Raw genomic sequence first — 57,671 nt, 5'->3', positions numbered from 1 at the left:
AACCATCGGCAACATTAAATGTCATCACAAAACAACCAGACCGAAGTGGATTTGTTGAAGTTGGTGCTGAGATTGGCTCTTGGAATAAAGTGCGTACACACATAGATGCAACAGGCTCCCTAACGAAAGATGAAGCATTGGCCGGACGAGTTATTCTTGCCTATGAGGAAAGAGATAGCTTTGTCGACAAAGAAAATAGTAATAAGATCGTCGCATACACCCAATTGCATCATTATTTCTCCGAAGATACCGAAGCCTCGCTTAGTGTTCATTACCAAGACAATGAACTGAAACTATCACCCTGGGGATTACCCATTTTTTACTCTGATGGTAGTTCCGTCGAAATAGACAAGAAAACAAATTTATCTTCACCAGATAGTTACAACGGCAATACTCACCAAAGTTACCATTTAAAATTATCTCATCAAATCAATTTAGATTGGGAGCTTAACTTTGGCGCACAATACAGCAAAACAGAAGCTGACATTACTTTAACCTACTTTAGTGGAAATCCAGACAAAGAAACAGGCCTTGGCCTTCAAGGCGGTGACAGACGCTGGGTTGAAACGGTTGATGGGACTAATTTCATTTTGGGACTGGTTGGTCGGTTTGAGTTATTTGACCGTGCACATCAGGTGAATATCACCTATTTAAATGCAGATTTTGAGTCCACTGACGATCGCTTCGAAGAACTCGATGAAAACGCGAGAACAATATTCTATCCACTCCAATCGATTAATAACCTTCATCCGGCCGCTCATTTAACCGCGACAGATAAGCAATTCATTGGCTGTTGGGACAAAACGACGAAAGAACAGAGCATTGCCCTTAGCAGTAAGTTAACGTTAACGGATGACCTTCACGCCATTCTTGGTGTCAAATTTTTTGATTATGAACGTACCAATGAGCGTGACTTTGCTTGGAGCGGGTTCTCAAGCGATAAAGGTGAAGAAACCGGTGAGAGCTTATACTTGGGACTGGTTTACAATCTCAATGACCAGATCAGCACGTATGCAAGTTATACCGATGCTTATGAGCCGCAACTGGATAAAGTGGATGCCAATTTAAATCAATTAGCACCAATCACCGCCCGGAACTTAGAAGTCGGCATCAAAACCACACTTTGGGATGACAAACTACGTCTAAACGTCGCTTACTTTGATAGTTTAAAAGAGGACTTCGGTGTTGTTATTCCCGAATATGCAGACCAAAGACCTGCTAGGTATCGACCCGTTGATGGTGCTGAAGCCGATGGATTTGAAGTTGAATTAGAAGCAAAGCTGACAGATGATTGGCAAGTAAACCTTGGTTACAGTGATTTTGATGTTGTCGATGAGCATGGCGAAGATATTAACTTGTATGCGCCAAGACAAACGCTCAATGCAAGCACCAAGTATACTTATGGGGCTTGGCGTTTAGGCCTAAATGCGACTTGGGATACGGACAGAAAAGTCGATATTTTAAACGTCCCGGGTGTTGACCTTGGACTTCCAGCAGGTGGTCGTCGGGGCGCAGTGCGCGCAGAGCAAGATAGCCAGCTTTTACTAAATGCGCACGTCAAATATCAATTCTCTAGCCAGCTGAGCGTTAAACTGAATATCAGTAATCTCACAGATGAAAGCTTTTACGATACTTACGGTTTCGTGCCGAAAAAGTACAGCGAGCCTAGAGCATACAATTTAAGTATGGAATATCGGTTTTAACATAAAGCACTAAACTAGTGCTATGGCGTGATAGGGTTAACAATTCCTTTAAAACTTAGCCGCCACAGAAAAATGCCTAAAATATAGTGCGGGCTTCTGACTAGAAACTCGCTCTTTCCTATCCCATATCAAGCAGCTTAACCGTGTTTTCTAGCTTTAGAGCAGAACATCTCAAGTTAATTACCAAATGGGTACCATTAAACTTTAAACACTAGCACTTGGCTGTTTAGCTGCTCGGCCAACGCTTCTAAGTCGTTACTTACATCGGCATTACTTTGCGCATTTCGGGTAATTTCAGAAATACTACTGCTGAAATCATTGATATTTTCACTGATTTCCGCAACCACCGTTGTTTGCTCTTCCGTTGCCGTTGAAACCTGAATGTTCATACCAACGATTTCGTCTACCGCCTTATCTATATCTGTCATGATTTGAGCTGACTCGTTGGCCCTATCTACACCTGCCGCTGCACTCGACTGCGCATTCTCCATCGACGACACAGCATTTTGTGCCATGCCCTGTAGCTTGCTGATCATATCTCGGATAGATTCCGTGGCTTTTTGCGTATTATGTGCCAATTGCCTGACTTCATCGGCAACAACCGCAAAACCTCGGCCTGATTCCCCAGCTCTCGCAGCTTCTATTGCAGCGTTTAACGCCAAAAGGTTTGTTTGCTCAGCCACACCTTGGATCATTAACACCACTTGGTTGATTTCATTAGACTGATCGTTCAACGCTTTAATTAGCTGCGCATTATCTCCTACTTCACTAGCTAGGCGCTCAATGGCTTGAATATTTTGCGAAATAACATCCATCCCTTGTTTCGCAAGCTTACCGGACATCTCAGCTTTGTTCGCAGTGTTCATCGCATTATGTGCTACTTCTTGTATCGCACTGCTCATTTCTGTTGCTGCGGTTGCAATCATCACAGTTTGCTGCTCTTGCTCTTGTGAAGTACCCGCAATCGATTGACTGATACCATTCAACTCGTTAGAGGTCGTAGAAAGGCTATTCACGATTGTGACTAGATTGGTAACTAGCTCATGTAAGCTAGACACCATGGTATTGAAGTCATTCCCTATCTGGCTTAACTCATCTTGCCCCTCAACTACCACACGTTGTGTTAAATCTGCATCTCTTGCAATATTACCAATACGCATACGTAAGCGGCTGAGCGGTTCATTAATTGACCTAAATATCAACATGCCAATTAGTACCATTACGATCACAATAACAACAGAAGAGATAATCATCGCCGTTTTTGTGGCACTGGCCTCGGAGTGACCAATATTTCGAAGCGCACTTGCTTCAGTAAGCTGCAACTCAATGAGTGCATTGTAGCTTTCGCTAAGCGGATCGAAAGCCGCATAGAGGTCATGTACAAATTTATCGTAAGGAATTTCTTCAAAGGTATTTGCGTTAACTCGGTTAATATAATTAGACAGCAGTTGCTTGACACTTAGCTCTGCTTTTTCAACTTGCTTTACTAAGCTTCGCTCTTCGCTCGTAAGGTCCGTGGACAAATAGCTATTCCATTCTTTTTCAGCGATATTCTTAGCTTCTTCGACTTGCTTTAACGCGGCACCATTGGATAGTTGATGGCCTCGTAACTTGTGAAACGTATCCACAATAACCACCGCATAGTTATCTGACACCACTTTTATTTGTCTAAGCGGTACAACTCTGTCGTCATAAATACGGTCAATGTAATTGATAAGGTTTGATAATGTTCCGATTGTGAAGATGGTTGCAAGAATAAAAAACACCGCAGGTATGCCCGAAAGCGACAACAATCTGCTTTTAACTGAAACCCTATTTAGCATAATCTGATTTTTATTGAGTAAACATAGAAATAAAGTATTACTCAAAGTTCGTAGATTACAATATTAATTGCAGATTAAGCAGCGTGGTCTTGATGTGCATCATATTTCTTTACTGTGTCTCCCCTTTTTAGAGTATTGATTTTTAAACCTATTACAAAAAGAGGAGAAGCTTTTATCAGCTTCTCCTCTTACATTCCACGTCGAAATTGTTTCTACTTAACACTCTTCGTTTTCAGCGTTCAGGTTCTCTTTTACATCTTCACAGGCATCTTCTACACTGTTTTCCACTTCCTGAACCGTTTCATCGAAACGCTCACCCGCATCTTCCGCTGGGCCTTCACTACAGCCAAAAAGTGCTAAAATTGAAACAAAACCAAATGCTTTCGCTAATGTAATTGCTGATTTCATAATCTATCTCCTAAAACCGTTTTAGTATGTTAAATCCCTTTTACCTGGGAGCTCGTGCTTTGCCAAAAATAAACGAAATAATCATAAAGGCGATAAACACAAAAAATAGAATTTTCGCCATACCTGCCGCAGCGCCCGCGATTCCGGTGAAACCTAACACGGCTGCGACAAGTGCTAGGAATAAAAACATTACAGCCCAACTCAACATAACATTCTCCTTAGGCAGTTAGCTCTTGCAACTGCTTCATTTGATCGTGACAAGCTTGCATTCTGGTTTGGATTTGCAGTAATACACTCTTGCATTTAGGTGGAAGATCTTTGCTTAGCGCTTTATCAAGCTTGCTCAATACTTTGTCTTCCACTTCTTCTAGCTGAGAAATATAGGTGTGCTCTTTGTCGGTGCTCACCATACTAACCAACTTGGTGTACGATTCACGAATGTCGATGCTAAGTGCTGAATCAGTCTCTATTTCACCCTCATCGATAAGAACAAATGGTTGTAGATCCGAGATTGCTTGCGCTTTATCTACAATCATTTGGTCAAATACGCGGTTTAATTCGATATTATCTAGCTTCTTCTTAGCTTCGGTGTAAAAATCTACACCACCATTTAATACTTTAATGAGCTCTTTTACCGGCTCCATGTCGTAATTTGAATCTGCCATAAATAACTCCTTTCGCTTAAATATTTAATAAGTGCATTTTGCAAATATTATTTCTGTCCTTTTCGTTAATGCAGATTAAATGCCAAATTATAAACCATTATTTTACAAGGGTTTTTAATATAAGAACTTTCAGAGCGGTGAAAATATTACAAACTAGATGTAAATTATTCCTGTGATAATTGCGCACTTAAGGTCGTACTGCCTTTTGCATTGAAGTCCATCGTCCTAATAGGGAAAGGAATTAAGATATCGTTATCAGCTAAAATACGGCTAATTGTACAAATTGCTTGGTGCCTGACCACCATAAAGCCGGGATCCGCTGGGTAGTCTATCCAAAACCACACTAATAGATTGATAGAACTATCACCAAAAGACTCAGCATAGACATCCGTTTCTTTTTGGTTTACTACGAAATCAAGCTTATTAATTGCCTCAACAATCACCTCGCGGGCTTGTTCTGGGTCATCCGCATATGAGATACCAACTGGTACTTCTATTCTTCGCTTACCAAGCTTGGTGTAGTTTTGTAACTCATTCTTAAAGAGAATTTTGTTGGGAATATAAGACAGCTGGCCGTAAAAATTTTCTACCAAGGTATTTCTCAAATTGATTTTGCTTACCGTGCCAAAGCAATCCTTGGTTCTGATAATGTCACCGACCATAAAGGGCTTTCTGACTCCCATCACAAATCCAGCGATGAGGTTCTCAGTCATATCTTGGAATGCAAAGCCAATAGCAAGGCCAATGATCCCTGCCCCAGCCAACAATGACATTACGGCACCTGATAGTTTTACTATATCTAAAGCGAAGAAAATCCCAATGGCAATAATAGAGACTTTAAATATGGAACTAATAAGAGAAGCAACTTGTTCTGTCTTTATTGCTTTTTTAATCGCTTTAGAAAACCAAATAGATGATATTTTAGCCAGCGCTGTAAAGAATATTAGTATCATTAAGGCTAGGATCATATTCGGTAGTAACTGCACACCGGATTCAAGCCAAGAGATTAACTTATCATTAATTAACGTCCAAAACTTTTCTAAATTCATAATTACTAACTCCTATATAAGTACGCAACAACGATCGAATGCAGTAATCATTCCTACTGATATTAATTAGCCGTTCATGAAAAAGGTAATTATTACAAAGTAATGTACACATTTTCTCGGTAAATTCTTCCTTGAAACTTACCAAAAAAATAAAAGCACATAAAATTCATCGACTTACAACATGGCACAACAGCTGCAATAGGTAATTCGACTACGAAATTAAAGGAGTTTAATTATGAAAAAGACATTAATTGCAACTGTACTTGTATCTTCACTTACTACTGCTTCAGCTTTTGCTGCTGATAATTCTTGGGAAAAAGAAGCAAGCGATGCTTGGATAGACGGTAAAGCAGAAGCGACGCTACTTTTCAACGGTGAGCTGAACAACTTTGACATTAACACAGATGTAAAAAATGGCGTTGTAGTGCTAACTGGTAAAGTTGAACACTCAGTAGACAAAAAGCTAGCTGAAGAACTGGTACTAGGTATCGATGGCGTAAAAGAAGTAAAAAACGACCTGACTATCGTAGATATGTCAGATGAACGCAAAAAAGAGCGTAACTACGAAAGCGATAGCGGCTTTACTGACGCAAAAATCGCAACAGTAATTAAGTCTCGCTACCTGTTTGACACAGATGTAGATGGTACTGACATCGATGTTGATGTGGAAGGTTTAGTCGTAACACTAAACGGCCATGTTGGTAGCGAAGCTGAGCGCAAACTTGCTGTGCAAATCGCGAAAAACGCCAATGACGTTAAAGATGTAAAAGATAACCTTCGCGTTACTAAAAAATCATAAGCAATTTTGATTTGAGGGGGCACTCCCCCTCCTATATTTATATTTAAGGAGTAAAGATGAAACAATTAACTATTGCCGCTGCGCTACTAGCCTCTCTAGGTCTTGCATCTACCGCTGCTCACGCGGAATCTGATTTTGGACTAGATGATTATAAAATTTACACAGGTATCGGTTACGGCCAATACTCTTTTCAGTGGGAAGATCGTGAGAACGACACGTCTTTCGACGATGACTCTTCTATGTTAAAAGCGTATGTGGGTACGAAAATTAATCCATATTGGAGTTTTGAACTGGCCTATGAAAACTTCGACGAAGCAAGTGACATTGACAACTCTGCTGAAATCGATGGTATTTCTTTATCTACACGTCTCTCAGCCCCATTAAACGAATACTTTTCAGTTTACGCAAAAGGTGGTTGGCTTGAATGGGATGCAGATATCTATGCTGATATTCCAGCTGTAGGTCGTGTTTCATCTAACCTTGAAGGCGGCGACTGGCTTTATGGTGCCGGTGTAGAGTTCCACCTAAACGAAAACATTAACATGCGTTTAGAATATACGCGCTACGAACTTGAGGACGATATCGACCCAGATATGGACGTAGCAGCAGTCTCAATCGAGTATCAATTTTAAGCAGTTGTTTTGGCTCTATAGCCTCCCAATTATTTCCCCTTTGACTCAGTCCTGGCTCTTTCACAAGAGTCTGGTTTTGGCGCTACCACTTGGTAGCGCCTTTTTTGTTTTCAGCGTATGGCTCCCATATTGAATAATGTGAGTGCTTTCTCGCTATTCCTTTATTTGTAGAAAACAGCATTTAAAGATAGAAAAACTCTAAATGTAATAATATTTGCCATTCACAGCTAGAAATGAAATCTGTCGCTTTTTTAAACTCTACACCCTGTAGGTTCTGCTATGTAACATTTACACTCTTCGTATCTCATCTACCGACACAAAACATGAAAAATAGGTAATACACTGATATTAATCAACTTTTAAGTTGGCAAAGGGTTTGCAACGAATACAGTGAACTAAACGAATAAGGAGTAGTTTATGAGTAACCAAGCAAACCAAACACAGACAAGTAACACAGTAAAACCACAGTCAAATGGCCATGATTCTAGTCACCCAGTTACGGATCAAATTGCAGATACATTGCATGCGTCAGTAGATTCTCTACACGCTTCAGCGTCACGCACTGAAACCTCACTGCGTGAAAAAGGTCATAACTCAAGCGAAGCCATTGGCGCCAAGCGCAAAGAGTGGGGACGTGCGTGGAATACATCTGGTGTGAAAAAGTATGCAACGGAAAACCCAGTAAAAACGGCTGGTATCGCATTTTCACTCGGTATGTTGGCAACTATGCTGTTAAGGAATAAGTAATCATGCAAGACCAAGCTCAAGTAAGAGACCGTCAAGCAGCAGCTCACGAGCGCACGCCTGCGCTCGCTGAGCTTAAAGATTCTGTGTCTCTATTATTCGACAGTTATCAGCAAATCGCTGAAGCACAAATTAACCTAATAGGTGCGAAGTTCAGAGCTAATTTAAAAACTTTATGTATCGCGCTCGGGTTAATTCTGTTTTCTTTAATTTTAACAGCGATGGTATGGGGCAGCTTGCACGTGTTATTTGCTTACGCCTTAACCTACGCAGGCCTAAGCTGGTTTATTTCTGCCGGTATTGTACTTACTATCAATATCGCAATGATTTATTACCTGATCGTCACCGGGCTAAAGCTCTTTAATAACAGCATAAATGACCTGACGTCTGGGTTTTATACTTCAGTTGCGAAGCAGGAGGCCAGTAATGACGAAGCTCGCTGAATTCATCACTGATAAGTTGCACCAAGAAGTGGTGATAGAGAAGAAAAAGCTCATTACCGCTAGACATTTTAATCACCTTACCCAAGTGAAAGCCAAAAAAGTATTTACCGGCGCGATTAGCTCTCCTCAAGGGTTGGGCTTCATGTTTATGTTTGGCGCACTCAGCGCTAAATATGGCAAGTTTGGTGCACTAAGAAAAATCGTACTTCTACAAAGAATAGCGCAAGGTATCATTTAATTCCTTGCGCTATTCTTTGGTTCTTATCTAAACCAGCTTTTCTTTAATTTCTTTCAGATCCACCAGTGTTATAGGCTTTAACAACACGTCATCTACTTGTGACTCGGCCAATTTTTCCGGCTCTGGATCAAAACCACTTGCAATCACGATATGCTGATTAGGATCTTGTGCTTTAATCTCTCGCGCAAGCGTAAGCCCAGACTTATCGGGCAGACCTATATCCAGTAAAATCGTGTCAAAGCGCTCAGGACCAACAAAATGCTGCCAACAAGTTTGCGCGCACTCTGCCGTAACCACATTCACTTGCAGTGAATTAAGTAACAGCTTAAGCAGGTTGCGTGTATCTGCGTCGTCTTCTACCACTAAAAACCGCAAAGTACCGGTAGTTTGCGCCACATCATCGCTAGATGTTGCCAACTCGTCACTCAAGTAGTGAGCTAAATATTCTCCTAACTCAGAGACATTAACAGGCTTGCTCATCATATCGCTAAAGCCAAGCGCCATTAATTCTTCTTTTGTGCCTTTTTGAGCGGCCGCTGTTAGTGCGACAACAGGTAAGTCAATACCACGCTCTCTGAGCGCAACAATAGTGTCTCGACCATCCATTCTTGGCATGTGCAAGTCCATAAAGACTAAGTCATACTTATCTGGATCATCCTTAAGCATCGCAAGCGCTTCAATGCCATCGCCCGCAATTTCAGCGGTTGCGCCGGTTTGACCAATCAGGGTGCGCAACAACATCTGGATCTCACTAATGTCTTCAACGATAAGGATATGCCCTTGCAAATCAGATGGAAGCGAGTTATCGGTCGCATTTTGGGTTTTATCTAGCATCAATGGCGCCAGAGTCATTTCATCGATAGCACCAAGATCAATACTAAAACCAAACTCACTCCCCTCTCCCAAGGTTGACTCAACCGCAAGCTCGCCTCCCATCAGTTTAATGAGTGCAGAGCTAATAGCTAAACCAAGACCAGCACCTTCATCCGTGCGCGTTGTGACGTTTTGTACTTGTTCAAAAGGTTTAAATATACGTTTAAGCTTCTCGCAAGGAATACCAATACCTGTATCAATCACCTTGAACTCAAGTTTTGCATCAGCTTGTAACGTGATCTCAACCTTCACGAAACCGGAGCTTGTGAACTTAATTGCATTATAAATAATGTTGATAAGTACCTGTTTTAGTCGTGTTTTATCAACCTTTACATCTTGAGGAAGTGGTGTTTTAGCTTCAATGCTAAAACTCAAGCCTTTCTTGGCTGCGGCCATTTTAAACAGACTATATAAATCACTTAGAAAGCTATTCAAACACGTGCTTTGTTTATTTAGCTGTAACCGATTTTCATTTAGCTTGGATAGGTCGAGTACATCATTTAATAAGTTAAGTAAGTGCTCGCTATTGTTATTGATTATAGAAAGCTCAGGCTTAACATTCTGCAACTCTTCCCGAGATAAGAGGAGATTGGTGTAACCTAGAATAGACGTTAACGGCGTTCTCAACTCATGGCTTAAATGTGCCAAAAAGCGGTCTTTTGCTCGACTGTCAGACTCGACTCGCAATCGCTCCAGGCGTTCACGTTCAAGTTCTTTGCGTGCCAAAGCATAGCGAATGGAACGAATAAATCGAGCGCTGCTTATTTCTGACTTAAGCACGAAGTCTTCAGCACCCGCTTTTAGGGCTTCGTTATCTAACACTTCATCTGATTGCCCCGTCAGCATGATTATCGGCGTATGAACCTGTCTTGCTCTGGCTTCTTTTAACACGCTCAAACCGGTTTGTGGGCCTAATTGATAATCCAATAAGCAGAGATCGAAGCCATTACTCTCCAGTGCTTCTAGCGCTTGATGGTATTGGCTTTGCCAAACGAGATTAAATTTAAAGTTAGGAATAGACTGTAAATAATCTAAGGTTAAAATATAATCGTCTTCGTCATCTTCAATGAGCAGCACATTGACTTCACTGACCGACTCCTTTGTCATACTAGCCTCCACAAATGAAGTGATATTAATTCGTTTGGGTCGTCACGTTATCTTGAAACAAGTATAGGACGACTTGCGGTGAGGTAGCGCTTGTTTGCACAAGCGCGATGGGATTAATTTGGCAGCTCTACTATTTCAATCCAGTACTTGCCTAAATGTTTCATCAAATCAACTAAACCATCAAAATCCACGGGCTTAGTAATATAAGATGCAGCGCCTGAGTCATACCCTCTCAGTTTGTCTTCTTCCTCTTTGGAAGTAGTTAAGATAACCACGGGTATAGAACGTAGTATTGGATCTTTTTTGATTTCTTGTAACGCTTCTCTACCATCCATTCTTGGCATATTCAGGTCAAGTAAAATGAGGTTCGGTCTTGGATATCGTTGTTTATCAGTAAACTCTCCCTCATTTCTCAAATATTCCAAAAGCTCAACCCCGTCCTTAACAAACTGAAATGCATTGAGTACTCGGCTTTCTTCTAAAGCGTCTTGAGCCAACAAGCGATCATCTTCGTCATCATCCGCCATCAAAATATGGATTGGCTGAGTTTTTTTATAGTTCATTCTTCAGTTCCTGAATAATTGGTGTTGGTTCAGCGAGTAATGTGATCGTGAATTTAGCACCTTTACCATCTTCACTGGTCGCTGAAATCGTTCCGCCGTGTCGCTCAACAATGCGTCTACACACGGTTAAACCAATGCCAGTACCAGCATATTTTTTTCTGTCATGTAGTCGTTGAAAAGGCGAGAATATTTTCTCAGCATATTCAGCATCAAAGCCAACGCCATTATCTTCTACCACAAAAGTATAAGCATCTTGACTCATCAATTGGCTGCTTTCAACCGCGATTGTAATAATCGGATTGCGCCCTTCTACTCTGAATTTAATAGCATTGGAAAGTAGATTTAAAAACAGCTGGTGTATTTGACTAGCATCACATTTTATTGTCGGTAACACGTCCGAGTTTACGCTCGCACTACTGTCATGAACTGCCATTTCTAAATCGTCCAACACAAACTGTAAAACTTGGTTGAGATCCTGTTCTTCAAAAGGCTTTGCTCTGGTGGTAACTCGGGATAACTCAAGCAAGTCAGTGATAAGCGTTGACATCCGCTGTGCGGCACTCGTCATTCGAGCCAAATAATCCTTGCCCTTGTCATCAAGGTGCTCGCCATAATTCTTTTCGATGCGATCACCAAAAGCGCGGATCTTTCTTAGTGGTTCTTGCAGGTCGTGAGAGGCAACAAACGCAAAGTCTTCGAGCTCTCGGTTGCTACGATTTAGCTCTTCAGCGTAATGTTCTAGTGCTTCGGTACGCGCTTGCACCTTTTCTTCTAAATGATCGTTTGCTTTTTCTAACTCGCTCTTTGCTTTCTTTGCGCTGCGTAGATTGACGACCAAAAGTAGCAAAATAGCAAAAATCATCACGGCGCTCAGCAAAGTAAATACAACGATATTAACTTGTGCTTCTTTGCGGACACGTTTTAACTGATTCAGCTGAATAGTCCGGATGTCCACTTCTGCGGCCATGATCTGAGTGAACTCTTCTCGTAGATCCCCTCCAGAGTCCGCAGCTCGGTCAAGTAATAAAGCTTCATTACCTGTATCGGTATTACGTGCAACAATCACCGTACTTTGCAAAGTTTTAAATCGCGCTTTTACCCCTTCGATATAACGATTAATTTTTTGCTGCTGTACATCGCTTTCAGAGTGATTCTGACCAACTTTAGCTATGCTCTCATCAAGGTTTTGCAATGCTTTTATAAAAGGTGCTAAATCGCTTTCTTTATTTGAGATTAAAAATGCTCGTTGTCCTGCCTCCGCATTTAACATCGCAATATGCAGCTGATCCAGAGACATCATTACTTCGCTGGTGTTTCGGATACTCTCTTGAACTTGGTTTAATTCTTTAACATTGTTAAAACCGATTAGGGCATTGGACGCTACAAGGCCAACACTCACAACAACCGCAAACCAGATAAAGTTAAGTTTATTACTTAAGTTCATAAAATAACTAAACTTGGACTCATTGTTCACTCATCATTTCCTTGCTCCACCAGCGTCTGTAACAGCTCGCTACACTCTTTGGTTGCTTTAATAATCGTATTTGCTATCTCGATTATCTGTTGTTGAGAATCAGGTTGTTCAGCGATAAGTTTGATCAACTCTGAATTCATTGAAATTTGATTCAAAGGCTTGCGTGCGTCATGCACTAACTTCGCGAGCGTACCTTGATCATGTTGTGTCATTGTTCCTCCCCGAAATTATGACTGTGTTTCTCCCTCATAGGCGTTTAAACGGTTGTAGAGCGTTTTTGTACTGATCCCAAGCATTCGCGCGGCCAGCGTCTTATTTCCTTCCACTGATTCTAACGTTTGATAGATCAATTCTCTTTCTACTTCTTCAATCGTTTTACCTGGCTTCATTTCAGGCGTTGGTACTTGAATCGCATTTGCTCTGCTTGACGTGCCCACCTGTGGTGGAATTGAAGCGCGATTTAACTGCGCATGCTCCACCATGCGTTTCGCCTGTGCGAATGGTGAGGCGAAGTTCGCATCAAATACTAAGCTATGGTCATCGTGATCCGCCATAATATAAGCACGATGGATTGTGTGTTTGAGTTCACGTACATTACCGGGCCAATCATATTCAACCAAGCGGCTCATATCTGCCGCCTTAATTACATACTGACTATTACCTTTTTTATTCAAACCCTGGAGAAAATGCTCGGCGAGTAATGGAATGTCTTCTTTTCTCTCTCTCAGCGGTGGAATATGGATTGGAAATACCGCCAAACGGAAATAAATATCTTCTCGAAGTACGTCATTGGTAGCAATATCTTCGACGCTACGGTTAGTCGCCGATATTACCCGACAATTAACTTTTATCGGCTTTGTGCCACCGACTCGTGTCACCGTATGTGTTTCGAGTACACGTAGCAAGTTTGGCTGTTGCTCGATGGGCATTTCGGTTAATTCATCCAAAAACAAAGTGCCATTCTCTGCTTGTTCAAATACTCCGACCTTTTGAGCATTTGCTCCCGTAAACGCGCCTTTTTCGTGACCAAATAGTTCGCTACCGATCAAGTCTTTCGGGATTGCACCACAGTTTACGTTAACCAAATCCCCTGTCACTGTGCTGGCATTGTGAATTGCGCGGGCAAACATTTCTTTACCTACACCGCTTTCCCCCATCAACATCACATTAGCATCAGTACCCGCAACGCGCTCTATCATCTTATATAGATGCTTCATTTTGGCAGACTCGCCCAGCAACACACCAAAATGTGCTTGACTCTCGGTTCGCTTGGCTTTGTTCTTAGAAGGGCTTAATGCGTTTCTAAAATCGTCTGCATCAACTGGTTTAGTGAGATAATTTAACCCATCATGACAAAGCTGCGACAATGCTGACTTTACTGATGGATGTCCCGTAACCATAGTTATTGGTGTACGGATCCCTGCGGCTCTGATTTCATCAACTAGATGTAAACCACTGCCATCTGGCAGCATAAAATCAAGAAAGATATGATCAAAACTTTGCGTTTCTAGCCATTGTCTGGCCGACGCCAAGTCATTCGCTAAACACGCGTCATGGCCTAAGTATTCGACAATGCGACAGGCCAGCTCTGCAAAATCATGATCATCATCTACTAATAAAACGGTTTTCAATTGAGTCCCTCTCTCAATACTCCAATAGTGTTTCCACTTTTGATTTTTATCTCGCACACTAATGAATGGCCGCAAAATACCTAATTCGGAACCATTACGTTCAGCGCGTGTTTCTGGATCACTATCTCAATATTTTTTGCACTAAGCACTTCACCATCTAGTGCAAAGTGTTGTTCTTGTTCAAATTCTATGTTTATCTTTTCGCACTGCTCGGTGCGAATATTAGAAGGTTTGCCGTCTAATTTAGGTAAAATAAGTTCGGCTACCGTAAGATTCTGCGCACCATCCGGCTCAACCGGTAAAATCGTAATATCTAGTTTGCCATCGTCATAGATTGGCTCTCCATGACCTTGAGCAAGAATTGTGGTTTTTGGTGCTGCATTCGCTACAACCAGACTAACACATTCTATTTGAGATTGCTCAGCACCATCAAAGCTCACTTTAAAATTAAGAGGCTTATTTTCACTTACCGCCTGCCAAAGGCCTCGAATATAGGCTAATTGCCCCGAGTTATTCTTTTCTTCACGCCCAGCCTTTTCTATCATTTCCTGACCAAAGCCAACGGCTGCAGCTAAAAGCGCGGTGCGGCCATTACAGTTCATTATATCAATAGGCTTAGTTTTACCCGCTAAAATTGCTTCACAAGCGCGGTTGATAGGATCTATCTTGGACAGTGAACCGAGTAACACGGTCGCTAAGGAATTTGCAGTACCTAAAGGCAATATACCAAACAGTACATCGTTTTGATGAACACCATGAGCAACGCTTGCTAATGTGCCATCACCGCCGCCTGCGATGATGATATTTGGCTGTTTATCAGACATGATTTGCTTAGCCAACGCCGCGACATCAGTGTCCTTTTCTGTAAAGTGAATCGATAAGTTATATTTTTCCGTCAGCATACCCACAATGTCATTTTCATTGGTAAACCATTTACCCGATCCTGACACAGGGTTAATGACTAACGCCGCCTGCTCACTATGGGTAAAGTTTTGGCTGTGATGTAGCTTTGTCAGCCCTTTTAGCTGATGCTTGTTTAACCTCGCTGTTTCACGGCGGTTTTGTATTTTTTCGAGTGCTTCACGGACGGTATAATCAGGGTTGGTTGCAAGTAAATAAGCAGTACAAAAGAACACTGAGCGTCCTCGACCTAACGCACAATGCACCACAACCTTTCGCTTTAATTCGTGCTGTGCCGCTATCCATGCCATGCCATGCGCTAACTGCTCTGAGGTGGGCGCTTGATGATCCAGCACCGGAATATTGAGGTAGTGTAAGCCTTGCTGCTCTGCTGACCAGTTTAACCCATCGAACTCAGCAGTTACGTCTAAAATGGCTTCAATCCCTTCCGCCTTAAGCATATCCACATCGCTTGGAAATAACCGACAAGCAACAAATAAATTATCTGTAAGCGGCTGAAATGCATCAACAACATCTCTTCCTCTTTCAATTGCATTGTATAAATGTACACAGCCTAAGTAAGGCCAAAATAGCCATGTTATATACCAAGGAATTTTGCCTGTACCGTGCTTTCTAAATATGTGCGGATAGTTGGTTGCATACGCAAAAGTAACTAAAGAAATAGAGACGGTAAACCACGCAAGCGGCAACATCAGCCAAGATCCAATACTGTGGATCGTGAGTGCGGCTAAACAGAGACTTGCAAACAGGTAGTACTTGAGCATTTTCATTGCCTTTCCTTAATTATTTTTGTCGCCTACGGCTTTTTATTATCGCCTTATGCGGAACTCTCTTAGGTTTGTACATATGTAACTAAGTATAGGTATGCATTTCTTAATCTGCGCTGATTCATCAACTTGTTTATGATAATCATGAAGATACTTAACTATAGCTGAGACTATTCACAAAGAAATAAAAAGTGCGTCTGGGTATTTGTAACGACTTATGCAAGCGCTGCTACATAAGTATTCAGCCACCATTAATTCATTAAAATTTCTAATGTGAAAATCATAAAATTTATCAGTTGAATGAAGCATAAATGATCACCATAATGGCGATCCTTTAAACGCATTTGGAGAACCAAACAGACAATGGCAAACGAGCTCGACTGGCTACTTAACTTAATATTACTTACTTTAGGTTTTGGTGCCTTTTTTATTAACCATAAAACGCTACTAAGAGTAGCTGCTGTGTGCGCATGTGGCGTACTTTTTATCTCGTTTAGCCTTGATCTGATGAACACCAGTGTAATTTCTAACCTTAGCTTGATTTTGATAAATACTTTTTATCTATTCAAAGTCTATACCTTTGGTCAGCTGGAAGTTCACTAGTTCTTTGCAGTAACTAGTTCCTAGCGACTAGTTCCCTATTTCACTTCGGTGCGCTAAAATCATGGCCATCATTGCTTGTTAATGGAGAAGCAGTATGGCCATGACTGATGAAGAGCTATTTTTAGCTTCAATGGGCGACGTCACTCCGCTCGCCCAAGACAAAAAAGCAGAATTACGCCGTCACAAAAACGAACCTACTATTTCGCAACTCGCAAAACGCGAGGCCGCCGAGCAAGAACTTGAGTTTGATCCTAATTACTTATCTACAGAGTACGTTGATCTATTAGATCCACACGATCTACTCGCCTATAAAAAAAGCGGCGTCCAAGATGGTGTATACAAAAATCTCAGATTAGGTAAATATCAAGTTGATGCTACCTTAGACTTACATGGCAAACCATTTCATGATGCCCGTAAAGCCTTATTTGACTTTGTTACAGATTGCCATGCAAAAAGCATCCGAGTGTTGTTATTGAGGCATGGTATCGGTTTAAACAGTAAACCCTTTCCCGCTGTACTGAAAAGCTATACAAATAAATGGCTGCAAGAAATGCCGCAAGTGTTGGCATTTCACTCTGCATTAAAATGCCATGGTGGTAGCGGCTCTACTTACGTACTACTAAGAAAGAGTGAAGAGAAAAAACAAGAAAATAGAGAGCGTCACGCTAAACGCTAAACGCTAAACGCTAAAAAAACAAAAAGCCGAGAAATACTCGGCTTATTTGCTATTTGCGGTGGGTGTCGTCCCCTGAAGTTCACTTGCACTAGCTTGATTAAACCAAGCCGATACACCTAACAAAATAACCGAAACCACAACAAGTGATAATTTCGCGCCACCTTGACTTTGCTTCATGGGTTAGACCTTTTTATTATTGTTTTTTTGTTAAATTAATGCATCATTCATAAACACTCAAGATGTTTTTTTATACAGTAGTTTATACTATTCTCTTTACACCTTGCTCTGTGGTTAATTACAACCATTTAATCAATTAGTAACCCTGCTTTTTCTGAACTAAATGAACAAGTGCTTTGCCCTCCTGCATCGCTAAATAGTTGTTAGCAATTTGCTGAGCAGCTGTATTTAAACTGGTTAATGCAGCAACATGTGGAGTAATACTAATGTTTGGCTGCTGCCAAAAGGCATGTGATGTAGGGAGCGGCTCAGTGTCAAATACGTCTAAAATAGCCCCGCCAAACGTCTCAGCCGCTAGCGCATTGAGTAAATCCGTCTCGTTAAGATGACCACCTCTTGCGACATTAATGAGTACGCAATGATCTGGCGCGAGTGCAAACAGCTGGGCGTTCAATATCCCCTTAGTATGTTCAGTCAATGGTAGCAGGCACACAAGATAATCAATATCTGAAAGAAAAGCAGCTAGCTCATCTTGCCCACTGAAGTGCTCAATATTGTCGAGTTGTTTTGCAGAGCCGGACCAACCTTTGATGTTAAATCCATTTACGTGTAGCTTATGCGCGACCGCAAGTCCAAGTTGCCCCATCCCCATAATACCAACCGTGCGACCTGCTCTTGCGCGCCTTGGCTTCCATATTTGCTGGGATTGGTTGTGCCCGTACTCTCTAACTCTAAGCTTATGGCTTAATAGTTGGCCTAATACATATTCAGCCATATCATCCGCTAAATTTGGGTCAACGATACGCGCAACTTCTACATGTGGTGGTAATAGCTGCATCGGAATGCTATCAACACCGGCACCGTAGGAATGCACTACTTTTAAATTAGGAAGCTGTGACCATAGCGTCTCTGGCGCATTCCATGCCAGCATAAACTCAACCTCCTTTAATAAGCTAACATCATCAACGGGCCATTCAAGCAAGGTTTGCTGCGGCAACAGTGCTGCTAACTTAGCAACTAACTTGTCATTATTACGACCAGTAACACATATAAGTAAAGCCATATTGTTCCTTTATTCTCGCTACACGCTATCACTGCAAAATAAATGACATACCAATGCAACATGCTTGTCATTAATAGTTTTTACTCTTGCAAAAAAGCGCCAACAGGTGATGAAAAATGATCAGTGTAGATAAAGTCATTGAAGCAAATCTTCCACAACTTGAAAACTCCCCAAAGGTAAAAGGTTTAGTAAAAAAAGGGCTTGGTTATCTCTTGCATGAGCAAGAGTTTGTCGCGTTTGCTGACACCTACCCCCATTTGCAGGGGCTCGAGTTTGTTGAACAAGTGCTCGATGAGTTAGATTTTGACGCTCGCTTTAAACCAAAGCAAATAGAGCATATCCCAAGCGAAGGTCCGGTGGTGATCGTCGCAAACCACCCTATTGGCTCTTTAGATGCACTGGCACTAATCAAAGTGCTGGCGCAAGTACGGCCTGACTTAAAGGTTGTTGCTAACCGGATGTTGATGTCGGTTACGCCAATGCATCCACTATTACTGCCTGTTGATAACCTCTCAGGAACCAGTAAAAAGCAAGAGCTGGCAAACATTCACAAGCATTTAAAATCGGAAGGGGCGCTACTTATCTTCCCAGCTGGTGAAGTTTCTCGCTTAAGCCCAACCGGTATTAAAGACTGCAAATGGAACTCTGGCTTTTTAAGAATGGCTAAAAAAGCCAATTGCCCCATTCTACCCATTTTTATCAAAGCGAAAAACAGTCCGCTCTTTTACGGCACCAGTATGATTTATAAGCCTTTAGCCAGTTTATTATTGGTCAAAGAGATGTTTAAACAAAGGCAAAAATCGCTAGAATTTGAAATAGGCGCCAGCATTCCTCCAGAGTCTTATCTTATTGATAACCTAAAAGACAAAGAGATAGTAGCACTTATTCGCAAGCAACTTTATCGCCTTGCCAGTAAAAAGCCACTGCCACTCAAAACGCAAACCCCTATTGCAGTTCCAGAAAATCGCAAAGAACTTAAAAAGGCAGTGGAAGCGTGCGAGTGTATCGGTGAAACACCCGATGGCATGCAAATATACGTTTACCAATACACCGGCAGCTCAGTGATATTTAGAGAGCTTGGACGCCTTAGAGAAATTGCCTTTAGGGCCGTGGGAGAAGGGAGTGGTAACCGTCGTGATATCGATAAGTACGATATGCACTACCACCACTTATTGTTATGGGACACGAAACAACTTGAGCTGGTGGGTGCCTATCGCCTTGCAAGTGCCAAGCAAGTGATAGAAGAACACGGGCAAGCCGGGCTTTATACCGACAGCTTGTTTTCGTACAGTGAAGCCATGACCCCATACTTTGAAAAAGGCCTCGAACTTGGTCGCAGCTTTGTGCAGCCCAAGTACTGGGGTCGCAAGAGCCTAGATTACCTGTGGTATGGGATCGGTGCATTCGTAAAGCGCTACCCAGAACACCGCTATATGTTTGGTGCAGTAAGCCTCTCAAACGCGTTACCGGATGAAGCTAAAGCCATGTTGGTGTATCACTACCAACATTACTTTTCAAACCTTGCAGGTATCGCCACACCGAACAACGAAATGAAGCTAAGTAATGATCAACTTAACCGTTATCAACACATGTTTAGTGGCGATGACATCAAAGAAGATTTCGCAGAGCTCAAACATATTCTTGCTAATATGGGTGCTCAAGTCCCTACATTATTTAAGCAATATACGGAGCTTTGCGAAGAGCAAGGCGTGAACTTTCTGAGCTTTAGTATAGATCCCGACTTTAATAACTGTATCGATGGTCTGGTACTCGTTGACTTAGCGAAATTAAAAGAGCAAAAAGCAAAACGCTACCTAGGCGACAACCCGTACGGTTAAGCTCAAATACATTGATCCGCTGCAATAAAGATCGCTACACTGCGGTCTTTATTGTTGCTTACTGTTATCACGGGATCATTTGTATGCTCAAGCTACTTGGCCAAGCTTTCATCATTGTGCTGGTGTTTTTTGCCGTCTCAGCCTATCAAGAGAGGAACATGCTTGCCGACTCTGGAGAGCAAACAGCGCCGCCATTTCACCTACCCATTTTACAATCCAAGCAAACTTATTCGTCTATCCAGCTCAAAGGTCAACAAAGTATCGTGTATTTTTTTGCGCCTTGGTGCGGCGTATGTCGAGTAAGCATGCCGAATATTGATAAACTACATCAGCAAGGCAAAGTCAAAGCAGTGGCGATTGCGTTGGATTATCGTTCCACTGAAGAAGTAACAAAGTTTGTCAGCGATCTACAATTAGACATGCCCGTATTACTAGGCAATCAGAGCACGGCACAAGCGTATAAAGTGCAGGCTTACCCTACATATTATGTACTTGATGAAGACTTCAAAATAACTGAGCGCTCTGTTGGTTACTCATCCGAGATAGGGATCAGAGCGAGATTGTAAGAAACCTCAGTAAACCGCTTACAGTTAATTACGACTCTCTGAAATTAATCAACAATTATTTCGTTTAGGCTAACGCACATCTTAACAAAGGATGAATAGGAAGCCGACCATGCGCCACGCCCCACACTTTACGCTCAGTAAAATTTCACTCCTCGTGCTCTGCACTACCCTTGCCAATCATGCATTAGCCGATGAGGAGAAAATTGAACACATCGAAGTTATCTATAAACGCAGCTCAGTTATTTCAGAAATTACCGAAGATGCACAAAAACTTGTAGACATGCCAGGAGCCATGGGCGACCCACTTAGGGCTGCTTTTGCTCTGCCTGGTGTTGTTGCTGCGGGTGGTTCTATGGGCGCACCTGCCGTGCGAGGTTCTTCTCCTGACGACAATATCTTTGAAGTGGACTTTATGCCCGCAGGATATATCTTTCACGATTTCGGCAGCTCTATTTTCAACCGCAATACAATTCAAGATTTTCAGCTGAATTCTGCTGGATTTGGTACCAGTTACAGCAATGCCACTGGTGCCGTGTTTGACGTCACGCTGCGTAATCCAAAATACCAAGATATTGCCACCACGCTAGATTTAACCATGTTTAACGCAGGTATTTTTGTTGAAGGTAAAGCAACTGAAAATTCCGCATTCTATGTGTCAGCAAGAAAAAGTACCTTACCGCTGTTTTTCAGTGATGGCGAGGAACTTGAGGACGATGATGGCAAGCCAACAGGGATCACCATTAACGATCCACCGGATGATCACGACTATCAAGCCAAGTGGCTGTGGGATATCAATGCAAATAATACCTTAACGGTAAATATCAATGGCGCGGAGGATTCGGTTGCGGCTGGGTTTTCAGGCGCGTCAGATCTTGCCCTTAAAACCCCAGAATATCAGGGTGATGCTCGCTATATTCGTAAATTTAATAGTCAGAACATGTTGTGGGATCACTACGCCAAAGACTTACATATTCGCGCAGGCGTCGGTTATCTCAATCACCAAGCCACTATGCGCTACGGTCAACGCGCGACTTTATCTGATGGCTACTTTGAAAATTTTGAAGAAGAACAACTCAGTTATAAAGTACGAGCCAGTTATAAGCTAAACAAAGACCAACGTGTCATTGCAGATGCCGGCTACTACGACAAAAAATCTACCTACCGCTACGATGCTTTTAATTATGTTTGCACCGAGTTTGACCCCGACTGTGACCTAAATAAAGGTGAAAGGATTAAGGGCACATCGAGTGCTGGAACGGATTCTGCTTTTATTGGGGTTAATCACGTTTGGCAATTTTCACCAAACTGGCAAAGTGAATTAGGAATAGTGGGTGAATATTATGATTACAGTGATGAGACGATTGTCCATCCACGCCTTGCGCTCAATTACTTCTATAGCGATGATACAGTGATCTCAGCCAAGGCTGGCACTTACAGTCGCATTCAAGATCTTGAATACATTTTACCTGTTGTTGGTAACCCGGAACTTGAAGCTCAGCGTTCAACTCACTATACCTTAGGTTTTAAACAGGAGTTGGAAAATGAGTGGTCATATTCCGTCGAGACCTATTATAAAACCATGGATGATCTGCCAAAAAGCGCCCCCTTATCTCAAGTAAACTACATCAATGGGACTTCCGGTACAGCCTACGGTGTTGATTTTATTGTTAACAAAAACAAAACCGATGACTGGTATGGTTGGATTGCAGTAAGCCTTGCAAAAAGTGAGCGTGAGGATGAGCTAACCGGTATTAAGCGTGACTATTATGCCGATACCCCTTTTATTTTGAATGCCGTGTTTCACTATGACTTTGGCGAAAAGTGGTCTGGAGGCTTTAACTTTACCGCTCGCAGCGGTCAAGCCTATACCCCAATTGTGGGTGTAAAAGAGAACCCTGAATTTGCAAACCGCTACTTGCCTGTGTATGGCGACCCATTCTCAGAGCGTTTTGACACTTATCACCGCCTAGATATTCGTTTTGAACGCAAAACAGAATTATTTGGTCTCGATGGCAAGCTAATTTTGGAGCTAATGAATGCATATGGCCAAGATAATACAGCCTATGTTGACCTTGACTACGATAGAGTCAAATCAATCAATGATTTATATATAGAAGAGGAAAGCGATGACTTTGAAATGCGTCCTTCTATTGGTTTCAGCGTAACATTTTAACTTGCCATAGGCGCACAAGCTCTGCATGATCGCATTTATTTTGTTAATGAGAGTCCCTTCATGCCTAAAGCGTGCGCCTATCATATTTTAGTAAAAACCGAAAAAGAGTGTTTAGACATCAAAGCCAAACTAGCCAAAGGTGCTGACTTTGGCAAATTGGCTAAACAACATTCCCTTTGTCCTTCAAAAAAGCGCGGTGGCGACCTTGGTGAGTTCAATAAAGGGGATATGGTGAAGGCCTTTGACGATGTGGTATTCAAAAAGCCGTTATTTGAAGTGCACGGCCCTGTGAAAACCAAGTTCGGCTTCCACTTGATCAAAACCGTCTATCGGAGTTAATCGCTTTTTTGGATTAATCTCATCATTTTAATTCAATTTACCTTCATGATTAATCCTCTATACTGAAGTTAATCATTTAACCTGAGGTTTGGATAAGGAATGAGCCAACTCATTGTTTTTAAGCTCACATTAAATTATTTCCTTATCTAGCCAGAGAGTTTTGGAGATAATCAGGCGAATTTACACACCAATAGCTGGCTATTGGAAGTGAATTCAACGCAGTTAGCGCTAAAACTGGCTGCTAGAAAGGCATTAATTATTCGAAGTTCAGGTTCATTTAGGAGAAAGAATATGTTTACTGTTATTTTTGGTCGTGAAGGTTGCCCGTTTTGTGTTCGTGCAAAAGAAGTGGCTGAGCGTTTAACGCAAGAGCGCGATGACTTCAATTTTCGCTATGTTGACATTATCAAGGAAGGCGTAAGCAAAGCCGATCTTGAAAAGTCAGCGGGTAAACCTTGCCCTACCGTACCACAGATTTTTATCGACCAAGATCACATTGGCGGCTTTACTGAATTTGAAGCCTATGCAAAAGCAAATTTAGGCCTTTACCAGTAAATTAGCAAAATCACACAGGTTAAATTTTAACCAATATCAGGCACATATAAAATAGTGTGATTTTATGCAAGCTTTTATTTTATCTTTCCTGTACAATGCGCGCCTCTTTAAAATAGTTGAGGCGCATTAATGTCAGAACCAGTTACGTTTGAATCTTTAGACCTTTCTCCTGCAATCTTAAAAGCAGTCGAAGAGCTGGGATATAAAACACCTTCTGAGATCCAAGCTCAATGTATACCGTTATTGCTAGAAAGAAAAGACGTACTGGGACTAGCGCAGACGGGTACAGGTAAAACGGCAGCATTTGCACTGCCATTGTTAAACCAAGTAGACGCATCCGTTAAACAACCGCAAATTCTTGTGCTTACGCCAACGCGTGAGCTAGCTATTCAAGTTGCTGAAGCATTTCAGCAATATGCTAAATATACTAAAGGCGTTGAAGTACTAGCGCTTTATGGTGGTCAAAGCTACGGCATTCAGCTAAGTGCTCTACGCCGTGGTGCCCAAATTATTGTGGCAACACCAGGTCGTTTGATTGACCACATCAACCGCAAGACGATTGACCTTTCTGGTCTAAACGCACTTGTACTTGATGAAGCAGATGAAATGCTACGCATGGGCTTTATCGATGATGTTGAAAGCATCATGGAGAAAACACCGGAAGAGAAGCAAACTTGTTTGTTCTCTGCGACTATGCCAAAGCAGATCCAATCAATCTGTAATAAATATTTAGATAACGCTGAACAAGTTAAAATCACTCCGCGTAACTCTACAGTATCTACGATCGAGCAAGTTTACTGGCGTGCAACCGCACACAAAAACAAAGCTATCGTACGTTTCTTAGAAGCGGAAGATTACGACGGTGCTATCGTGTTCGTACGTACACGTAATGACACTGTTCAGCTTGCAGAGCTACTAGAGCGTGAAGGCTTCTCAGCTGCACCGCTCAACGGCGACATGAACCAACAGGCGCGTGAGCGCACAGTAGACCGTCTAAAGAGCGGTTTACTAGATATCGTTATCGCAACTGACGTTGCGGCACGTGGTCTTGACGTAGAGCGTCTAAGCCTTGTTGTTAACTACGATATCCCACAAGACTGTGAAGCTTATGTTCACCGTATCGGTCGTACCGGCCGTGCTGGTCGTCAAGGTAAAGCAATCTTGTTCGTTAAGAACAACGAGCGTTATTTACTTAAGAACATCATGCGCCATACGCGCTCTGATATTGCACAGGTTGAATTACCAAGTGCGAAAGTCGTTGAAGAAAAGCGTATTGGTGCATTAGAGACCAAGATCTCTACAGCACTTGAGCACAAAGACATTGAGTTCTTCTCAAAAGTGGCATCAGGCCTTGCACAAAAGCTAGAGCTGAGCCAAGAAGACTTAGCAGCAGCGCTATTGTGTCTTGCACAGCAGCAAACGCCGCTGAAAGTTGAAGATATTCAAATTCAACAGCGTGAGCGTAGAGAACGTGACGACCGTCGTGGCGAGCGTCGCGACAGAGATGGTAGCCGTGGTGAACGTGGCGAGCGTGGTGAACGCAAATCTCGTAGCCGTGACCGTGCATCAGGTCCAATGGATACTTACCGTATCGAAGTGGGTCGTGATCATGGTGTTCAAGTTAAGAACATCGTTGGTGCTATCGCAAACGAAGCGGATATCTCAAGCAAGTTCATCGGTGAAATCCGTCTGTTCAATGAACACAGCACGGTTCAATTGCCGCAGAATATGCCAAGTGATGTACTTAGCCACTTCAAGAGCGTTCACATCTGTCAACGCCCTATGAACATGACTAAGAGCACTCACCCAGCTGACCAAGGTCAAGGCAGAAGTGAAGAACAAAGAGACCGTAAGCGTAGCTTTAAAGACCCACGCAGTGGCGGTGGCGATAAGCGCCGTCCTGAAGGTCAAAGAAGAGAAAAACGCGAAAGAAAAGAAATTAGCTTTTCTTAATCGACGCTCTTAAGAAAAAACCGCTCAACTGAGCGGTTTTTTTATTTATATGCTTTAATGTCGTTGCCAGTCCCTTGGCTCAAACTGATAGTAGTCTTTCAACAAATTGTATAGTTCTGGGTTTTCCTGTTTGAGTTCATGGGGCTTTTCAATAAATGTCTCTGTCACCACAGCAAAAAACTCCGCTTCGTTTGTTGCGCCGTATGAATGAATAGCATGGGGCATATTGTAAGACAGCTGCATTTTTAAGTGCTGGTAAGCCTTTGATAGCACCCTACCCCAGTCTTGGTAATTCATTCCTACAGGTAACGCAGGCGTCCCATTCGTCGCACCAGTTTGTTGGTCAAGTTGATGGGCGAATTCATGAAACACCAAGTTGTGACCATCCTCAGGCAATCGATTTCCCTCAAGTACATCATGCCAACTCAGAACTAAAGTACCTCCAGGCCAAGACTCTCCTTGACGAACTGTTTGGTGAAAACTAACCAAACCTGCACCATCTCTAGCAGTTTGTGGCGCGTAATAGCTACTGGGATAGAGTAATATTTCTTTGACGTTGGGATATAACGGCCAAGCTTGCTTAAGAACCAGTAAACAGGCATCTGCGGCAATAATTAAAGTCATCGGCCGTGACACCGTTAACCCATCTCTACCCAACACCCGTTTCTCGCCAAGAAACCAGACAATATGTTTTTCCAGCTGTGCGCGGTCAGCATCTGTCATCTTACGATAGATAGGCATGTATTTTAGCAATACTTGCTTATCTGACGCACTCAGCGTTTGATCTTGGTATTTCCTTTGCCACTGCAGTCTTTGAATTTTTTCCCAGTTCCAATACAGAGAAACAAATAGAATAAGGCCGATAATAAGCACTATTTCTATCATGGCTTTTGGCCTTTATAAAATAACCTAAACTAGGAATAATAACTTGTTCTCTAGCAGTTGTTATTCCTTACTACTGCGTTAAATTTGTTTGCAATAGGCTAGCTATTGACGCTCAAATTTGCCTTGTATTAAGAAAGAACATCTGGCTAGAGTTGAATAATGTTAGAAGTCGTATTTTATATCAGTTCCCTAACTTCTTATTCCGAGTTCAGGTTGAATAATCCATCAAATATTAATTGGTACTGACTCCGACTTTTTCAAGCAAACTTTGTTACTATGGCGAAAAAATGCAAATGAACTGCTATGTCTTTACCCATTGAATCTTTACAGTCTCAGTTTACTCAAACACTAAGCGAACAAAATGCAATTGTTGTATGTGCCACAACAGGTTCTGGCAAATCAACCCAACTTCCGCTTTGGGCCTCACAACATGGCAGAGTATTAGTCATAGAGCCTCGGCGTATTGCTTGTATCTCTTTAGCTGAATATGTCGCAGCTCAAAGTGGCTCACCACTTGGTGATAAGGTGGGCTTTGCTATTCGGTTTGAGGGGAAGTTTTCACTAGACACTCAGGTAGTTTATGCAACGCCTGGTGTAGCATTAAGGTGGTTTTTTGAGAGCAAACTTGCAGAATTCAGCGTTGTTATGTTGGATGAATTTCATGAAAGACGCTGGGACATGGACTTATTATTAGCGCTCTTAAAGCAAGCTCAATCACACAAACTCATTGTTACCTCAGCAACGTTAAACAGCCAAAAATTAGCCTCTTATTTAGACGCCCCTATCTTAGAGTCAGAAGGATTCATTTATCCCGTTGAAGAGTGTTTTCACGCCCCTGATCCAAGAACTATGCCCCAAAAAGAGCAACTCGACACTCGAGTTTTTGCAGCTTGCCAATACGCATTGGAACATTGCCAGGGCGATATTTTAGTCTTTTTACCTGGCAAGGCCGAGATCCAAGCAAGCTTAGCTAAAGTGAAAGCGCTGCCAGCGACTACCGTTGGTTTATATAGTGGCTGTAGCCCAGAAGCTCAGCGCATCGCGTTAACCGCACAAAGTACACGTCGAATTATTGTCGCAACCAATGTTGCCGAAACCTCGCTCACTATTCCCAATGTCACTTGTGTGATTGACTCAGGACTTGAGCGTCGTACTCATTTGCGCCTTGGAAAAACCGTATTAGGCTTAGATGCAATTGCAAGAGATTCAGCAAAGCAACGTCTAGGACGCGCAGGACGCACGCAACCGGGACTATGTATCCGGTTATATGGCCAATATGCGCCATTGATAGACAGCACCCCGCCTGAGATCCAAAGAGAATCATTGGCAGAGCTTGTACTTGCAGCGGGCTGTGCAACAACGGGCGTTTCGTCTATTGATTTTATCGACCCACTTCCTGAAAGCTCACTAAGCAAAGCTAAACAACAGCTATTAGCATTAGAAGCCATTAATGAACAAAATATAGCAACTCCGCTTGGCAAGCTACTTTACCCACTACCCGTCGATTTTGAGTTTGGTTATGTGATCCATAAATTGGCTTCAAACACGCTACGCCAAGCGGCTATTGACCTTATTTCGCTTCTATCTGTACCAGCCCGAGTTTACCAGCTACCTAATGATGTAGAGCGCTTAACAAGATTAAATAGCAGATTTACTCGAGGCTCAGATATAGAAATCGCTATCGCGGTGGTGAGAGGACAAACTGAAGAGTTAATTGATATTACGCCTGAGGCGCTCATAGAAGCACAGCAATTTAGCACCCAATTGCGTGAAGCATTTGCACTACCGCCTTTGGATAAGGCAGCCAGTTTTGACCATAACAAACTTGTCCTTGAGTTAGCTAAGCTAATGCCACATTGGGTTTATATCAATAAGCAAAACCGTCGTAATGGTTTTAATAATGGCTTAGCTGAAGTCATGCCTTCAAATCATACTCGCGCCTCGGGACAGGCAGAAGCATTACTGGTATTAGATACTTTTTCACTCGCAGGTAAAGGTACCAAGCAAGCCAAGACGCTCGCGATGTGTAATGCAGTACTAACGAAAAAGCAATTACTTGAAATGTGCCTTGGCAGCCAAACATTGCGCTCAGCCTATATTGATAATGGTGAGCTTTGGGGTGAGTTTATTACACATTACAGTGACGAAGTTTTAGGCCAACAAACCAAGCGCCTTAATAACCCCAAGGATGTTATTTATGCCTTAGTATTTCTTATCCAAAATAATACGCTTTTTTCAGGTTTGGCCAAGCAAATAGAAGCCAGCATTGAGCAGACTGCATTGTTCTACCAATTTCATGAGCGCGATGAACTTGTGCCCACACTCGACTCGTTTTTAAGTGACAAGCTAACGGAGCTTGGTATAGAAAGCTATGACGATATAGAACTAATCAACGAACAAGACTTGTTATTCAATGAAGTTGAAACCTGGGAGTTAACGCCATTTGCGGAAAAGTTTCCGCTAACCTGGTCAATTCCAGCGCTGACAATGGCAGTAAGCTATAACTTTAAAGGGAAAAGAATCGAACTTACTCATATCAGCGGTACGAGGAAAGAGGCACCCAAGAGGTGGGAACTGCCAGCTTGGAGTGGCTTTAAAATACGCTATCGTAAAGCCAGTAAAGTGGTGGATGTAAGTTAGCATACATGACTTTTGGATAACGAATAACTTATATAGTTAAGCACAGGTAGATCTTTATCCAATAGCGCATTAAATCAACTCAATTAATTAAATCATCTATTTTTGGGCTGGAAAGTTTTCAAAAACAAAAAAGCCGCTCAATGAGCGGCTTTTTATCACTATAAAAATTATAGCTTGATGTTCACACCAACAGTAGCGCGACGACCGATTGGATCGTACCAGTTAGTGTCTTCAAACGCTAGCGGGTGTCTAGGTGGTGTTCTGTCGAACATATTTTGAATACCGAAGCGTAGGTCTACATTTTCAAGTACTCGATAGTTCATTGATAAATCGAACGTTGTATAAGACGGAATATCGTTATAATCGTGTTGCTCGATGTTCCAGCCGTTACGGTCATCTACAGCACTGTGACGGTAGTTTGCAACTAACACAGCTCTGAAATCTCCGTACTCATAGCTAGTGTTCAAGCGACCACGCCATCTCATGTGGTTTTGCTCACCTGTTTTAACAAGTAAGTCTATTGCGTTACCTGTTTGGTTTACTTCATAATTCTCAATATATGTTGCAGTTAGCTTAACCCCAAACTCACCAATACTTGTTTCGAAATCGTAAACTGACTCAAGATCTACACCACTTTTCTTTTCTGTCGCTGCGTTCATTGAAGTTTCAAGGTAACCATTAACTTCTAATGTATTAGCATCACGACTAAAGTATTGGCAGAACGGATTATCTAAGCTGTTAGCACGATAACAGTTTTCGTTCATGCTTTCATAATCGTAAAAGTAGATAGCGTCTGTAATTTCAAAGTTCCAGTAATCAACAGTGATATCAAAACCTTCAAGCCATGCTGGTGTATATACGAAACCAACGACCGTATCTTTCGAAACTTCGTTGAATAACTCATCATTACCACCAAGCGAGCCTTCTAAGCTGCCACCGTCTTCCCATGCCTGCGATGGCATCCAGCCTTCAGGAATACCTGCTGCGGCACAGTTTTTGATAACGTTAGCTTTATACTTATCGTCTGTGTTCTGAATTGTATCCGCTGCACACTGATCTTGACGACTAGCGTACTGAGTACCTGCTGCAGAATAAAGCTCTTCAATATTAGGTGCGCGCACTGATTCAGCTACTGTTGCACGGAAACGGATATCATCATTTAATTGATAAGTTAGACCCACTTTATATGCAGAATCACCACCTGTTGATGAGTAATCCATGTAACGATATGCAAGCTCTAAGTTTAGCTCTTGAGCCCACTCATGATCCGCTACTAGTGGAATGATTACTTCAGCCGCATATTCTTTAACATTTAGCGATCCAGAGTAAGGTAGGCCTGAGTTACCAAAAATGATACCTTTACGAATACCAGTACCCGGCTCTTCATAAGCTGAGTCACGACGCCATTCGAAACTAAATGCAGTGCCGATTGGACCTGCAGGTAGTTCATACACATCACCTGTAACTGTTGCACCAAAGCTTGTTTGAGTTCCACCATGCTCTGCTGTTGCAACGGTAGAAATGTAATCAATTGCTTCTGCTGAATGCTCAGGGGCACCTAAGAAGTTAATAGGAGCACAACCACTTAGTGCACCAACTACCTCACCGGCATCGTTTCTATCAGCACAAACAATATTACCTTCAAACACAACCGCATCAATTGCATTATACAAGTTTTGTTCAATTACTTCACCAAACCACTTTGTATCTTGCTTTATACGACCATGTTGGAAATACGTTGAGTATGCCCAGTTGTCATTAATATAACCATCTAAAGCAACCGACGTACGGAATGTCGCACGCTCTTGGTCATATTTACGCGGACCAAAATCATTACTCAGACGACGCATAGTAATTGATTCAGCACCATTCTCTTCCATTAAATCGCGAAGATCTTGCTTAATGAAAGCATTGTCTTTACGGATATTTAGTCCGCCCCAGAATACCGGCGTACTTTGACCAAATGCAGAACTCAATGAGTACACTGTATCAAAAGATAGACGGTGGCTATCATTAATCTCGTAATTACCCGCAACGTTAAAAGTATGACGCGTTAGTGGTGTACGGAAGAATTCGTTATCACCTTCTTCTAAACCATCTCTGTATTCACCTGCATAGTAACGATAAAGTGAAGATGTAGGGTCACTAGGTAGATAACCACTTCCAATATCATACGGACGAAGATCTAGATTTTCGTCGAATGTCCACTGCTGACCACCCAAGAAAAACTCACTTGACTCGTCATACAAACCATAGTGTTTTTTGCCTTCATAAGGTATGCGTGCAGGAATACCATCCTCACCGCCAGTATTATCTGGGTTAGGTACAGATGAAACTGGATTATCATACCACCAAGATTTGTCGCGCTTAGCCATTTGCTTTTGGTCAGCAAAGTCATAGTTGAAGATAAAACCACCACCTTCAAATTCTTTACCAAATACAAGTGAAGCAAAAGTTTGCTCGCCACCACCTTCGAATGGTCTAGTAGTTGCAGCATCAATCTCAATGCCGTCAAAAGAGGTACGAGTAATGATGTTAACAACACCGGCTACCGCATCAGCACCGTATACCGCAGATGCACCACCTGTCGAAATTTCAATACGTTCGATCATGGAAGTCGCAATGTTGTTCAAATCTACAGCGTTATCACCAGCAGAACCACCGATAAAGCGACGACCGTTAACTAAAACAAGAGTACGACTAGAACCTAAACCACGAAGGTCGGTTGTATTTAGACCGTTTGCATAGATATAGTTATTAGAGTTTTCAGGACTTAGGCCTACTTCTGCTGCAGGCATTTCAGATAGAAAGTCGTTTACGTTACTAACACCCGCGTTTTCAAGCTCTACTCGACCGATAACAACGACTGGAGTTGGTGCCGTTGCAGCGATACGCTTGATCTTTGAACCAGTAACTTGAATACGTTCTACTTCTTCGGTGTTTTCTTCAGCCGATACCGCAGTGCTTGCAAGTACGGCAGTTGATGCTGCACCAAAAGCGATTGCTAAACGAACAGCTTTGCTTACTTTATTATTCAACATGATTGATCCCTGATTTTATTTTTATGTATAAAAAAACCGATTTAAAAACAATATCTTAAACACACTTGGATATCGTTTTCAAAGTTGGTTAAGTTATCGTATCGATGGTTATACTACTTTTAGTACCAACATAGGGTCAACAATCATTTCATAAAATAAACCCAAAAAGGCATAATTTTAACATTAAATCCCAGCTTTCCCTTTTGTTTTCATGGTGTTATAAATATAAAAATAAGTTCACTTTTTTTATCACTTTTGTAATTCATCGCAAAAAAACACACTTCACGCAACAATAAAGGTACAAACACTACATTTACACATGGCAATGAATAACATTCGATAAACATAGACAATTCATATCTACAATAAAATAAACACTCATCGAAGAATTTGTTATAAATTGGCCGGGTTTACTACAAGAAGAGGCTAGCTAGAGTGGAAAATTAAAAAATCGACCTCAACAGAGGCCGATTTGGGTCAAATTTGCTAAATTTCGGTTAGAACTTCTGAGTTACACCTAAGAAGAACTGACGTCCGAATAGCTTGAAGTTACTTTCGTCAGTGTTCGCGTTGAACGCTGTTTCGATATAAGGAGGTAGTTCGTCTGTTAGGTTGCGAATACCTGCTTGCACCGTTGTGTTTGTATCAAAGGAGTATTGTGCTGTTAAATCGTGATACACATATGAATCAACCTTAGCAACTAAACCTGCTAATGAATCATAGTTATCACGCTTAATGTAAGTGAGATCACCGTACTCAAGACCAGACTGGTAGTTTGCAGCCCACACAACACGTAGGTTGTCTAGGTCATAACGTAGATTGAATAAGATTTTGTCTTCAAAGTAAGACGTATCATCTTCAAATCTGCCAACTAGATCTTCAACGATAAATGTACCTGTTTCACCATCAAAATTTTCTTCGCCACGCTCTAAGAAGTGAGTCCATGATACGCTAGCTACAAAGGCACCGAAGTCTGTGTCAAATGAATAGTTCACATCAAGATCGATACCACGAGCAGTCATACTTTGTAAGTTTGTTGTACGACTGTCTACACGATCAACCGAGCCATCAAAGCCACGTGAGATTTTTGCACACATATCTTCGATAAGACCGGCATAACAGCCCTGCAGAATATCATCAGTTGCTAGAGAACCAATTTTACCGTCAATGTTGATATCCCAGTAATCAATAGTAATACCTAAGTTTTCAACAAAGTCAGGAGCCCACACAAAACCAATCGTGAATGTTTCACCTTCTTCAGATTGAACACCTGTGTTGCCGCCTAAACGTGTACGAACTTGCGCATCAGCACTGTTGTGGCCGCCAGCTGGAGCACCCATTTCAAGACATTTAGCCTGACCTGCTGCAGATAAACCACCAATGTTTGCCGCAGAACATGGATCTGAAGCGCTTTCAAATGAATCAAGCTCTGGCGAATACAAATCGCTTAGTGTTGGTTCACGATATACTTCTGAATAGTTTGCACGGAACTTTAAGCCATCAAAAATATTTGACTCAATTTTAGCCATCCAAGAGAAGTTTGAACCTGTTGTGCTAAAGTCGTCATAGCGTGCACCTAGCGTCAAATCTGCAGATTCAACACCTAAATCACGTACTAATGGGATTAAGAACTCTGCCGACGCAGCTGTGTAGTTCTTAGATAGACCTGTTAGTGGCTTGCTGGTGTTACCAGTCACTGAATCAAAGAACTTACCAGAATCATTTACTTGTTCAAACTCAGTGGTGTAATACTCAAGGCCAAATGCACTTGAAACATACCCTGCTGGAACTTCAAATAGCTCACCAAATACGTCTACACGAACTTGGTGGAATGAATCATTGTAGTGATCGCCTAGTGGTGCAGTAATGTAATCAAGCATCTCTTGAGTCACAGTACCTGGACCACCAAATACATTTAACGATACACAATCAGAAATAGGTGCGTCAGGCGTACCACATACCACATTGCCAGCGTCATCTTTGAATGATGGACCTAAAGCTTTTGCTAGGTGTGGGCCGTAAAGCTGACCAAAGTCAGTATCTTGAAGGCTATTTGCACCATAGTTGTAGTAAGCATCAAACTGCCAGTTATCGTTAATTGCGCCCTTTAGGCCTGCAACTTGTTGAAAACGTACATAATCTTGTTCGAAGTAACGACCACCTTCTAGCATACGACGACGAGAGCGATAAACATCTTCACCGAATGGGTTGTAGTAGTTATCAGCTGATACACCGTTAGCCGTCGAACCATTTGAAAGCGTAACTACATAGCCTGGATCATAGGCAGTGTCGAAAGGTACAGCCGCAAGTTCCTGTTTTGAAGTTCGCTTATTGATACGTGTTTCTGTATATACAACAAGGTCATCGTTTAATTCAAATGAAGTATCAACAAAGAAGTTAATTACTTCAAAAGGTGTTTGCATTAAGTTTACTGGGTTGTAGTTGTAAGTATCGTTTACTTCACCACCGCCAACAAATGGACGCATGTCACTTAGAGAAGGCTTACCGTCGCCACCACTTGGGCATTTATCGTTAGTAAAGTTACCTTTACCTTCAACGTAGAAATTACCACAAGGAGTAGAACCCGAACCTAAAATGAATACGTTCGCATTGTCACCATCTGGGATTAAACCGTTCTCGTAAAAGCTCTTAGCACCTTCTTCTGAAAGCACCTGCCAAGGATACTGGAAGAAGTTAACGTCTTTCACATCACCCTGATAGATTGGATCCTGCTTGGTATAATCGAAACCTACTGTGATATGGCCAGCATCGAACTCTTTACCACCAACTAGTTGGAAGCTTTGCTCTTTACCACCGCTAAACATGTCATACCAAGACGTTGTTGCTTTAACTTCAACACCTGTAAGTTCTTTTTTAGTGATGATGTTTACAACACCAGCCATTGCTGACGAACCATATGCAACCGAAGCACCATCTTTTAGAATTTCGATACGGTCGATCATTGCAGCAGGAATATTCTGGAAGTCTGAACTTACAGGCTTACGACCATTGATAAGTACAAGCGTACGCTCTGAACCTAGACCACGTAGTTCTACAAATACGCCACCACTACCACCGTTGTTACGCGTTGTTGTTGCTGGCGATCCAGACATAACTGGGTTTGATTGAACAAATTCACCAACGTTGCTGATACCCATATCGCCAAGCGCTTCGCCGCCGATAACAGTGATTGGAGCAGTAGATTCAAGGTCAGTGCGCTTTAAGCGAGAACCTGTAACTTCAATGCGCTCAACGCTTTTCGCGCCTTCTTCTTCAGCAACTGCATTGGTTGCAAACACGGCAGCGCTAGCGCCACCAAACGCGATCGCTAAGCGAACCGCCTTAGTTAACTTATTGTTTAGCATGTGAATCACCCTGGATTATTTTATTGTAAACAGCTTGTATTAATTATTATTTTGTTGCCTTGTTAATTTCTAAAATAGCAACATTAGGGGCAGGATATTAAACAAACACCAGACCAATGATCAAGGTTAATTATGCTGTTTTTTGCAATTACCAATTTAAGGCACATCAAAACACAATCACAACCAACTGAATTAAAAGAATAAAAATAAGTTTTGATTAAAAATAAAACTTTAAAATCCCTCAAAACAAAACAATAGCGCAATAAACGAACAAAGAAAGGGTTTTTAGTTAACAAAAAAGGAACTTTATTTTAGTGTATTTAACTGACTAATTAATTTTAAAACTGGAAGACGTCGGCAGTTTGATAGCACGAGCTCGATTAGAGCAAATCGAAACTTTGCTGCCCATCTGAACGAATTGATAGTTTAGAAGCATTGGGAAGCATTTGATATATAGGCAGAATTTGCTTTTCAACGTATTGATAATAATCAATATCTACGAGCTTGCCTTGCTGCGCAAACTTAGGTCCATCGGTACTTAAATAGTACGGTATTTGTGCCCCCTTTTTCGCAGTTTGCAACAACCCATCTTCGATAGCTTGTTTCGCCGCTTTTACTTGAGGAGGAATATTTTTTGTATATAACTCAACAGACTTACCAAGCTTCTTTTTATAAACGAGTTTTTCGTCTACTTTTCCAGCGAAAATCTCATTTATGTATTGGTGGGTGATCTCAACTGTGTCGAGCCCGTCAAACAGCGCACGAATAATTGCTTGTTGATATTCTTTGGCGATTTCCGTCCAATCACTACGCACGGTCTCCATTCCTTTAAAAACCAGCTTGTGCTTGCCAAGCTCTGTGATCTGCCCAACATATCGCTTTTTAGAACCGACTTCTTGGCCACGAATGGTGGGCATAAAGAAAGGGCTATAATGTGTTTCAAACTCTATTTCTAAATGACTGTGGAGGCCAAAGCTTTCCATCAGCAGTGCGCGCCAGCGCTCGTTAATTTCAGCCATTAGCTGCTTGCCTATTGCTTGGCACGCTTCGCTACGCAAAGACTCGGGTAAGCAGACGAAAGTTGAGTCAGTGTCACCATAGATCACTTCATATCCGAGCTGCTCAATCCAAGTTCGAGTTTGTTGCATTATTTGATGACCGCGCATCGTTATTGAGCTTGCAAGACGTGGGTCGTAAAAGCGACAGCCTTTAGACCCAAGTACGCCGTACAAGCTATTCATGATGATTTTAATCGCCTGCGAGAGCATCATATCTTTGTCTAATTTAGCTTGTTCACGTGCGCTGGAAAGCGCTGCGACTAAACCCGGTAAGTGATGTTCCGTGCGGCTAAATTTACCTTTATTAAAGCCATCTATGGCATGTGCAGGATGTTGTAATCCTTCTATTAACCCCATAGGGTCAATGCAAAAAGTGCGGATAATTGAGGGGTAAAGGCTTTTGAAATCGAGTACCAAAATATTTTGATAGAGGCCTGGCTTTGAGTCCATGACATAACCGCCGGGACTGTCAAAGTTAATGCCATGCTCAGATAAATTTGGTGCAATGTAACCGCTACGGTGCAGTAACGGTAAATACAAGTTGGTAAACGCGGCGACTGAGCCACCCATTTTCTCGAGTTCCAAACCCGTCAACTGAGTTCGAGCGAGGGCAAATTCAAGCAAGTTTAGTTTACTAAAAATGTCGAGCACCAACTGACAATCTTGTAAGTTATACGCTGCGAGCGCTGGTTTATCATGATGAAACTGCCTGACGATTTCCTCAAGCCTGTCGTCCTGTGCGATAAGCTTGGTAGCACCCAAAATCTTCTCAGCCACAAAGCTCAGTTTAAATGTTTCAAAGTGATAGGTCGCATTTTTCATCATATCAATGCCATCTAGCATCACTCTCCCCGGAATAAACACCCGGGTATAGTTACCTTTAAAAGTCGACATCACTCCGCCATCTCGCCCTATCGCAAGTGCGACGCCGTTAGCCTGCGCGCGTTCAACAAGTATTGCCGCATCGAACTCAATCACGTTCCATCCGATTAACACATCTGGGTCTAAACGATTCACTTGCTTGACCAGCTCTTCTAGTAACGCAATTTCATCTTCAACCCAAACTACATTGACGGCAGCTTGCTGCGCCTCACCTATCATGATCACCAGCTTTTCCGTATCTGTCACTAAACCCACCGAAAATAAGACCCCCTCACCGTTACATTCTATATCGATAGAAAGCATTTCAAGGTGTGGCCTATAATCATCACAAGCCTTAAATTGCGCCTGAGTAATTTCGATATAGTCCAGTTTTTGCGTGGCTTTACCTTTGACCCAAGCGGCTCCGCGAATAAAACGCTCCATTAAATAGCGATCGGAATGGCGAATATCTTCTTCATATAATGCAACTTTATTTTCAAGTAGCTGTTTTGCCTCATAGAAGTGATTCAAGATACGAAATTTCACAACACAAACAGGGGCTTGATCGAAGTGCTTTAATTGACTTGGCGAGATACTAAACTGCAACTGAGCGCGACTTAGCAGCAGCTCTACTTCCGTTTTTTTATCTTGTTTAATGAAAAAGAGTGGCTGCTCATCCTCTACCCACACTTTGAGTAACTGATGTTGCGATTTGAGCCAATAACACAAGCGCAGTTGGCCATTTACCTGCATCTGCTGTCTCGATAAAACAAAGCCCTGATATATCGCTTGTGCCAACTCCAATACCACCCTAAAATAGACGAATCACTGTAATTATATCCACCTGTTTATTGAACATAAAGTCACAAACAGAATAAAACCTATCCATTAACGCAGTGATTAACTAAAAATCGAGACTCAAGTGATAGGCTTGCTTCATATCAGAACTCTAGGCTAAATAGATTATGCTCTCAGACAAATTAAAAAAAACCATCCGCCAAGCACATCAAAATGTCGCCTCCGCTTTAGATGGCTTTCGTCCTCGTCCGAGTCAAAATTATCTGGTCGCCGAAATCGCAAAAACACTCTCTGGTGATTATCACCGCACTCAACGTATTTGCGTGATTGAAGCAGGAACAGGTACTGGAAAATCTTTAGCCTATCTACTCGGCGCGCTTCCTGTTGCACTCTCAAGTAAAAAGAAACTCGTCATTTCAACTGCAACCGTCGCTTTACAAGAACAACTGATCAACAAAGAGTTGCCATTTTTAAAAGAACATTCAGGTATTGACTTTAAATTTGACCTCGTAAAAGGCCGTCAACGCTATATCTGCGTACAAAAACTGATGGCCGCCGTCAGCGATGATGAGATGCAAATGTCGATGATGCCGACAACCAGCAGCCCGCTTTCTCAAATGGAGCAAAAATGCTTAAGAGAGTTAGCACTTGCATACCAAGAAAAGCGCTGGCAAGGTGATAGAGACAGCTGGGAGGACACAATTCCAGATAAAGTTTGGAATGTTATCGCTTGTGATAAACACGCCTGCCAACGGCAATTAAAATCTCATCACTTATGCCCTTTTCATTTAGCTCGACAAAAGATTGCACAAATGGATGTGCTGGTGATTAATCATGCTTTGTTACTGGCCGACTTAGAACTAGGTGGCGGGACGATATTACCGGAACCAGAAGAAACATTTTACGTAATTGATGAAGCGCACCACCTGCCTCATATTACCAGAGATTTTTCTTCTGCTGCGGCGACGATTAAAGGCACTATCGAGTGGCTTGAAAAGCTACTTAAGTTTAGCGGAAAGATGGCAAACACAGTGGTTTCGCAAAAAGCCATTGGGCAGAATTTCAAACTGAACGATGCAGCCAATGACGCTGCGAAATACCTTAGAGCGGTAAGAGATATACTCGATCAGAGCGACTTTACCTATAACGATGACGATACCTACCGCTTTAGTCATGGCGAAGTACCTGAAGCGCTCACCGTAAAAGCAAAAGATATCGCAGATGCCACGCAAGATGCATTGCGTTGTCTTACCAAGATGCATGATGCACTGTCGGGCGATGTTTCAGACGGCGATGTGCAAGCATTTTTAGCCGACCCGTTATTGGTTGAAAGCGGTCAATATATCAACCGACTTGAACAACTCAACAAACTCTGGTTTAGCTATGCTCGAAAAGGCGACAACGTGCCACATGCAAGGTGGATAAAACGCTTAGAATACAAACACCATCACGACCATTTACTTTGTGATTGTCCGATTGAAGTAGGCTATTATTTGAAGGATAACCTCTGGCGAGAGTGTGCAGGCGCGGTGCTCTGCTCCGCAACCCTCAGTGCTTTGGGCACATTTGATCATTTCGCCCACGAAAGTGGGTTGGCAAAAGAGCCTGGTGTTAAATATATCAAGGCTGATTCTCCGTTTGATTATCCCAATCAAGCAACATTGCATTTGCCAAAAACCCAAACAGATCCAACGGACAAAGCCTTTAGCGATTATTTAGCGGATGCCCTGCCAACCTACTTAGACACCAGTAAGGCTAACCTTGTACTGTTTGCTTCTTATTGGCAAATGAACCATGTGGTAGAAAAATTAAGAGGTAAAAATCTCAATATTTTGGTGCAGGGTGAACTTTCCCGTGACGCCCTACTCACTCGTCACAAAGCAAATATCGACCTAGGTCGCGGCAGTATCTTATTTGGTACACAAAGCTTATCCGAGGGGCTAGACTTACCCGGAAAATACCTAGAGAACCTCGTGGTAACTAAGATCCCTTTTGCCGTGCCAACGTCCCCTATTGAGGAAGCCCAAGCAGAATTCGTGCAAAGTAAAGGGGGGAATCCATTTTTATCTATCACTGTACCCGATGCTGCAAAGAAATTAGTACAAAGCTGTGGTAGACTGCTGCGTAAAGAATCAGACTCCGGCCGTATCACCATCTTAGATAGACGTTTAGTTACAAAACGTTATGGCAAAGCCATGCTTGATACTCTGCCACCATACAAAAGGCAAATTGATTAATAATGTTTGAACTCGCTTTAGATCCCACTACTTGGGGGTTACTTTGCTTAGTCGCACTGGCTGCTGGATTTATTGATGCAATTGCAGGTGGTGGTGGGCTGCTAACCGTACCTGCCTTGCTTACTGCTGGCCTTCCTCCGCATTTAACCTTAGGTACCAATAAGCTTGCCGCGAGTTTTGGCTCCTTAACCGCGAGCTTTACTTACTACAAAAAGCAGTTATTCAAACCTAGCTTTTGGATTGGCTCTATTATTGCCACTGCGATAGGTGCCGTATTGGGCACATTACTTGTCGACTTTTTAAGTATCGAGTTTTTAAATAAACTTATCCCCGTTATTATCATCGCTGTCGCAATTTATAGCTTAGTCGGTAGACTAAGCCCAACAGATTCCCATACTTTGCCAGAAGCGAATCGAGCACTCAAAATCAAGCAATGGGCGCAAGGTTTATCGTTGGGATTTTTTGATGGTATGGCAGGACCTGGTACTGGCACGTTTTGGACTGCGTCTAACAGTATGCTCTATAAAATGAGCTTACTTTTAAACTGTGGTCTTGCTCGTTCAATGAACTTTGTTTCCAATTTTATTTCGCTTATCACCTTTGTAGCCTTGGGTCATGTTAACTTTATGCTGGGTATCACCATGGGCGCCTTTTTAATGTTTGGTGCTTGGCTTGGTGCGCATTCTGCAATTAAGTTTGGCAACAAACTGATCAAACCACTCTTTAACACTGTGGTTATTGTACTTGCGGGCAAGCTCATTTTTGAGGCTTATTTCTCGTGAGTACAGGACTTATCAAGCTTGAGCAACAAGTCAGCCGCTTAAAGCAACAAGCAGCGCAATTTGACTCCGCGAAATGGTTTGATAAGAATCGTTATATGCAGGCACAGCCAAGCTTATTTGATGCCCGTGTATTTCGAACTAAAAGCTTAAAGCTCAGCGACTATGTTGAAGAAATAGCTGAAGCAATGTCCCACCTGCCGCCAAGTGAACAGCGCCACGCCTTTACATTTGCCATCGAGCGGATAGGTTCACAAATGGAAGCCGTGTTGAAGGTGTTAAAATCAACCCCGGTCTGGGCGAAAGAAAACAAACTGAATACACCAAAAAAAGCCAAAGTGTATAAGAAGGCGGTGCAGAAGATTATGCAATCGTCCCATGAGTTATATCAGGAACTATCGCAAAATCATGAATTTGAGCGTCGATTGCAAGAAATGATTGATCTCAGAAGACTACAGATGGACAAAGCAGATCCCACTCAGGCTGCCAAACTCAATGCCGAAATATTAGCCCTTCATGCCCGCCTTGGCCGCTGCAGAAAGGCCATTTCCGCCACCGAGCAAAAAATTCAAGAAGTTGAGAAAAGTCAGAGCCGTTAATGCTTTACTACCACCCTATTTATAGCGAGCTAAATCTACCTGAAAAGCACCGCTTCCCTATCAGCAAGTATAAAAAATTATACCAACGAATAAACGCCAGTAAATTTGCTCAATTTATCAAAGAGCCCGAGCAAAAAATCACAGCTGATGCACTGCAACTTTGCCACGACAGCAATTACGTTGATGCCTTTCTAAACGGCACGTTGAGCGAAAAAGCCATTAAGAAAATGGGCTTCCCTTGGAGTGAACAACTAGTTGAACGCACTTTGATTTCTCTAGGTGGCGGTTTAGCGGCAGCAAAGTATGCGCTCGAATATGGATTTGGAGCAAACTTAAGCGGCGGCTATCATCACGCACATCGCGATTTTGGCAGCGGCTTTTGCATATTTAATGATTGGGCGGTGGTCGCGGCAACGCTCATTGCCCATCAACGGGTGGAGCGAGTGCTTATTTTTGATTGTGACGTACATCAAGGCGATGGCACTGCAACGATCGTTGCAGATAGAGACGATATCATTACCTGCTCCATCCACTGTGAAAGTAACTTTCCTCGTGTTAAACCGCAATCCGATTTGGACTTTGCCTTGCCTGTGAATACACAGGACGCACAATATGTGGCAACCGTCCGCGAAGCCTTACAACTGGCGGTTCGATTATACCAGCCAGACATCATCCTTTATAACGCCGGCGCAGATGTGTATCAAGGCGATGAACTAGGACACTTTAGTGTTTCAAAGCAAGGCGTTAGGGCTCGAGATTCGATTGTTTTTGAGTATGCTCATCACCTCAATATTCCGTTAGCTTTTGCTCTTGGTGGGGGCTATCAGCGCGACGTTGATCATCTTGTAGATATACATCAACAAACCTTTTTGGCTTTGTTCGATAACCCCGCTATTATGATATAAACTTAAAAGGAATGTGCAGGAGGCTGTATGAAGTTACATGATGATATTCATAATTATTATGAAAAGCTGGTAGTCGAACATATCGTCCGTCGTAAGTTAGATAAAATCTATGATGAAGACGTAATGGCCGACTTTTGTTGTACTGTTTTGAACCAACTTCCATCGCGTTATATTCGCTACGATGTCGACATGGAATTTTACCTACCTCAGCCTGAGCGTGTAAAAATGGAACAAGCGGTAGAGCGTGCGATTGATTTTGCCATTTCGCAAATCGCTAAAAAGGAACAATTTCAAGTATGAGTACCCCTTTAGAACAAGCGCCAACTCATGTAAAACTTGCCGTCGACCTTATTATGTTGTTAGAAGAGCATGATCTTCCTGCAGAAGAAGTCATGGCTGCACTTGAAATTGTCAGATCTGACTTTCAAAAAAAGCTAAACAACCAACAAAAAACTTAACATTAAATATACATTTAAGTCATACTTCTTTTTTAACCTTAGATTCTAACCGATAGCGGTTGTGCAAAACGGCACAACCGCATTTATTAAGGAAAGCAGTATGACAACAACACAACTCCCTTTATTGTCTCTCGCAATTGTTGCAGCGTGTACACAATACGCTTACGCCAATGACTTTGCGGCATTAGACGAAGCCCTACCAGCCCCCTACATTATCAATGGTACTGAACCTGTGTTCGATTTTGACGGTGATGGTTGCCTGCCTAGCGCAGGGATCAGTAGAACTGGCGTGCAAAATTCAGGGCTAAAAACATCGGGGCGCATCACAGGTGATTGCCGAGATAATCAATTTTTAAATACTTCTAATACTGTGCATCGCTACGCTTGTAAAACAACGACTAGCGGCGAGTATTGTGGACACTTCTATGCACTTTACTTCAAAAAAGATCAAGTGTTTGATTACTTTGGTGGTGGTCACCGCCATGATTGGGAGTATGCAGCGGTATGGACTCGAGATGGGATAGTTACACACGGTAGTTATAGCGCACATGGCGACTTATTCACTAAACCTGCTAATGAGCTACCATTCGAGAACGGCCATTTAAAAATTGTCTATCATAAAGACGGCATTTTGACCCATGCACTGCGCTTCGCCAAATCAAACGAAATCGCTGAAAACCACTATTACCGCTTTGTCACACCCGCTATCATCAGTTGGTACAAAATGGCTGGAGATGGAATTTCGAACACGGAGTTACGAGAAAAGCTCAATCAATATGATTATGGCTCTGCCACCTTGCCCGTTAAAGACAGTCGCTTCCTCAATAACCTTAATCGCTTTAAACCCAGTGACTACCCAGTGTACTCACAAAGTGATGTAGATAACGCTCAGTAATTGCTATCACAAACTCACCTCACCCGTCGGTGAGGTGAGTCGATATGCTTATACCAATAGGTATTAACCTGCATCTTGCTTTTGCCTCAGCAGCCTTGCTCGCTCTAATTTATATTGTGCAAAGAAAATACTATCCATTTCACTTGTTTGCGGATCGATAAAATAGGCAATATCGCTTCTATATGGCTCAGGTGAGAAGTGTTTGCCGTCTTCCCAATAGAGCACAGCGTGTTTTACTAATTCACTCAGATAGGTGTGATCCCACGCATAGTGACAAAAACCATGGTGCTCCCCCAAGTTGGGAGAGTATTTTTTTTCAATATGCGCCATTTGCCCAGTATTTTTGTAATCCGCAAATTGTTTAGCATCTTGCTCTGCAGATTGGGGATCGGTGAAATAGGCAATATCACGCCGAGGGGGTAAGGCTTGCGGTAATCCAAATTTATCCGTTACGCCACTGCATTTTACGACGATCCACTGGACAAAATGTGCTCCGATAACGTGGTCCCATTTTAACGCAACGTACATATAACCTCCTTATGAACATCATTTATCAATTATTGCAAAGAACTGATCATGCTCAGCTAAGTTTAGCCACTTCTATTGATCTTACTAGTACAAGTTCATTTGCCCTTAATTCAGATCAAAAAGTTTTTCAAACTATAAAAAAGCGTTACAAGGTATTACAGAAATGCACTTTATCGCTTATTTTCGCCGATTTAGCGCTAACTTTAGCAAACGTGAATTTCACCTTACTGGCACTTTTTTTACATCCCACTACAATGCAGAAAAAGCAAGATTGGAATATACCAAATGAACGTGACACGCAGTTCGCTAAAAAATCCAGCGAGTGTAATTGTCATCTTGGTGTTGATTATTTTATTTGGGCTGTTAAGTATATTTAAACTGCCCATTCAGTTGACGCCAGATATTGAGCAACCACAAATCACGATTTTCTCGGGATGGCGCCAAGCCGCTCCAGAAGAAATAGAATCGGTGATCATCGAACCGCTAGAAAATGCGGTAAAAAACACACCTGGCGCACTTGAAGTTAATACCAACATCAATCGTGGTAATGGCTCTATTACGCTAACATTTGCGGTGGGTGCGAATATGCAACAAGCGATGCTAGATGTGCTAACAAGCTTAAATCAAGCTCCGCCGTTGCCACTTGATGCGCTAGACCCAGTTGTATTCGCCGGCGGTAATAACGGTGAAGCAGCAGCCACTTTGCTGGTCACGCCCAAAGACTATCAATCAAATAGTCTCGACTTTGATATGGCGCAGTTTCAAAAGCAAATCGATGAGTTTATTGAACCAAGACTTGCACGTATTCCCGGTGTGGCACGTGTTGATCTTGCGAGTGAGCGGCCAAAAGAGCTGCGTATTACTTTCGATCCGCACAAAGCCGCCGCGCTTGGTATTAGTTTAGATCAAATCAGTAATGTACTTGCGAGCTCTCGCGATACCTCTGGAGGTCTTGCCAACGTTGGACGTCGTCAATATACCGTGCGATTCACCGGCCAATACGACCTTTCCAGTATGGCCCAAATGCGTGTCGGCTATTCAGGGGACAGGCCAATCTACTTAGGTGATATCGCAAGTGTGGAACGCACCTTCTCAGACCGTTTGGGCATGAGTGGCCGCAATGGTAAACCAGCCTACTATATTCGGATCTCTCGGGCTAACGAGGCAAATACCGTTGCCTTACTTGATGAAATCAACCTTGCAATTGATGAATTAAACCAAGGGCCACTGGCTGAGAATGGCTTGTCGATTGAGCTCAGCTTTGATGCCTCCGTCCACATTCGTAATGCACTTTCTTTAGTAAAAAGTAATTTAGGCCTTGGGGTACTCTTATCTTGTTTAATTCTGTGGCTATTTTTTAGAGGCTTAAAAGCAACTTTGGTGATTGCAGCTACAATCCCCATTTCATTGATGGTCGCCTTTCTCGCACTGAATATCTTTGACCGTAGTCTGAATGTGATCTCGTTGGCGGGGTTAGCATTTGCAGTGGGCCTTGTATTAGACGCCGCTATCATAGTTCAGGAGAATATCTCACGTTTAAGAGCAGAAGGATTCGATAACAAAAAAGCCGCCTTAAAAGGAGCGGCCCAAGTGACCGGAGCATTATTTGCTTCGACAACCACCAGCGTCGCCATCTTTTTACCTATTCTCTTTATGGCGGGTATTGAGGGACAGCTATTTTCCGATTTAGCACTGACACTCTCGATTGCCGTTATTGCGTCAATGTTGTGTGCTATTACCCTTATTCCACTGGCAAACCATTTGTGGCCAGACTCTGAACTAAAGCCAGATCCTTATCATCAATACTGGCAAAAACTCACCAATTTCATCATGAAGTTGACCAATAACAGAGTAAAGCAACTTACTTGGATTGGCGTATTACTGGGTGGCTCTGTGGTTGCAACCATGACCATGCTGCCAAAAACTGACTTTATGCCAAGAGCTCCTACCGACGGCTTTTTCTTTAACCTAGTGACACCACCTGGCGGCAACGTACAGTTTATGGAAGAAGAGTTGCTGCTGCGCGTGAAAAAACGCTTAATGCCCTATTACCAAGGCGAAAAAGAACCAGGTATTAAAGACTTTAATTTCTATGCGTTTGGTTCTAATGCTGGCGGCTTTATCTATTCAGCCGACCCTCAACGTGTTGAAGAATTGATGAAAGTGGCCAGAGAAGAAATCTTCGTCGACCTTCCCGATACTCAAGTGTTTTTCTTTCGCGGCTCCATGATTCAAGTAGCCAATGGCGGCGATGGTCGCGATATTAATATTGACCTTACAGGTCCCAATATGGACGACTTAATCTCAGCAGCTCAAGTGGCTTTGCAGGCAGTACAAACCGCGCTACCAGAGGCAACTGCCAGACCTCAGCCGCGATTAGATATGGCAGAGCCAGAGCTTAGATTAACGCCTAACGATCGCAGGATCACCCAAGCGGGATTAACGCGTCGAGATGTGTCTCAAGCGGTACAAGCTTATACCGGTGGATTATTCGTCAATGAGTATTTTGATGGTAACGAGCGTATGAACGTTATTCTTCGTGGTATCCCTTGGCAAAGCCCTGAGGAACTAAAAGCCTTGCCCATCGTAACACCTCAGTCAGGAATTCAAACTCTCGGCGAGTTGGCAAATATAGAACGTACAGTTGGCCCGACGCAACTGCGACGTGTCAACGGCCGTCGCACGGTCAGCATTGTTGTCACACCTCCGGCTGATATGAGCCTGCAGCAAGTGCAAACCATCTTGAGTGAACAGGTAATGCCAAAAGTGCGCGCAAGCCTGCCGGCCAGTGCTGGTGCTATTTTGGCGGGGAATGCGCAAAAGATGAACTCCGCAATGGAAGAAATGGCACTGAATTTTGTCCTCGCGTTGTTCATTTTGTTTTTGTTGATGACCGCGCTATTTAAGTCTGCCAAAGACAGCGCCTTGGTATTGTTAGTGATGCCACTGGCTATCGCAGGTGGCGTGCTGGCTCTGTATATTTTAAACCTCTTTACCTTCCAGTCCTTGGATTTACTGACCATGATAGGCTTTATCATCTTGCTTGGGCTGGTCGTAAATAACGCCATTTTGCTGGTGGATCAGACTCGCGTTGCGATGGCATCAGGCATGAGCCGTGAAGAATCGGTCAGACAAGCGGTGTTACTAAGAGCAAGACCCGTTTACTTGAGCACCTTAACCAGTCTGTTTGGCATGCTGCCACTCATGCTCATGCCAGGCGTCGGCTCAGAAATCTACCGCGGCCTTGCGACCGTCATCGTCGGTGGTATGGCTATCAGTGCACTATTTACCTTAGTGTTGATGCCAAGTTTATTGCAACTTGGGCGGCGAACTCCGCCATCCGAAACAAACAAATCAACGGCCAAAGCCCCGCTCAGCCTAGTTGCCAATCAGTGAGTAGTGAGAACAGAATGAAAAACCCGATAAAACAGACACTTCAGGCCCTAGCACTGTGTGCTGGGATCGTTGCGCCACACGCCTTCGCCATCGTGCCAGTCACCGTCGCAGAAGTGACAAAAGCCCCCCTCACGAGCGAAATTGAAGTTAGTGGCACACTGTATGGAAAAGACGACGTGACGCTGACTGCAGGGGTTAGTGGCCGTTTGTTGTACGTAGCAGAACCCGGTACCAGCGTCGCAAAAGACGAAATCTTAGTGCGTATGGACACACTCCCACTGGAACTCGATAAAGCCCGCCAAGCCGAATTATTAAATCGAGCCAAGATCAATTTACGCTTATATCAACAAGAATTGACTCGATTCAAGAAGCTCGCAAAAACCAGCAGTGCGGCAGAAAGCCAAGTCGATGAAATGCAGAATAAACATGACCTAGCGCTGTCGGATATTGCCTTAGCAGAAGTCGAACTTAAGGTTATTGACGATAAGTTGTCCCGCGCAACGGTCCGTGCTCCATTTGATGGCGTTATCAGTGAACGTTTTAAGCGCGCGGGTCGAGAAATAAACCGCGCCGATGAACTGCTCACCATATTAGATATCCATCATCTTGAGGTTCGCTTATATGTGCCCGTTAAGTACTTGAAGTTTTTGCAAAAAGGCATAGCGCTGCCAATCCGTTCTGGTGATTTATCGCAGCCAGATAATACGTCAGCAAAAGTCACAGCGGTGATCCCTTCAACCGATCCGCGCTCACAAACCGTTGAAGTGCGTGCAACACTTGCAGCAGATCAAACCCATACGTGGGCAATTGGTCAATTAGTTGATGTCGCAGTGCCGCTCACCAGCAAACAACCCGTATTGCTGGTTGACCGGGACGCCTTAATATTACGTAAGCAAGGCACCCATATCGTCAAAATAGATGAGCAAAATAAAGCCGAACAAATTCCTGTCACCGTCGGCAATGGCAAAGGCCAATGGGTGGAAATTACTCCCCGCACCAGCGATATCTTACATGCCGGTGATAAAGTCGCCGTTCGCGGCGCAGAGCGTCTACAAACAGGGCAAGATGTCGAGGTGACAAACCCTTGATAACAATCAGTTACTAGCCCAATGAGCTCACTCATGGACGAGCGGCTCATTTTTCTTTTCCACCCCCACGATATTCTCCCTTTTTGATCTATCGTAAAACCAGTTAAACTAGCGCTATCTGAGAGTTAGGGGGTGTTATGAAACGAACCAAATTAGTGAATCAATTAACGGAATTACTGAAGCCATTTCAAATTAACGATTACTGTCCAAATGGTCTGCAAGTAGAAGGGACAGACGAAATTCAAAAAATCGTCACAGGTGTTACCGCCAGCCAAGCTTTAATTGATGCCGCTATTGAACGTGGTGCAGATGCCATTTTGGTTCACCACGGCTATTTTTGGAAAGGGGAAGATCAATGTGTTACTGGCATGAAAAAGCGCCGCCTACAAGCCCTGCTTGCCAATGACATCAACTTAATCGCTTACCACCTTCCACTGGATGTTCATCCTGAACTCGGAAATAACGCACAGCTCGGTAAGTTACTTGGGCTTGAATATGAAAGACCACTTGAACCTTGGAATAAAAATAGCGTAGCGGTAAAAGGCAAATTAGCGACGCCAATGACTGCTGTTGATTTTGCCGCTTTAGTTGAAGAGAAACTCGGTAGAAAGCCGCTCTTAAATGTAGCAGGCGATCATCCAATCAGCACCATAGGTTGGTGTACAGGTGGTGGACAAAGTTTTATCGATCTCGCAGCAAGCCAAGGCATTGATGCCTACTTAACGGGTGAAGCATCAGAGCAAACCATTCATTCATCAAACGAACAACAGATCCACTTTATCGCGGCAGGACATCATGCCACAGAGCGTTACGGCGCGAAGGCACTTGGTGAATATTTGGCAGCGCAATATGGTTTGGATGTTGAATTTATTGATATCGACAACCCGGTTTAACCGTTTGGTGTGATCTCGCATATGGCTAGAAAAAAGCAGCAGCAAAAACCGGCACCGACAGATAGAAACTTTGCTGAACTAACGCACAAGTTTAAAAACAATATCTATGGCACCAATAAAGGCAAAATCAGAGAAGCGGTGCTCAAGCGTGACTTGAGTGCACAAGTTAACTGGTTAACGCAATCAAGTAGCAAACGCATATTAGATGTTGGCGGCGGACAAGGGCAATTGGCGCTCTTTCTAGCATCGCTTGGCCACCATGTCACCGTGATTGATATTTCAGAAGAGATGCTTGAACTTGCCAAAACGCGCGCGCATGAAGCCGGACTGAGTGACCAGCTTCATTTTGTCCACGCGCCCCTGCAAGCGCTCGATACGCTGAACTTGGGACAATTCGACTTAGTATTGTGCCATGCGGTGCTTGAATGGCTGGTTGAGCAACAAAGTGCGCTTATGCTGCTAAAGTCGCAGCTAAGCGAAACAGGCTTGCTTTCGCTAATGTATTTCAACCATGAGGCGCATCTGATGGCCAATATGGTGTACGGTAACTTCGACTATGTGCAAAAAGGCCTTAAGGTAAAGCAAAAAGTAGGTCTCAGTCCCAATAAACCAATTAGCCAAACTGATATGGCAACTTGGCTGGATGAGGCAAAGCTCAGCGTTATGCAAAAAACCGGTGTTCGCTGTTTTCATGACTACTTAAGGGAGTTGAGTAAGGCGGATGAAGATTTTGATGCTTTGCTCGCCTTGGAGCTTAAATACAATCGTCAAGAGCCCTATGCGTCTCTAGGTCGTTATACCCACTTGATGTTAAAAAAAGCGTAAGTACAGCACTGCTTACGCTTCTTCCGCTCTTAGGGTTAACACCTCAACACCGTCATCTGTTACCAGCACCGTATGCTCCCACTGCGCCGATAGCTTTTTATCTCGGGTTACCACAGTCCAGCCATCTTTTTTGGTTTTAATTTTTGCGCTTCCCTGATTGATCATCGGCTCAATGGTAAAGGTCATCCCAGGCTTTAGCGTCATCCCGGTATTTTCTTTGCCATAGTGCAATATATTTGGCGCTTCATGCATTTCTCTACCTATCCCATGACCACAATACTCACGTACCACAGTGTAACCGGCTTTTTCTGCCACTTGCTGTACAGCCGCACCGATATCCCCAAGTTTTGCTCCAGGTTTAACCATTTTTATCCCAGCCCACATCGCTTGGTAAGTCGTTGCCACTAACTTTTTGGCTGGGAGTAATGCGTCTGGCATCACGTACATTTTGCTGGAGTCGCTGATAAAGCCATTTTTCTCAAGCGTAATGTCGATGTTTACAATATCAGAAGACTTCAAGATTTGTGATTTACTCGGCACACCATGGCACACAACCTCGTTTACAGAGCTATTAAGGACGAACTGATAACCATATTGACCAAGGCTGGCAGGACGCGCTTTAAGCTCATCAACAATAAAGTTGTGCACTTTATCATTAATCTCTAGCGTAGAAACTCCGGGTTCAATCCAACTATCAATGTAGTCAAACACCTGCGTAAGCAATCGCCCACTTTCGCGCATCAATTGGATCTCATCAGCGGTTTTGAAGGTAACCTCTTGCATCTCAATTTCCTTTTGGCTGTTGTGACTTCACTCGCGTCATTTCTGCCGTAATGATCTCTGTAAACGTAAGCGTTGGATTGCGCTCGGCAAGTCGCCCAATTTTAATCCAGAACTCAGCCTGTGAATTGATTGAGCGCGACATCACAGTGCTCGCTTCACGGATCTCATCGTGTAGTTCATCTGAAATTTTTACGATACCCATTTATACAAACCATATACATATCATATATGCTTTATATAATAACGAAGTTGCGGAACAATGCAAAATCTAATGCCAATTTGCTTATTATTTTGAAGCAAAGAATTTGAGGCAAAAAAATGCACCGCTTCGGCGGTGCATTCCGTATTTCAAGCTTACGTCACCCAAACTTAGGTTGACTCACTAAAAGCTATAGCGCATCCCTAATTGCCAATTGAACGGTTCGCCGTGCATTACGTAGCCGTCCCAAGATGAAATACTGTTGTAGTAACTTTCATCCAGTAGATTGTTGAAGTTAAGCGACACACTAAGTTGTTCACTCACTTCATATCTTGCCATTAAATTAAGTAACGCACCGGAAGATTGTGTGATCTTATACGCCTCGCTACCGCCGCCCGGCAATGGCCTTTGTGGTATTGCATAAAAGCTACCTTGCCAATTAATTCCAAGTCCCGCAGTAAAGCCGTCAACAAACTCGCTAAAGTCATAGGTGGTATACAGGTTGATCAGCTCTTTGGGCTGATCCGTTAACAGCTCTTTGCCATCTTTTGATTCAGTTTTGTGTTTTGATAGCCCTAAACTGATATTCCACTGCTCATTGATAGAGCCCGTAAATTCAACTTCAAAGCCTTCTGTCGTATCGCCTTCACCGCGCTGAATATATGGCCTATTGCCCTGCGGAGTTAGATAGCTGTCTGGGTAATTTGGATCGGCAATCGCAAGTCCATTTTCAACATTGCGATACACCGCTGCCGTAAAGTTCAAGGTGTCATCAAGTAACTCACCTTTTACCCCTAGCTCATAGCTTTCGCCTGTGCTTGGGTCGAGCATTTTATCATTGATATCAAAATAGGCTTGCGGCTGAAATGCTTCTGTGTAGCTTGCGTAAACACTATATTGTTCATTGATATCAACCACGATTCCGGCATAAGGCGTAACTTCTGTATCCACCTTTTCATGATAGCGGTTACGAAGAAACTTACCGTTGTTAGGATCATATAGGTCAATATCGTACTCCCAATTGGTGATCCTAGCGCCAACAATAAGTTTAACATCATCATGCGGGTTAACACGCACGGCTACAAATCCACCATTCGAGTCTGTTACCGTCAAACTATCACGGCCTAAATCTTTAAATGGATAGCGCGACACGTCACCTGTCCAATCGTGAAAATTTAACCCTTCTAATGAAATAGTAGTCTGGTCGGCTTCATTACCAAATGACGTACGCTCCCGCTTGAATTGGTTGTAGCTAAAAATGACATCATGCGTACGACCAAATAACTCAACCGGTCCTTGCAGTGACAAATCAATTGTCTTTTGTTCATCTTCAGAGCTACTTATTACAGCACTGTAACCGAATCCATTATCGCTGCTGCCATCTGGGTTAATAGGCCCATCAGGATAAACGAAAAACAGCTGCCCACCTTGCATCTCAATGGTATTGTAAGTCGCGATGGCATGGAGTTGCCAATCGTTTTCAAACGCGTGATCAAGCCCAACAAAATAGGTGTATTCTTCGATTGGCCAGCTACTCCATTTTGCCGTCATCCCGGTGTCACCACGGCGTCCCTGATAGCGACTACCATCAGCGTAAAAGTAAGGTTGAGAGTGGCTATTTATCGCCCCTTTTGAAGCAGTATCAGCATATTCCACACCGAGTCGCAACAGAGTGTAATCGGTCAGATCAGCCTCAACGGTAGAATATATGGACGTCTTCTCCTGGCTATACCGCTCAATGTAAGAATCTCTTTCATAATGTGCAGCAACAAAGCGGCCGCGAATACTGCCCTCTTGGTTTAACCCACTCGCCACATCCACCTCTGCGCGGTAATTATCCCAACTACCAGCCGAAACCGCCAAACTGCCCTTAAACTCATCGCTTGTTGCACGTTTTCTTACTAAGTTTACGGTGGCGGTTGGGTTACCAACGCCAGTTAATAAACCATTTGCACCACGTACAATCTCCACGCGCTCGTAAGCAACCGCATCCCCGTTTACATTCGGCCTTCGGCCACCTGGGAACTGTTGCACACCGTCTATTTGGATTAAATTGACATCACCGCCACGTACAGAAAAACGTGTCCTATCAAGACTGGCTCCCCGCTTTGCATAAAAGCCCGTTGCATGTTCCAAGATCTCATCAATGTTAACCGTTTGCCAATCTTGCATCATTTGATTAGTGATAACGGTCACCGCTTGAGGCGTTTCACGCTGTGATAAAATCATTTTTAATGCTGCTTTGTTCGCAGACTCGGTGTAATTTTTTACACTCGTACCAGTCACATAAATATGCTCAAGCTCTTGAGCCCTGCCATCACCCGCAGCATAAGCAACTAGCGTATCATCAGCAACTTCAGCGGCATGTGCATTGCCGTGTAGTGAGAACAGCACAAAAGTGGCGCAAAGAGAGAGTTTTAAAGAATGGTGTAGTGTACGTGGAGATGAAGAGCGCATCGTTTTTCCCTAAATTAACTTCATTTTGAAAACGATAGTGATTATCATTTATATTAACACTTCTTTCAAGTCCCTTTTTTAGTTATATGAAGTTATTTTAAGTGCTATTCAAACGTGCCAGCGACCAACCCCTATTGAGTTTTGCCTTTTACCCTCTGCTATTTACTCAAAAAGTAGGGAGCCCCTACTTTTTCACCACAGGTAAAGACTCCGCCAGCCACTTATTCATATCACCTTCTAGGTGTTTTAAGGTGTAGCCTTTTGGCGCCAGTGCCTCAATAAATATGCCTGCCCTACGCCCTGAGCGGCAGTACACAACAAGTGGTATATCAGTCAATTTAGTCAGTTCTTCCTGATGCGTCTCAATCTCGTTAAAGGGAATGTTTATTGCCCCTTTGATATGTCCTGCGGCAAACTCTTCAGGGCTTCGTACGTCCACTATAGTGTAAGCATCTGCAGACATCTGATTTACCATCAGCGCTTGTTGTGTGATCGTTTCCGACTGTGCGTAGCAAATACTGCTAACAAACCACATAAAGCTAATAATCAGTTTTCTCATTTTTCAGTCTCCTTTTTGTATAATCCATCAAATACTATTTGCCACTTATCGACCCCTTGCTTACTCTGCCAAACTTGGCGTACCGTACCATCTGGATTCGCAGTCCATGTTATCTTATCCGTCACCTTAATACCTGCTGCATTTTTCCTATCCCCTTGTAATACCATTTTCCCTTCATGAAGCTCACCATCCAACCGTAACAACAGTCCGCTATTATCCACCCAAGTTTGATGCCAACGATGAGTGGATGCATCATAAATATTTATACTCTCACCACGATACCCAAGTTCATTGGTATAACTTTCTTTAATAACACAGCCATCATACGCACGGGTAATGCGATTACGCCCAGACTCAAGCCCTCCTACGCTCGTTACCAACCAATCTCCAAGCCAAAAATCAAACTGTCTAAATCCTTGATCTTCACATTTAGCAAAGCTATTACAGCTAAAAAACAAAATACTAATAACAAACCATACCTTCATTTCACTGACTCCTTATATCCAACCTTGTTAGCTTAGCGGGGATTAACCAAACAGCTAAAGAAATCAGAAAATACTCCGATACAGTTAGAAATAGAGATAACAAGGATAACGTTATGGAAATTCAAATGAAGCCACATCACTTTGCCGACGCACTAAACGCAAACAACGAAACACCCACTGCCACAAGTAACTCCACAGAGGAAACGGAAGCAAAACCTGAAAATGAAGCCATATTGACTGAGTTTATGGACAAAAAGGCAAAGAAATACAAAAGTAACAACCCTAATTTTAAGCAACAATATGAAATGTTAGAACAGTCAGAAGCCCTAATGAAAGAGCAAATCCAACATTTACAACAGCTTATTAGCGAGTTAAAAAAAACACCTCTGCAACGAGCTATAAAGGTATCCACAGTAAGCGGTGCTGATATCCCAACAACACAAGAAGATCCCCTGAGATATGAGCATACCGGCGCAAAACAGTATCGCGATAATGAAACAGAAAAAGAAATTGAGATTTTAACCCAACAACTTGATGAACTTAAATCACAGCATGCTGATATAAAGCAACAGATGATCCAAATGGTACTTGATGAAATGACTAGGCAACGAGATAAAAGGTATGAAGTCTAAATCAGGTCTGGTCAGAACTAATTCATTTAAATTGACGAGTCTTGGGGTTTGATGATCTGATTGCGCATCGCAATTTTTATTTAGAGTGGATTGAAGATCCTAGAACCGATTTTAATATCAAACATAATCTTGTCGACGTCTTGTTTTTAACTTTGAGTACCGTGCTTAGTGGCGCTGACGGATGGAAGTCAATTCAAGAGTTTGGTGAATTGCAACTGGATTGGCTAAGACATCATCGTCCTTTTGAAAATGGCATTCCAAAACGTCATTGTATTGCTAATATAATCAGAGCATTAGACACAGGTGCTTTACTCAGGCACTGTTAAATTGGATTAGCTCCCGTCGTAAAGAAGCTCAAAAGCCACACATTTCGATTAATGGGAAGGTGCTTAGAGGTTGCTGGAAAGACAAAGTGTACAATGCGCTAAATGTGGTTGGTGCTTTTGATGCTGATAATGGGCTAGCCTTGTATCAACAAGCTGCGCAAAATAAATGCCAAAAAGGTCAAATTTCCCGTGATATCATCGACATATTAGCGTGTAAAGGTTGCATTTTGACGCTTGATGCTCTGCATTGCCGAGCGAAACGAAGAGGGGCAACTTGGAACAGTGATTTTAGAACGGAATTGCTCTTTGGTTAATCTATGAGCAAAGTGGAATCCCACCCTATGTTCGAGCCAGTCTTGACGATGAATTCAGGGCAAAACTTATCTTCGGTTAATGGCAGTTAACAAAGTGTGCTCTCACCTTGGAGTTTCAGTGAACTTGCTTTTTCTCATCGTAAGTTTTCCTATTTTAGTTAATGGAAAATTCTACTTATGAACTGTTTCATTTTATGGAGTAGTTACAACCAACCGTGAATAAGCTTTTTCATATAGTGGTACATAAAGGTACAATATGCTCCTTTTGAAAGGAGAAACAATGAGAAAAACTATATTAGCCATGTCAATGCTCGCTTCATTGAATGCGTTTGCATCTAAAGTAGCAGTTGTTGACAATTTTGAGCAAATTGAAACTGAGCTTAAGATTTTAAGCGACGGAGATTTCATCAAAACAAAGAGTTATAGTACTAGCACCTATCCTTATGGCAGCGCTTTATATAAGGTGGTTTCTAGTAGCAATTGTCAAAGTGGTATCGATGTCAGGGCAATGCAGGTAAAAAGTGAGAAAGTCTGTGCGGAACTAGTGATTAAGACCGAAATGGAGTTAGAAGCTTTTGGTGTTAAAAAAGTAAACGCTCCTGAAGAATGTAATGATGAAACCAAGGATAGTACAAAGCAAATCAATGCAGCCTTGGGCGAAGTTAACACGTTAAAAGTGAATGGTCTTTACTGTGCGTCAAAGTTAGAACTTAAATCAAAACCGAATAGTCGCCAATCGATAATTGGCTCAAGCTCTTTAATTGCTGGCTTTTACTCAACGAACATACAAGCTAATACAATTACAGATATTACAAGTTTCGTTACTACAAATGAACAGCGATCCTTTCCCATAACATTAATCAGGGTGGGATTCCACTTTGC

General features: G+C 42.7%; 53 protein-coding genes (1 of these 53 running past the window's edge). 30 read left to right on the top strand and 23 right to left on the bottom strand.

Annotated features, from left to right (window positions below; all coding sequences use genetic code 11):
• Positions 1-1,703, top strand: partial view of a TonB-dependent siderophore receptor gene (locus BB427_RS08180; protein WP_069020192.1) — the 3' portion only. The gene continues 454 nt to the left of window position 1, outside the view; only the last 1,703 of its 2,157 coding nucleotides appear in the window; its start codon lies off the left edge, out of view; it ends in the stop codon at positions 1,701-1,703.
• Positions 1,704-1,900: 197 nt separating this feature from the next.
• On the opposite strand, the gene BB427_RS08175 is transcribed toward BB427_RS08180, so the two are convergent.
• The 5 genes from BB427_RS08175 to BB427_RS08155 all read right to left on the bottom strand — a co-directional run bounded on the left by BB427_RS08175 (position 1,901) and on the right by BB427_RS08155 (position 5,648).
• Positions 1,901-3,526 carry a methyl-accepting chemotaxis protein gene (locus BB427_RS08175; protein WP_083229851.1) on the bottom strand — a complete coding sequence of 542 codons (1,626 nt, stop codon included), beginning with the start codon at positions 3,524-3,526 and terminating at the stop codon, positions 1,901-1,903.
• A 216-nt stretch (positions 3,527-3,742) separates the two neighbouring features.
• Complete coding sequence (locus BB427_RS08170) at positions 3,743-3,934, bottom strand: hypothetical protein (protein ID WP_010378936.1); 192 nt, start codon at positions 3,932-3,934, stop codon at positions 3,743-3,745.
• A gap of 40 nt (positions 3,935-3,974) precedes the next feature.
• Positions 3,975-4,142, bottom strand: a complete 168-nt coding sequence (locus BB427_RS08165; RefSeq protein ID WP_010378934.1) for a DUF1328 domain-containing protein — start codon at positions 4,140-4,142, stop codon at positions 3,975-3,977.
• Positions 4,143-4,152: 10 nt separating this feature from the next.
• Positions 4,153-4,599 (bottom strand): PA2169 family four-helix-bundle protein, encoded by a 447-nt coding sequence (locus BB427_RS08160; protein ID WP_039496879.1) that lies wholly within the window; start codon positions 4,597-4,599, stop codon positions 4,153-4,155.
• Positions 4,600-4,763: 164 nt separating this feature from the next.
• The gene (locus BB427_RS08155; RefSeq protein ID WP_069020188.1) at positions 4,764-5,648 is read right to left on the bottom strand and encodes a mechanosensitive ion channel family protein; all 885 of its coding nucleotides are present in this window, start codon (positions 5,646-5,648) and stop codon (positions 4,764-4,766) included.
• Between the two features lie 235 nt (positions 5,649-5,883).
• Here BB427_RS08155 and BB427_RS08150 point away from each other — a divergent pair, with 235 nt between their 5' ends.
• From BB427_RS08150 to BB427_RS08130, 5 genes are all read left to right on the top strand, one after another.
• The gene (locus BB427_RS08150; protein WP_010378923.1) at positions 5,884-6,447 is read left to right on the top strand and encodes a BON domain-containing protein; all 564 of its coding nucleotides are present in this window, start codon (positions 5,884-5,886) and stop codon (positions 6,445-6,447) included.
• A 56-nt stretch (positions 6,448-6,503) separates the two neighbouring features.
• A complete protein-coding gene (locus tag BB427_RS08145; RefSeq protein ID WP_069020186.1) occupies positions 6,504-7,079 on the top strand; it encodes an outer membrane beta-barrel protein in 576 nt (191 codons plus the stop codon).
• Between the two features lie 417 nt (positions 7,080-7,496).
• A complete protein-coding gene (locus BB427_RS08140; protein WP_069020184.1) occupies positions 7,497-7,826 on the top strand; it encodes a hypothetical protein in 330 nt (109 codons plus the stop codon).
• A gap of 2 nt (positions 7,827-7,828) precedes the next feature.
• Positions 7,829-8,266 (top strand): phage holin family protein, encoded by a 438-nt coding sequence (locus BB427_RS08135; RefSeq protein WP_069020182.1) that lies wholly within the window; start codon positions 7,829-7,831, stop codon positions 8,264-8,266.
• Positions 8,250-8,504, top strand: coding sequence for a hypothetical protein (locus tag BB427_RS08130; RefSeq protein WP_010378914.1), 255 nt, complete (start codon positions 8,250-8,252; stop codon positions 8,502-8,504). Before BB427_RS08135 ends, BB427_RS08130 begins: the two co-directional genes overlap by 17 nt.
• Before the next feature lie 27 nt (positions 8,505-8,531).
• On the opposite strand, the gene BB427_RS08125 is transcribed toward BB427_RS08130, so the two are convergent.
• The 6 genes from BB427_RS08125 to BB427_RS08100 form a co-directional block, all read right to left on the bottom strand.
• Positions 8,532-10,484 (bottom strand): response regulator, encoded by a 1,953-nt coding sequence (locus BB427_RS08125; RefSeq protein ID WP_039496869.1) that lies wholly within the window; start codon positions 10,482-10,484, stop codon positions 8,532-8,534.
• Between the two features lie 113 nt (positions 10,485-10,597).
• Complete coding sequence (locus BB427_RS08120) at positions 10,598-11,047, bottom strand: response regulator (RefSeq protein WP_010378908.1); 450 nt, start codon at positions 11,045-11,047, stop codon at positions 10,598-10,600.
• Positions 11,037-12,521 carry a sensor histidine kinase gene (locus BB427_RS08115; RefSeq protein WP_083229850.1) on the bottom strand — a complete coding sequence of 495 codons (1,485 nt, stop codon included), beginning with the start codon at positions 12,519-12,521 and terminating at the stop codon, positions 11,037-11,039. Before BB427_RS08115 ends, BB427_RS08120 begins: the two co-directional genes overlap by 11 nt.
• Positions 12,518-12,733 (bottom strand): histidine kinase, encoded by a 216-nt coding sequence (locus BB427_RS08110; RefSeq protein ID WP_010378905.1) that lies wholly within the window; start codon positions 12,731-12,733, stop codon positions 12,518-12,520. Before BB427_RS08110 ends, BB427_RS08115 begins: the two co-directional genes overlap by 4 nt.
• A 15-nt stretch (positions 12,734-12,748) precedes the next feature.
• The gene (locus BB427_RS08105; RefSeq protein ID WP_069020214.1) at positions 12,749-14,152 is read right to left on the bottom strand and encodes a sigma-54-dependent transcriptional regulator; all 1,404 of its coding nucleotides are present in this window, start codon (positions 14,150-14,152) and stop codon (positions 12,749-12,751) included.
• An 80-nt stretch (positions 14,153-14,232) separates the two neighbouring features.
• Positions 14,233-15,843, bottom strand: a complete 1,611-nt coding sequence (locus BB427_RS08100) for a diacylglycerol kinase family protein (protein ID WP_069020181.1) — start codon at positions 15,841-15,843, stop codon at positions 14,233-14,235.
• A gap of 360 nt (positions 15,844-16,203) precedes the next feature.
• Here BB427_RS08100 and BB427_RS08095 point away from each other — a divergent pair, with 360 nt between their 5' ends.
• Together BB427_RS08095 and smrA are read left to right on the top strand one after the other, a co-directional pair.
• The gene (locus BB427_RS08095; protein ID WP_010378899.1) at positions 16,204-16,443 is read left to right on the top strand and encodes a hypothetical protein; all 240 of its coding nucleotides are present in this window, start codon (positions 16,204-16,206) and stop codon (positions 16,441-16,443) included.
• Between the two features lie 94 nt (positions 16,444-16,537).
• Positions 16,538-17,119 carry a DNA endonuclease SmrA gene (gene smrA / locus BB427_RS08090; RefSeq protein ID WP_010606588.1) on the top strand — a complete coding sequence of 194 codons (582 nt, stop codon included), beginning with the start codon at positions 16,538-16,540 and terminating at the stop codon, positions 17,117-17,119.
• A 42-nt stretch (positions 17,120-17,161) separates the two neighbouring features.
• Here the strand turns inward: smrA and BB427_RS24785 are convergent, their stop codons facing one another.
• The gene (locus tag BB427_RS24785; protein WP_010378895.1) at positions 17,162-17,296 is read right to left on the bottom strand and encodes a hypothetical protein; all 135 of its coding nucleotides are present in this window, start codon (positions 17,294-17,296) and stop codon (positions 17,162-17,164) included.
• A 136-nt stretch (positions 17,297-17,432) separates the two neighbouring features.
• Positions 17,433-18,359, bottom strand: coding sequence for a 2-hydroxyacid dehydrogenase (locus BB427_RS08085; RefSeq protein WP_069020179.1), 927 nt, complete (start codon positions 18,357-18,359; stop codon positions 17,433-17,435).
• A gap of 116 nt (positions 18,360-18,475) precedes the next feature.
• Between BB427_RS08085 and BB427_RS08080 the strand changes: the two genes are divergently transcribed.
• From BB427_RS08080 to BB427_RS08055, 6 genes are all read left to right on the top strand, one after another.
• Complete coding sequence (locus BB427_RS08080; protein WP_017216231.1) at positions 18,476-20,197, top strand: GNAT family N-acyltransferase; 1,722 nt, start codon at positions 18,476-18,478, stop codon at positions 20,195-20,197.
• Positions 20,198-20,280: 83 nt separating this feature from the next.
• A complete protein-coding gene (locus tag BB427_RS08075; RefSeq protein WP_069020178.1) occupies positions 20,281-20,763 on the top strand; it encodes a TlpA family protein disulfide reductase in 483 nt (160 codons plus the stop codon).
• A 109-nt stretch (positions 20,764-20,872) separates the two neighbouring features.
• Positions 20,873-22,936: a TonB-dependent receptor plug domain-containing protein gene (locus BB427_RS08070; RefSeq protein ID WP_069020176.1), complete on the top strand. Its 2,064-nt coding sequence runs from the start codon at positions 20,873-20,875 to the stop codon at positions 22,934-22,936.
• A gap of 60 nt (positions 22,937-22,996) precedes the next feature.
• On the top strand, positions 22,997-23,275 hold the full coding sequence (locus tag BB427_RS08065) for a peptidylprolyl isomerase (RefSeq protein WP_010378882.1): 279 nt from the start codon (positions 22,997-22,999) through the stop codon (positions 23,273-23,275).
• A 291-nt stretch (positions 23,276-23,566) separates the two neighbouring features.
• Positions 23,567-23,830, top strand: coding sequence for a GrxA family glutaredoxin (locus BB427_RS08060; protein WP_010378880.1), 264 nt, complete (start codon positions 23,567-23,569; stop codon positions 23,828-23,830).
• Positions 23,831-23,959: 129 nt separating this feature from the next.
• A complete protein-coding gene (locus BB427_RS08055) occupies positions 23,960-25,783 on the top strand; it encodes a DEAD/DEAH box helicase (protein ID WP_069020174.1) in 1,824 nt (607 codons plus the stop codon).
• Between the two features lie 54 nt (positions 25,784-25,837).
• Here BB427_RS08055 and BB427_RS08050 read toward each other — a convergent pair whose 3' ends face one another.
• On the bottom strand, positions 25,838-26,668 hold the full coding sequence (locus tag BB427_RS08050) for a M90 family metallopeptidase (RefSeq protein WP_069020172.1): 831 nt from the start codon (positions 26,666-26,668) through the stop codon (positions 25,838-25,840).
• A 303-nt stretch (positions 26,669-26,971) separates the two neighbouring features.
• On the opposite strand from BB427_RS08050, the gene BB427_RS08045 reads away from it, so the two are divergent.
• Complete coding sequence (locus tag BB427_RS08045) at positions 26,972-29,308, top strand: helicase-related protein (RefSeq protein WP_069020170.1); 2,337 nt, start codon at positions 26,972-26,974, stop codon at positions 29,306-29,308.
• A 167-nt stretch (positions 29,309-29,475) separates the two neighbouring features.
• Here BB427_RS08045 and BB427_RS08040 read toward each other — a convergent pair whose 3' ends face one another.
• From BB427_RS08040 to BB427_RS08030, 3 genes are all read right to left on the bottom strand, one after another.
• Entirely contained in the window at positions 29,476-32,349 is a 2,874-nt protein-coding gene (locus BB427_RS08040) for a TonB-dependent receptor plug domain-containing protein (RefSeq protein WP_069020167.1), read from the bottom strand.
• A 497-nt stretch (positions 32,350-32,846) separates the two neighbouring features.
• Positions 32,847-35,714: a TonB-dependent receptor plug domain-containing protein gene (locus BB427_RS08035; RefSeq protein WP_045989197.1), complete on the bottom strand. Its 2,868-nt coding sequence runs from the start codon at positions 35,712-35,714 to the stop codon at positions 32,847-32,849.
• 380 nt (positions 35,715-36,094) lie between these two features.
• Positions 36,095-38,431 (bottom strand): DNA polymerase II, encoded by a 2,337-nt coding sequence (locus BB427_RS08030; protein WP_083229853.1) that lies wholly within the window; start codon positions 38,429-38,431, stop codon positions 36,095-36,097.
• Positions 38,432-38,598: 167 nt separating this feature from the next.
• On the opposite strand from BB427_RS08030, the gene dinG reads away from it, so the two are divergent.
• The 7 genes from dinG (at position 38,599) to BB427_RS08000 (ending at position 44,304) form a co-directional block, all read left to right on the top strand.
• Positions 38,599-40,668 (top strand): ATP-dependent DNA helicase DinG, encoded by a 2,070-nt coding sequence (dinG, locus tag BB427_RS08025; RefSeq protein WP_069020165.1) that lies wholly within the window; start codon positions 38,599-38,601, stop codon positions 40,666-40,668.
• A gap of 2 nt (positions 40,669-40,670) precedes the next feature.
• Complete coding sequence (locus BB427_RS08020) at positions 40,671-41,450, top strand: TSUP family transporter (RefSeq protein WP_010606576.1); 780 nt, start codon at positions 40,671-40,673, stop codon at positions 41,448-41,450.
• Positions 41,447-42,046: a primosomal replication protein gene (locus BB427_RS08015; RefSeq protein ID WP_039496840.1), complete on the top strand. Its 600-nt coding sequence runs from the start codon at positions 41,447-41,449 to the stop codon at positions 42,044-42,046. The genes BB427_RS08020 and BB427_RS08015 overlap by 4 nt, the downstream gene beginning before the upstream one ends.
• Entirely contained in the window at positions 42,046-42,951 is a 906-nt protein-coding gene (locus tag BB427_RS08010; protein WP_069020163.1) for a histone deacetylase family protein, read from the top strand. The genes BB427_RS08015 and BB427_RS08010 overlap by 1 nt, the downstream gene beginning before the upstream one ends.
• Positions 42,952-42,978: 27 nt before the next feature.
• Positions 42,979-43,251, top strand: a complete 273-nt coding sequence (locus BB427_RS08005) for a late competence development ComFB family protein (RefSeq protein WP_010606573.1) — start codon at positions 42,979-42,981, stop codon at positions 43,249-43,251.
• Entirely contained in the window at positions 43,248-43,409 is a 162-nt protein-coding gene (locus BB427_RS23805) for a DUF2496 domain-containing protein (protein ID WP_010375809.1), read from the top strand. The genes BB427_RS08005 and BB427_RS23805 overlap by 4 nt, the downstream gene beginning before the upstream one ends.
• A gap of 100 nt (positions 43,410-43,509) precedes the next feature.
• Positions 43,510-44,304, top strand: a complete 795-nt coding sequence (locus BB427_RS08000; protein ID WP_045989194.1) for an NPP1 family protein — start codon at positions 43,510-43,512, stop codon at positions 44,302-44,304.
• A 63-nt stretch (positions 44,305-44,367) separates the two neighbouring features.
• On the opposite strand, the gene BB427_RS07995 is transcribed toward BB427_RS08000, so the two are convergent.
• Complete coding sequence (locus BB427_RS07995; RefSeq protein WP_045989193.1) at positions 44,368-44,832, bottom strand: hypothetical protein; 465 nt, start codon at positions 44,830-44,832, stop codon at positions 44,368-44,370.
• A gap of 285 nt (positions 44,833-45,117) precedes the next feature.
• Between BB427_RS07995 and BB427_RS07990 the strand changes: the two genes are divergently transcribed.
• The 4 genes from BB427_RS07990 to BB427_RS07975 all read left to right on the top strand — a co-directional run bounded on the left by BB427_RS07990 (position 45,118) and on the right by BB427_RS07975 (position 51,034).
• Positions 45,118-48,228 carry an efflux RND transporter permease subunit gene (locus BB427_RS07990; protein ID WP_069020162.1) on the top strand — a complete coding sequence of 1,037 codons (3,111 nt, stop codon included), beginning with the start codon at positions 45,118-45,120 and terminating at the stop codon, positions 48,226-48,228.
• A gap of 14 nt (positions 48,229-48,242) precedes the next feature.
• A complete protein-coding gene (locus tag BB427_RS07985) occupies positions 48,243-49,316 on the top strand; it encodes an efflux RND transporter periplasmic adaptor subunit (protein ID WP_069020160.1) in 1,074 nt (357 codons plus the stop codon).
• Positions 49,317-49,453: 137 nt separating this feature from the next.
• Entirely contained in the window at positions 49,454-50,209 is a 756-nt protein-coding gene (locus BB427_RS07980; RefSeq protein WP_045989190.1) for a Nif3-like dinuclear metal center hexameric protein, read from the top strand.
• Between the two features lie 21 nt (positions 50,210-50,230).
• Entirely contained in the window at positions 50,231-51,034 is an 804-nt protein-coding gene (locus tag BB427_RS07975; protein WP_069020158.1) for a methyltransferase domain-containing protein, read from the top strand.
• A 12-nt stretch (positions 51,035-51,046) separates the two neighbouring features.
• Here BB427_RS07975 and map read toward each other — a convergent pair whose 3' ends face one another.
• The 5 genes from map to BB427_RS07950 all read right to left on the bottom strand — a co-directional run bounded on the left by map (position 51,047) and on the right by BB427_RS07950 (position 55,517).
• Positions 51,047-51,817, bottom strand: a complete 771-nt coding sequence (gene map / locus BB427_RS07970; RefSeq protein ID WP_069020156.1) for a type I methionyl aminopeptidase — start codon at positions 51,815-51,817, stop codon at positions 51,047-51,049.
• A gap of 1 nt (position 51,818) precedes the next feature.
• On the bottom strand, positions 51,819-52,019 hold the full coding sequence (locus BB427_RS07965) for a ParD-like family protein (RefSeq protein WP_010606564.1): 201 nt from the start codon (positions 52,017-52,019) through the stop codon (positions 51,819-51,821).
• A 180-nt stretch (positions 52,020-52,199) separates the two neighbouring features.
• Positions 52,200-54,473, bottom strand: coding sequence for a TonB-dependent siderophore receptor (locus BB427_RS07960; protein WP_069020154.1), 2,274 nt, complete (start codon positions 54,471-54,473; stop codon positions 52,200-52,202).
• Positions 54,474-54,657: 184 nt separating this feature from the next.
• Positions 54,658-55,032 (bottom strand): rhodanese-like domain-containing protein, encoded by a 375-nt coding sequence (locus BB427_RS07955; RefSeq protein ID WP_069020152.1) that lies wholly within the window; start codon positions 55,030-55,032, stop codon positions 54,658-54,660.
• Positions 55,029-55,517 (bottom strand): hypothetical protein, encoded by a 489-nt coding sequence (locus BB427_RS07950; RefSeq protein WP_069020150.1) that lies wholly within the window; start codon positions 55,515-55,517, stop codon positions 55,029-55,031. The genes BB427_RS07955 and BB427_RS07950 overlap by 4 nt, the downstream gene beginning before the upstream one ends.
• Before the next feature lie 113 nt (positions 55,518-55,630).
• Between BB427_RS07950 and BB427_RS07945 the strand changes: the two genes are divergently transcribed.
• The 4 genes from BB427_RS07945 to BB427_RS07930 all read left to right on the top strand — a co-directional run.
• Positions 55,631-56,149, top strand: coding sequence for a hypothetical protein (locus BB427_RS07945; protein ID WP_069020148.1), 519 nt, complete (start codon positions 55,631-55,633; stop codon positions 56,147-56,149).
• 41 nt (positions 56,150-56,190) lie between these two features.
• Complete coding sequence (locus BB427_RS07940; protein WP_069020146.1) at positions 56,191-56,475, top strand: ISAs1 family transposase; 285 nt, start codon at positions 56,191-56,193, stop codon at positions 56,473-56,475.
• On the top strand, positions 56,442-56,789 hold the full coding sequence (locus BB427_RS07935; RefSeq protein ID WP_139119043.1) for an ISAs1 family transposase: 348 nt from the start codon (positions 56,442-56,444) through the stop codon (positions 56,787-56,789). The genes BB427_RS07940 and BB427_RS07935 overlap by 34 nt, the downstream gene beginning before the upstream one ends.
• A 280-nt stretch (positions 56,790-57,069) precedes the next feature.
• A partial coding sequence (locus tag BB427_RS07930; protein WP_139119042.1) for a hypothetical protein occupies positions 57,070-57,671 on the top strand: 602 nt, incomplete at its 3' end.

Source organism: Pseudoalteromonas sp. BMB (assembly GCF_001709235.1).
GTDB classification, from domain to species: Bacteria; Pseudomonadota; Gammaproteobacteria; order Enterobacterales; family Alteromonadaceae; genus Pseudoalteromonas; species Pseudoalteromonas maricaloris.
The sequence above is the reverse complement of the archived record's forward strand: the minus strand, read 5'-3'. Positions and strand labels throughout refer to the sequence as shown.

Excerpts from the sequence above, each read along its gene's own strand:
- BB427_RS08175 (WP_083229851.1), bottom strand. The coding sequence starts at position 3,526 with ATGCTAAATAGGGTTTCAGTTAAAAGCAGATTGTTGTCGCTTTCGGGC.
- BB427_RS08135 (WP_069020182.1), top strand. The coding sequence starts at position 7,829 with ATGCAAGACCAAGCTCAAGTAAGAGACCGTCAAGCAGCAGCTCACGAG.
- BB427_RS08125 (WP_039496869.1), bottom strand. The coding sequence starts at position 10,484 with ATGACAAAGGAGTCGGTCAGTGAAGTCAATGTGCTGCTCATTGAAGAT.
- BB427_RS08010 (WP_069020163.1), top strand. The coding sequence starts at position 42,046 with ATGCTTTACTACCACCCTATTTATAGCGAGCTAAATCTACCTGAAAAG.
- BB427_RS08155 (WP_069020188.1), bottom strand. The coding sequence starts at position 5,648 with ATGAATTTAGAAAAGTTTTGGACGTTAATTAATGATAAGTTAATCTCT.
- BB427_RS08085 (WP_069020179.1), bottom strand. The coding sequence starts at position 18,359 with ATGGCTTTACTTATATGTGTTACTGGTCGTAATAATGACAAGTTAGTT.
- BB427_RS08110 (WP_010378905.1), bottom strand. The coding sequence starts at position 12,733 with ATGACACAACATGATCAAGGTACGCTCGCGAAGTTAGTGCATGACGCA.
- BB427_RS08170 (WP_010378936.1), bottom strand. The coding sequence starts at position 3,934 with ATGAAATCAGCAATTACATTAGCGAAAGCATTTGGTTTTGTTTCAATT.
- BB427_RS08150 (WP_010378923.1), top strand. The coding sequence starts at position 5,884 with ATGAAAAAGACATTAATTGCAACTGTACTTGTATCTTCACTTACTACT.
- map (WP_069020156.1), bottom strand. The coding sequence starts at position 51,817 with ATGCAAGAGGTTACCTTCAAAACCGCTGATGAGATCCAATTGATGCGC.
- BB427_RS07950 (WP_069020150.1), bottom strand. The coding sequence starts at position 55,517 with ATGAAGGTATGGTTTGTTATTAGTATTTTGTTTTTTAGCTGTAATAGC.
- BB427_RS08130 (WP_010378914.1), top strand. The coding sequence starts at position 8,250 with ATGACGAAGCTCGCTGAATTCATCACTGATAAGTTGCACCAAGAAGTG.
- BB427_RS07995 (WP_045989193.1), bottom strand. The coding sequence starts at position 44,832 with ATGTACGTTGCGTTAAAATGGGACCACGTTATCGGAGCACATTTTGTC.
- BB427_RS08005 (WP_010606573.1), top strand. The coding sequence starts at position 42,979 with ATGAAGTTACATGATGATATTCATAATTATTATGAAAAGCTGGTAGTC.
- BB427_RS08120 (WP_010378908.1), bottom strand. The coding sequence starts at position 11,047 with ATGAACTATAAAAAAACTCAGCCAATCCATATTTTGATGGCGGATGAT.
- BB427_RS08165 (WP_010378934.1), bottom strand. The coding sequence starts at position 4,142 with ATGTTGAGTTGGGCTGTAATGTTTTTATTCCTAGCACTTGTCGCAGCC.
- BB427_RS08140 (WP_069020184.1), top strand. The coding sequence starts at position 7,497 with ATGAGTAACCAAGCAAACCAAACACAGACAAGTAACACAGTAAAACCA.
- BB427_RS08000 (WP_045989194.1), top strand. The coding sequence starts at position 43,510 with ATGACAACAACACAACTCCCTTTATTGTCTCTCGCAATTGTTGCAGCG.
- BB427_RS08070 (WP_069020176.1), top strand. The coding sequence starts at position 20,873 with ATGCGCCACGCCCCACACTTTACGCTCAGTAAAATTTCACTCCTCGTG.
- BB427_RS08100 (WP_069020181.1), bottom strand. The coding sequence starts at position 15,843 with ATGAAAATGCTCAAGTACTACCTGTTTGCAAGTCTCTGTTTAGCCGCA.
- BB427_RS07955 (WP_069020152.1), bottom strand. The coding sequence starts at position 55,032 with ATGAGAAAACTGATTATTAGCTTTATGTGGTTTGTTAGCAGTATTTGC.
- BB427_RS08050 (WP_069020172.1), bottom strand. The coding sequence starts at position 26,668 with ATGATAGAAATAGTGCTTATTATCGGCCTTATTCTATTTGTTTCTCTG.
- BB427_RS08080 (WP_017216231.1), top strand. The coding sequence starts at position 18,476 with ATGATCAGTGTAGATAAAGTCATTGAAGCAAATCTTCCACAACTTGAA.
- BB427_RS07990 (WP_069020162.1), top strand. The coding sequence starts at position 45,118 with ATGAACGTGACACGCAGTTCGCTAAAAAATCCAGCGAGTGTAATTGTC.
- smrA (WP_010606588.1), top strand. The coding sequence starts at position 16,538 with ATGGCCATGACTGATGAAGAGCTATTTTTAGCTTCAATGGGCGACGTC.
- BB427_RS08145 (WP_069020186.1), top strand. The coding sequence starts at position 6,504 with ATGAAACAATTAACTATTGCCGCTGCGCTACTAGCCTCTCTAGGTCTT.
- BB427_RS07985 (WP_069020160.1), top strand. The coding sequence starts at position 48,243 with ATGAAAAACCCGATAAAACAGACACTTCAGGCCCTAGCACTGTGTGCT.
- BB427_RS08020 (WP_010606576.1), top strand. The coding sequence starts at position 40,671 with ATGTTTGAACTCGCTTTAGATCCCACTACTTGGGGGTTACTTTGCTTA.
- BB427_RS07980 (WP_045989190.1), top strand. The coding sequence starts at position 49,454 with ATGAAACGAACCAAATTAGTGAATCAATTAACGGAATTACTGAAGCCA.
- BB427_RS08160 (WP_039496879.1), bottom strand. The coding sequence starts at position 4,599 with ATGGCAGATTCAAATTACGACATGGAGCCGGTAAAAGAGCTCATTAAA.
- BB427_RS08060 (WP_010378880.1), top strand. The coding sequence starts at position 23,567 with ATGTTTACTGTTATTTTTGGTCGTGAAGGTTGCCCGTTTTGTGTTCGT.
- BB427_RS24785 (WP_010378895.1), bottom strand. The coding sequence starts at position 17,296 with ATGAAGCAAAGTCAAGGTGGCGCGAAATTATCACTTGTTGTGGTTTCG.
- BB427_RS07960 (WP_069020154.1), bottom strand. The coding sequence starts at position 54,473 with ATGCGCTCTTCATCTCCACGTACACTACACCATTCTTTAAAACTCTCT.
- BB427_RS08040 (WP_069020167.1), bottom strand. The coding sequence starts at position 32,349 with ATGTTGAATAATAAAGTAAGCAAAGCTGTTCGTTTAGCAATCGCTTTT.
- BB427_RS08035 (WP_045989197.1), bottom strand. The coding sequence starts at position 35,714 with ATGCTAAACAATAAGTTAACTAAGGCGGTTCGCTTAGCGATCGCGTTT.
- BB427_RS08045 (WP_069020170.1), top strand. The coding sequence starts at position 26,972 with ATGTCTTTACCCATTGAATCTTTACAGTCTCAGTTTACTCAAACACTA.
- BB427_RS07945 (WP_069020148.1), top strand. The coding sequence starts at position 55,631 with ATGGAAATTCAAATGAAGCCACATCACTTTGCCGACGCACTAAACGCA.
- BB427_RS07965 (WP_010606564.1), bottom strand. The coding sequence starts at position 52,019 with ATGGGTATCGTAAAAATTTCAGATGAACTACACGATGAGATCCGTGAA.
- BB427_RS08055 (WP_069020174.1), top strand. The coding sequence starts at position 23,960 with ATGTCAGAACCAGTTACGTTTGAATCTTTAGACCTTTCTCCTGCAATC.
- BB427_RS07975 (WP_069020158.1), top strand. The coding sequence starts at position 50,231 with ATGGCTAGAAAAAAGCAGCAGCAAAAACCGGCACCGACAGATAGAAAC.
- BB427_RS08075 (WP_069020178.1), top strand. The coding sequence starts at position 20,281 with ATGCTCAAGCTACTTGGCCAAGCTTTCATCATTGTGCTGGTGTTTTTT.
- BB427_RS23805 (WP_010375809.1), top strand. The coding sequence starts at position 43,248 with ATGAGTACCCCTTTAGAACAAGCGCCAACTCATGTAAAACTTGCCGTC.
- BB427_RS08065 (WP_010378882.1), top strand. The coding sequence starts at position 22,997 with ATGCCTAAAGCGTGCGCCTATCATATTTTAGTAAAAACCGAAAAAGAG.
- BB427_RS08095 (WP_010378899.1), top strand. The coding sequence starts at position 16,204 with ATGGCAAACGAGCTCGACTGGCTACTTAACTTAATATTACTTACTTTA.
- dinG (WP_069020165.1), top strand. The coding sequence starts at position 38,599 with ATGCTCTCAGACAAATTAAAAAAAACCATCCGCCAAGCACATCAAAAT.